The sequence below is a fragment of the Nocardiopsis sediminis genome (assembly GCF_042650565.1).
Classification (GTDB): domain Bacteria; phylum Actinomycetota; class Actinomycetes; order Streptosporangiales; family Streptosporangiaceae; genus Nocardiopsis_B; species Nocardiopsis_B sediminis.
Map to the genome: position 1 here is coordinate 152,640 of NZ_JBHSBH010000005.1, position 56,704 is coordinate 209,343.

Genomic DNA, 56,704 nt, shown 5'->3' on the forward strand with positions numbered 1-56,704 from the left:
GGCTGAACGGGCACGGCCGACGACCGTGAGGCGCGCAGGAGCACCTTGCCGGCGATGCCCGCCACAATGGCGGCGATGACGATCGCGGCCCACACCACTTGGCTGTCCACGGCGTAGAGTCTAGACCGCCTGTCACCGAAGGCCCGACGCACTCCTCCGGCTCCCGTTCCACCGGCCTTGACCACGCCCCGGCCCGCACCCGTGAGCACGTCTGCCGCCCGCATCGGACGAAGGAACCGGACCATGCCCCATCCGCCGTCGCAGCGCGTCGTCCGGACCGTGCGCCTGGGGTCGCCTCCGCCCCGCCGGATCGGCGACCTGGAGCTCCGCATCGCGGGCATCGTCGGCTTGGGATCGTTCGGCCTGCTGCTCACCGGGGCGCTGCTCACCCTCGTCGACATGGATCTCGACCGCGGCCGCCACCTGGCCGAGGCCCTGTGGGTGCGGAACCGGGCGCTGACGATCACGACAGCGGTGTGCCTCCTGCTGTTGGCGGTCGTCGTCACCGCCTCCACCTGCGGCGTTCCGCGCACGCTCACACGCCGCGCGGTCGCGGTCGGCGATCTCGGGCTGGAGGTGGCCGAGCGGCCCGTGTGGCGGTTCCGGAGCCGCCGTGCCTTCATCGCCTGGGACGACGTGCACGTGATCGACGTATGGCGCTACGGCGTCCGTGCGGCGGGCGCCCCTCGGCCCGCCAAACGGGTGGTGATCGACCTCTACCTGCACCGCGACGTCCCCGGCCTGCCGTCCTTCGCCGTGCGCACCCGTGCCGGCGGATTGCGGCTCGACGGCCGCCGCGGGATCGACGCCGGCACGCCCGTCGTGCGCATCGGGGGCGACGGCTCGGTCCCGGAGCAGGACGTGCGCGAACTGGCCGAGACGATCGGCGGCGAGCGCCCGGACCTCCTCCACAGGTGAGCCCGGCCCTCCGCGGCGGGTCGCCGCTCAGTCGGCCGCCAGCGACGCCAGCAGCTCCACCGCCGCCTGGTCGGGGCTCTCGGGCTGGGCGGTGAAGACGGTGAGGAGCCTGCCGGAGCCGTCGGGGAGCGCCAGCGCCTGGAAGTCGAGCCGGACGCGGCCGACCCCGGGGTGGCGCAGGTCCAGGCACCCGGTGTCGCAGCGGACGCGGTCGCGCCCGCCCCACCAGGCGCGGAACTCCGGGCTGGTGCGGCGGAGCTCGCCGACGAGGGCGGAGGCCCGCGCGTCGTCGGCGTCGCCGCCCGCGAGCCGGCGCAGGGCGGTCACCATCAGCCGCGCCGAGGCGTCGGGGTCGATGAACCGGGACCGCACGGTCTCGTCGCGCAGCATCAGCCAGACCACGTTGCGCCTGTGCGCGGGCAGTTCGGCGAAGTCGGTGAACAGGGCGGCGGCCGAGCGGTTCCAGGCCAGCAGGTCCAGGCGGGCGTCGATGACGTAGGCCGGGGCGGGCAGGACGGTCTCCAGGAGGCGGTGGAGGAGCGGGGGCACGTCCTCGGCGGCTCCGGGGGCGTCGCCGGGGACCTCCACCCCGGCGAGCTTGGCCAGGTGGACGCGCTCGGCGGTGCTGAGCATGAGCGCGCGCGCCAGCGCCGCGATGACGCGTGGCGAGGGGCGGCTGCTGCGGCCCTGTTCCAGCCGCGTGTAGTAGTCGACGCTCACGCCGGCGAGCTGGGCCACCTCCTCGCGGCGCAGGCCGGGCGTGCGGCGGCGCCCGCTGTCGGGCAGCCCCGCTTCCATGGGGCCGATGCGGCCCCGGCGGGCGCGGAGGAAGGCCCCGAGGGCCGTCGCTGATTCAGCCATAGTCCATATGGTGCCCCGCTGCGGCGGCGGGATCCTGGTGTTGTCGGTCCCATGTTCGCCGCCGCGGGTCCTTCACGGCGCGCTTCGGGGCTCTAGGCCGGCGACCAGCTCGGTGACCAGGCGGGCGAGGGCGGTGTCGGTGAGGTACCCCTTCTGCGCGAGGTGGCCCGAGATCGCGAGGGTGATCAGGCCGTGCAGTGAGGACCAGGTGAGCAGGGCGAGGTCGTGGGGGTCGCCGGAGCGGATGTAGCCCGCCCGCTGGCCGTCGGCGAACACGGCGACGCACATCTGCATCAGCGCGCCCGCGGCGGTCTTGAGCTCGCCGTCCTTGGTCTCGGTGAGGCGTTCGCCGAAGATCAGCCGGTAGTGCTCGGGCCGCTGGATGCCCAGGCGGATGAAGGACGTGAACACGCGGTGCAGCATGGCCGGGGGGTCGCCGCCCGCCTCGAGCGCGGCGACGATCTCGTCGCGCAGCCGCCCGACCTCGGCCACGGCGACGGCCGTGAGCAGGTCGTTCTTGCCCTGGAAGTGCCGGTAGGGCGCCGTTCTCGATACGCCGACGCGCTCGCCCACGCCGCGCAGGGTGACGGCGTCGGGCCCGCCCTCCCCGAGGAGCTTCGATGCGGCGGCGATGAGCCGGCTCCGGGTGTCGCCGGGCGGCGGCCCGGACGGGTCGGCCGCGTCGGTTTCCGGGGGATGAGCTGCGGGCATACCGCGACACTACGGCAGGGCTGTTGACACCGTCAACGCAGCTGCTAGGTTGACGACGTCAACAGTCATCGGAGGTATCAACGATGGAGTTCTCCGTCAACGGCAGCGCGACCGAGGTCGCCGCCGATCCGGACGCGCCGGCCATCGACCTCGTCCGCGACGAGCTGGGGCTCACCGGCGCCAAACGTGCCTGCGGAGCGGGCGTCTGCGGGGCGTGCACCGTCCTCGTCGACGGCGCCCCCACCGCCTCCTGCCTCCTGCCCTCCTCGGCCCTGGAGGGCCGGGCGGTCACCACCGTGGAGGGCCTGGGCGGTACCCACCCCGTCCAGCGCGCGTTCGCCGCGCACGACGCCCTCCAGTGCGGCTACTGCACTCCCGGGTTCGTGGTCGAGGCCGCCGCATTCGTCGACGCCTGGCGCGCCGCCAACGGCGACACCGCGCCCGGCCGCGCCGAGATCGCCGACGCCATGGCCGGGCACCTGTGCCGGTGCGGCGCCTACGAGGGGATCTACAGTGCGGTCGCCGCGGCCTGCGCCGGCGAGCACGACGCCGAGCCGGCCGCTCCCCCGCCGCGGGCCGAGGCCATGGACAAGGTCACCGGGCGCGCCCGATACACCACCGACGTGCAGATCGAAGGGTGCTGGGAAGCGGTGCTCGTGCGCTCCTCCCGGGCCCACGCGGTGGTCGGCGCCATCGACGCCGGCGAGGCGCCGCACGTCGAACTGCTCCCCGGCGACCGCACCGTCCGCTACGTGGGCCAGCCGGTGCTGGCCGTGGCCGCGCCCACCCGCGAGAAGGCGCGCGCCGCCGCCGACCAGGTCTCGGTCGACTACCGCGACCTGCCCACCGTCCTGGACCCCGACGCCGCGCGCGCCGAGGACGCCCCGGTCGTCTACCCCACCCCGAACGAACGCAAAACGGCCCCCACCAGCTCCGAAGGGCTGTCGCTGCCCGGGCGCTGGAAGGGCAACCTGCGCGGGCCCGCCGGCGGCAGCCTGCGCCCGGGCACCGCGGTGCGCCGCATCGCCGCCGCGGCCGGGGACGCCGACCCGCGCCTGGTCCTGGGCGAGTTCAGCACCGCGGTCCAGGTGCACACCCCGATGGAGCCGCACGCCTGCGTGGCGCGCTGGGACGCCGACGGCGACCTGCACCTGCACGTCTCCACCCAGGTCGTGGCCGCGATCGCCGACGCGGCGGCAAGCCGCTGGAAGCTGGACCGCTCCCGGGTCCACGTCACCGCCGAGCACGTGGGCGGCGGGTTCGGCGCCAAGGGGACGCTGTCCACCGAGACCGTGGCCGCCGTCGAACTGGCACGGCTGTCGGGCGCACCGGTGCGAGTGGTCTTCGACCGCGCCGAGGAGCTGACCGACGCGGGCAACCGGCCCGGCTCCCGCACCCGCCTGGCCATGCTCGCCGACGCCGACGGCGACCTCGCCGCTCTGACCATCGACGCCTACGGCGAGGGCGGCGTCTCGGTCGGCTCCGCGGTGGCCTTGCACGGCAACCTGATGTACGGCACCGCACCGCGGCGGATGCGCGACTACGACGTCGTCACCAACCACCCGCCGGGCGCCCCCTTCCGCGGCCCCGGCGGCCCGCCCCTGTCCTGGGCGCTGGAGCAGGCGGTCGACGACATGGCCACCCGTCTCGACGAGGACCCCGTCGCGCTGCGCCGCCGCTGGGACGGCAACCCCAAGCGCCGCGCCCTCTACGACTGGGCCGCGGCCCTGCCCGCCTGGCGCGACCGGCCGCGCGGCGCCCGCACCGGCCGCTACCGCCGCGGAGTGGGGGTCGCCGCCTCCAACTGGCTGTACCTGCTCGACTCCGGGACCGAGGTCGAACTCTCGGTCGAGGACGGCGTGGTCGTCGCGCGCACCGCGACCCAGGACATCGGCACCGGCGCACGGTCGGTCATCGCCGGCGTCCTCCGCGACGAGCTGGGCCTGCCCCACGACCGGATCCGGGTCGAGACCGGGTCGGGCGACGCCGCGCACGGCCCCGGCTCCACCGGCAGCCGCACCACGGCGTCGGTGGCACCCGCCGCGGCCGAGGCCGCACGGCTGCTGCGCAAAGAACTCGGGTCCCGCACCCCGTCGGCGCCCGCGAGCGGCGCGCTGCCGCCCGAGACCCTCGACACCGCGGCCGGGGTGCGCGTGACCGGCAGGCGCCGCCGCGACCGCCGCGGCTACGTCACCCCCTTCGCCATGGGGGACGTCACCATCGGCCGCGGGTTCAGCGGCGCGGTGCACATCATGGAGGTCGAGGTCGACACCCTGCTGGGCACCGTGCGGGCCACCCGATGCTGGGCGGGGATCTCGGCCGGCCGCATCTACGCCGAGCGCCTGGCCCGCAACCAGGTCGAGGGCGCGATCGTCCAGGGCGTGGGCTACGCGCTGTTCGAACAGCGGGTCACCGACCCCGCCACCGGCACCGTGCTCACCGACAACCTGGAGGACTACCGCATCCCCGGCATCGGCGACACACCGGAGATCGAGGTGCACTTCCACCACGAGGGGTGGGAGCACGTCCCCGGCGGCGGCGTGGGCCTCGGCGAGGTCGCCACGGTCGGAGTCGCGGCCGCGATCGGCAACGCCGTCCGCGACGCCACCGGCTGGCGCCCCCGCCACCTGCCCATCCGCCCCGACCGCCTCCTTGAAGGGATCGGCTCTTGAGCGCCCCACACGACATCGCCACAGCGGTGGCGGCCCTGCGCGACACCGGGTCCGAGGCCCGCGCCGGCGGCACCGACGTCATGGCCCGCCTGGCCGCGGGCACCGCCGCCGGACCGTTCACCGACCTGCACCGCGTCGCGGAGCTGAGCGGGGTCGACTGGGCCGGCGACGGCTCGGCCCGGATCGGCGCCACCACCACCGTCGCCGCGATCGCCGCCGACCCGCGGCTGCGCACCGCCTACCCGGCGCTGACCGCCACCGCCGGCGCCCTGGCCACCCCGCAGATCCGGGCGGCCGGCACGATCGGCGGCAACCTGCTCCAGCGCAACCGGTGCTGGTACTTCCGCAACCCCGCGTTCAGCTGCTTCCAGAACGGCGGCGACTCGTGCCCGGCCCGCGAGGGCGACCACCGCTACGGCACGGTGATCCAGCAGGGCCCGTGCGCGGCCCCGCACCCGTCCTCGCTGGCGATAGCGCTGCTGGCCTACGACGCGCAGGTGGAGGTGGAGGGGGCGCCGCCGATGGCCGTGGCCGGCCTCTACGACGGCGCCGACCCCACCCGCGACCACGTCCTGGAGCAGGGGCGGCTGCTCACCGGGGTGCGCCTGCCCACGCCCGATGACGGTGAGCGCGCCGCCTACCACCGGGCGACCGCCCGCTCCCGCGGCGAGTGGCCGCTGGTGGAGGCCGTCGCCCGGGTGGTGCCGGGCGCGAGCGGGCACGCCGAGCGGATCGCGGTCGCGGTGGGCGGCGTGGCCCGGACCCCGCTGCGCCTGTCCGGGGTCGAGGAGGCGCTGGCCGGCCGGCGGCTCACCCAGAACGCGATCACCGACGCCGTCAGCGGGGTGACCGCCCTGTGCTCCCCGCTCGCCCAGACCGGCTACAAGGCGGGGCTGCTGCGCGACACCGTCCGCCACGTCCTCGAACGGCTGGGCGACCCCGAAGCCGGATAGCCCCGGACCGGAAACGGCCGGCCCCCGCCCTTCGCGGGGGCCGGCCGCTCCGGTGCCGGGGGCCGCCTCCGGCTAGTAGGTGATGGCGTCGGCGCCCAGCAGCGACTTGACGTCGCCGGAGAACGCCGGGCTCATCTCCACCGAGTAGTCGGGCAGCTCATAGATCCGGGACTGGACCGGGTGCTCGGCGCGCAGGGTCACCGGGGTGTCGCCGCGGTGGGTCCGGAGCACGCTCTTGAGCTCGCCGACCAGCTCGGCGTCGAGGCGCTGGGTCTGCACGCGCAGCAGCACCGGCGCCGGCCCCTCCGACACGTGCGCGATGTCCAGCAGGGTCATCTCGTTGGCCTGGATGGAGTACTCCCCCTCGCGCTCCTTGACCTTGCCCTTGATGGACACGGCGGTGTCGGCGGCGAACACCGTGGAGTACAGGGTGTAGGCCTCGGCGAAGAACAGCGCCTCGGTCGAGCCGTCGAGGTCCTCGATCACGAGCTTGGCCCACTGGTTGCCGGTCTTGCTCACGCGCCGCTCGACCGAGGAGATGAGCCCGGCGATGCGGACCTCGCTCATGTGCCGGCGCTCGCCGTTGACGATCTCCAGGATGGAGGTGTCGCGGTTGCGCGCCAGGATGCGCTCGGCCCCGGCCAGCGGGTGGCTGGAGACGTACAGGCCGAGCATCTCGCGCTCCAGGGCGAGCTTGGTCTTGCGGTCCCATTCCCGGTCGTTGTTCCAGGCGATGTCCAGGCCGATGGGGGCCGCGGACTCCTCGCTCTCGTCGCCCCCGCCGAACAGGTCGAACTGGCCGTTGGCCTCCTGCTTCTTGGCGCCGATCATCGCGTCGACCGCGGTCTCGTGGTGGGTGACGAGGTCCATGCGGGGCTGGCCGAGGGAGTCGAACCCGCCGGCCTTGATCAGCGATTCGACCACGCGCTTGTTGCAGGCGGCCAGCTCGATCTTGGAGAGGAAGTCGACGAAGCTCGCGAACTTGCCCTTCTCCGTGCGGGTCCGCACGATCGAGTCGACGACGTTGACGCCGACGTTGCGCACCGCCCCCAGCCCGAAGCGGACGTCGCGGCCCACAGCGGTGAAGCGCAGGCCCGACTCGTTGACGTCGGGCGGCAGCACCTTGATGCCCATCTTGCGGCACTCGGCCAGGTAGACCGCCATCTTGTCCTTGTCGTCGCCCACCGAGGTCAGCAGCGCCGCCATGTAGGACGCGGGGTGGTTGGCCTTGAGGTAGGCGGTGCGGAAGCTGAGGATGGCGTAGCCGGCGGCGTGGGACTTGTTGAACGCATACCCCGAGAACGGGAGCATGACGTCCCACAGGGTGGTGATCGCGTCCTGGGAGAAGCCGCGCTCCAGCATGCCCGCCTGGAAGGTGACGTACTCCTTCTCCAGGGCCTCCTTCTTCTTCTTGCCCATGGCGCGGCGCATGAGGTCGGCGCCGCCCAGGCTGTATCCGGCGAGCTGCTGGGCGATCGCCATGATCTGCTCCTGGTAGACCAGGACGTGGTAGGTCTCCTTGAGGATCGGGTCCAGCGCCTCGCCCAGCTCGGGGTGGATCGGCGTGATCTCCTGGCGCCCGTTGGAGCGGTCGGCGTAGTCGTTGTGGGCATTGGCGGCCATGGGGCCGGGCCGGTACAGCGCGTTGACGGCGGTGATGTCGGAGAACGCGGTGGGCTGCATCCGGCGCAGCAGGGCGCGCATGGCCGTGCCGTCGAGCTGGAACACGCCCAGGGTGTCGCCGCGCGCCAGCAGCTCGTAGGTCTTCTTGTCGTCGTCGCCGATGGTCGACCAGTCGATGTCGACGCCCTCGTTGGACTTCACGTTCTGGATGGCGTCGTCGATGATCGTGAGGTTGCGCAGGCCCAGGAAGTCCATCTTGAGCAGCCCCATCTCCTCGCACTGAGGGTAGGGGAAGCCGGTGATGATGGCGCCGTCGGTGTCGCGCTTGTGCAGCGGGATGACGTCGAGCAGCGGCTCCTTGGACAGGATCACCCCGGCCGCGTGGACCCCGGTGCCGCGGGTCAGCCCCTCGATACCGCGCGCGGTCTCCAGCACCCGGCGGGTCTCGGGGTCGTTCTCCTGCATCTGGCGCAGCTCGGAGGCCTCGCTGTAGCGCTCCTGGGATTCGTCGTAGATCGCGCCGAGCGGGATCTCCTTGCCGCCCGCGGCCGGCGGGAACGCCTTGGTGATCTTGTCGCCGACGGCGTAGGGCAGCCCGAGGATGCGGGTGGAGTCCTTCACCGCCGCCTTGGCCTTGATGGTGCCGAAGGTGAGGATCTGGGAGACCCGCTCTTCGCCGTACAGATCCGTGACGTAGCGGATCATGTCACCGCGCTTGCGCTCGTCGAAGTCCAGGTCGACGTCGGGCATGGTGACGCGCTCGGGGTTGAGGAACCGCTCGAACAGCAGGCCGTGTGCCACCGGGTCGAGGTCGGTGATCCCCAGGACGTAGGCGACCATCGACCCGGCCGCCGACCCGCGGCCGGGGCCCAGGGCGATGCCGTTCTTGCGGGCGTGCTGGCAGATGTCGGAGACCACGAGGAAGTAGGCGGGAAAGCCCATCTCCTCGATGGTGGCCAGCTCGTAGTCGATCCGGCGCTGCACCTCGTCGGAGGGGCCGTCGGGGTAGCGCACCGGGGTCAGCCGCACGACCTCCTTGCGCAGCCATGACGACTGCGATTCACCCTCGGGGACGGGGAACTCCGGCATCAGGTCGCGGTGGGCGAACACCTCGTCGTAGCAGCCCTCCTCGACCTGCTCGGCCACCCACAGCGTGTTCTTGCAGCCCTCGGCCCACTCGTCCAGCGACAGCAGGGCCCGCATCTCGTCGGCGGTCTTGATGTAGTAGCCCGACCCGTTGAACTTGAACCGGGCGGGGTCGTCGAGGTTCTTGCCGACGCCGACCGCCAGCAGCGCGTCGTGCGCCTCGGCCTGGTCCTCGGTGACGTAGTGGGAGTCGTTGGTGACCAGGGGCCGCAGGCCCACCTTCTTGCCCACGGTCAGCAGGCCGTCGCGGACCTCGCGCTCGATGGGCACCCCGTGCTCCATCAGCTCCAGCAAAACGTTGTCGCGGCCGAAGATGTCGACCAGGCGGCCGGCGTAGTCGATCGCCTCCTTCTCCTGGCCCAGCCGCAGCCGGGTCTGCACACCCCCGGAGGGGCAGCCGGTGGAGACGATGACGCCGTCGGAGTGCTCCGCCATCAGGTCCAGGTCCATGCGGGGCTTCATGTAGTAGCCCTCGAACGACGCCAGCGACGACATGCGGAACAGGTTGCGCAGCCCCTGGGCGTTGCGCGCCCACATGGTCATGTGCAGGTAGCGGCCGCCGCCCGAGATGTCCTTGCCGCCCTCGGCGGAGTCGCCGTCGGTGTCGCGCGCCTGGCCCCACTTCATCCGCTTCTTGTGGAACCGGGAGTCGGGGGCGACGTAGGCCTCGATCCCGATGATCGGCTTGACCCCGGACCCCTTCGACTGCTGCCAGAACTCATAGGCGCCGAACATGTTCCCGTGGTCGGTCATCGCCACGGCAGGCATCCCCAACCGCTTCGCCTCGGCGAACAACGGCTTCAGCTTGGCCGCGCCGTCGAGCATCGAGTACTCGGTGTGGACGTGCAGGTGAACGAAAGGATCCGACACGGCTGGGGTCTCCCGGGGTCGCAAAGCGGGTGGCTGGTCCTCACCCTAACTCCGCGCCCCGCGTGTCCCGTGCGGCTCTGCGACACCGGTCCGGCATCGGCCGCCGCGACCTGCACGGGGTGTCAGATGTCACCCCGCCCGCCGCGCCGGTGGGCGCCCTCCGGGCCGCCCGCTCGGACGTCCAGGTCGGCGCGCAGCCACCGCTCGACCTCCAGGACGTGCATGGTGGCGGCCGCGCGGGCGGCGTCGGGGTCGCGGGCCAGGAGGGCGCGGTGGATCCGCGCGTGGTCCTCGCGCAGCCGCGCCGCCGCGCCGGGCTCGCGGTGGCCGCGCCAGACCCGGGCGTTGAAGGTGCGCGAGGACAGGCCGTCGTTGATGGCCGCCAGGGTGGCGTTGCCGGTGATCTCGACGATGGCCTGGTGGAAGGTGAGGTCGGCCGCGACCGTGTCGCCCTCGTCGCCGGAGCCGATGCGGTCGACCAGCTCGCCCAGGCGCCGGAGCTGGGCGTCGTCGGCGCGCGCGGCGGCCAGTGCGGTGGCGGCGGGCTCCAGCATCCGGCGCACCTGGAGGACCTCGATCAGGGTCTCACCCTGGGAGACCTCGGCGAGCACGGAGAAGGTCTCCAGCAGGTCGCCGGGGCGCAGGGCGGTCACATAGACGCCGGCGCCGTGCCGGGCCTCCAGCACGCCCAGCGTGGTCAGCGCGCGGATGGCCTCGCGCATGGAGCTGCGGGAGACGCCCAGGTCGGCCGACAGGTCGCGCTCGGTGGGCAGGCGGTCGCCGGGGCGCAGGGTGCCGTCGGCGATACGGCCCTTGATCTGCTCGATCGCCCGCTGGGTGACCGGCATGCGCCCGGGCGGGGGCGGCGCCGCGGCGGTGTCGGGCAGGGTCACGGATGCTCCTCCGGGTCCGGGACGGTGCGGCGGAAACGGCCGCGCCGTCTTGACACGTTACAACCCCGCCGCGTAGAAGTTGTCAGACCAATCATCGTGTACGGACCGGATTCCGGAGCGCTTTTCCCCGGAAAGCGCATTCGGCCGCCACGTCACCGAGAAGTCATCAGACCACCACCCCACGTGCCGCCGCCCGCCCACGGCGCGCCGGGATCGAGGGAGCGCATGCGGATCGCGTTGTTCATCACCTGCGTCAACGACACCCTGTTCCCGGGCACCGGGCGCGCGGTGGTACGCCTGCTGGAGCGGCTGGGGCACGAGGTCGTCTTCCCCGAGGACCAGACCTGCTGCGGCCAGATGCACTACAACACCGGCTACCGGCGCGACGCCCAGCGGCTCGCGGTCCGGTTCGTGGAGACGTTCGCCGACGCCGACGCCGTCCTGGCCCCCTCGGGATCGTGCGCGGCGATGGTCCGCGACAACTACCCGCGACTGGGCGCACCGGGCAGCCGCCTGGCGCGCGCCGCCGAGCGCGTCGCCCCGCGCGTGTACGACCTCTCGGAACTCCTGGTCGACGTCCTGGGGGTCACCGACGTCGGCGCCTACTTCCCCCACACCGTCACCTACCACCCCACGTGCCACGGGCTGCGGCTGCTCAAGCTGGGCGACCGCCCCTACCGGCTGCTGCGCGCCGTGCGCGGCCTGGAGCTGGTGGAGCTGGCCGGCGAACGCGAGTGCTGCGGGTTCGGCGGCACCTTCGCGGTGAAGAACCCCGATGTGTCGGCGGCCATGGGGGCCGACAAGGCGCGCAACGTCGCCGCCACGGGCGCCGAGGTGCTGTGCGCCGTCGACAACTCCTGCCTGATGCACATCGGCGGCACCCTCGACCGCGCACGCTCGGGCGTCAAGGCGGTCCACCTCGCCGAGATCCTCGCCTCGACCGAACAGGAGCCCGCCGCCATATGAGCAGCACCTTCGTCGGGATGCCCGCGTTCCCCGCCGCCGCCCGCGCCGCCACCGGCGACTCCCAGCTGCGGCACAACCTGCGCAAGGCCACGCACACCATCCGCGACAAGCGGGGCGTGGTCGTGGGCGAGCTGGACGACTGGGCCGAGCTGCGCGCCGCCGGCGCCGCCATCAAAGACCGCACCCTGCGCCACCTCGACGTCCACCTGGAACGGCTGGAAGAGGCGATCACCGCGGCCGGCGGGCACGTCCACTGGGCCGCCGACGCCGCCGAGGCCAACCGCATCGTCACCGACCTCGTCCGCGCCACGGGCGAGCGCGACGTCGTCAAGGTCAAGTCCATGGCGACCCAGGAAATCGAGCTCAACCAGGCGCTGGAGCAGGCGGGCATCACCGCCTACGAGACCGACCTGGCCGAGCTGATCGTGCAGCTCAGCGACGACCTGCCCTCGCACATCCTGGTGCCGGCCATCCACCGCAACCGGGCGGAGATCCGCGAGATCTTCCGCGACCGCATGGCCGCCTGGGGCGTGCCCGCCCCCGAGGGGCTGGGCGACGACCCGCGCGCCCTGGCCGAGGCCGCGCGGGTGCACCTGCGCGAGCGGTTCCTGCGCACCAAGGTGGCGATCTCGGGCGCGAACTTCGCGGTGGCCGAGACCGGCTCGCTGGTGGTGCTGGAGTCCGAGGGCAACGGGCGGATGTGCCTCACCCTGCCCGAGACCCTGATCTCGGTGGTGGGCATCGAGAAGACCGTGCCGACCTGGGCGGATCTGGAGGTGTTCCTCCAGCTGCTGCCGCGGTCCTCCACCGGGGAGCGGATGAACCCCTACACGTCGGTGTGGACCGGGGTGACGCCCGGCGACGGGCCGCAGAACGTGCACGTGGTGCTGCTGGACAACGGGCGCACCGACGTCCTCGCCGACACCGTGGGCCGCCAGGCGCTGCGCTGCATCCGCTGCTCGGCCTGTTTGAACATCTGCCCGGTCTACGAGCGGACCGGCGGCCACGCCTACGGGTCGGTCTACCCGGGGCCGATCGGGGCCATCCTCACCCCGCAGCTGCGCGGCACCGCGTCGGAGGTCGACGCGGCGCTGCCCTACGCGTCGTCGCTGTGCGGGGCCTGCTACGAGGTGTGCCCGGTCGCCATCGACATCCCCGAGGTGCTGGTGCACCTGCGCGAGGAGGTCGCGGGCGGCACCGGGCACCGGGCCGAGAAGGCGGCCATGGGTGCCGCCGGGTGGGTGCTCGGCGACCGCCGCCGGCTGGACGCCGCGCAACGGGCGGCGGCGTCGGTGCGCTCCCTGGTCCCCCGCCACCTGCCCGGCCCGGGCGCGGCCTGGACCGACACCCGCGACGTCCCGGAGATCCCCGGCGAGTCCTTCCGCTCCTGGTGGCGCAGCCGGGGAGAAGGCGGGCGCGACGAAAGCGGCGAGCGGGGCGAGAATCGCAGCGACGACAGGGGGAGCCGATGAGCGGATCACGCGAAAAGGTCCTGGGCCGAGTGCGCGCGGCGCTGTCCGACGTCCCCCGCGACGAGCGGCCCGGCGACGTCGAGGTGCCGCGCGGCTACTCCGCCTCCCACGGGCAGGGCGAGCCGATCGGGCTGCTCATCGACCGCCTGGAGGACTACAAGGCGACCGTCACCCGGGTGGACGCCGGCGCGCTGCCCGCGGCGATCGCGGACGCGCTGGAGCGCCGGTCGGCGCAGCGGGTGGCCGCCCCGCCCGATGCGCCCGAGGGGTGGTTCGGCGCCACCCCGGCGTCCGTGGCCCGCGACGACGGGCTGGCGATCGCCGACCTCGACGCGGTCGACGGCGTGGTGACCGGATGCGCGGTGGCGATCGCGGAGACCGGCACCATCGTGCTCGACACCGGCGCCGCCCAGGGCCGCCGCGCCCTGACCCTCGTCCCCGACCTGCATGTCTGCGTCGTCCGCACCGACCAGGTGGTCGAGGGCGTCCCGCAGGCCCTCCCCCGCCTGGACCCCCGCCGCCCCCTCACCTGGATCAGCGGCCCGTCGGCGACCAGCGACATCGAACTCGACCGCGTCGAGGGCGTCCACGGCCCCCGCACCCTGGAGGTCGTCATCGTCGGCTAAGAGAGGTCGCCCGGCCGCCGCCACGGCGGCGCGCATCACCGCCCGGTGGCCGGACCCGGGCGCGGCGCCGGTGCGTCCTCCAAGGGCTCCAGGCCCGTGTACGTCCCGTCGGGGCCGCGGCGCAGGGTGGCGACCTCGGTGACGGCGGTGCGCGGGATGGGGCCGTAGATGTGGGGGAAGAGCGTGTCGCCGGGGACGCCGGGCGGCGGCGACGGCGCGGCGGCCTCCCAGCGGACCTCGGCGGCGAGGCGGCCGGTGTCGATCACGAGCACGACCAGGTCGGCCGGCGTGGCCGCATAGAAGTGGCCGGCGACGGCGAGCAGGGTCGCCTCGTCGGGGGAGGCGTGCACGAACCCCTCGGTGGCCAGCGACGGCGCGGTGATGTCCCCGGTGCCGTCGCGCCAGCGCTCCAGCTCGGTCAGGTGCAGCAGCTCGGCCATGGCCCCCAGTATCCGCGGCGCACTCCGGCCCACCGGATCCGGGGTCCCTGTCCGGTGCCGGGCCCATGCCCCGGCCCGGGGGCCCATGGCCCGGCGCAGGGCCCCGCGCCGGGGGGGCTCTCAGGCGCCCCCGCCGGTGACGGCCGCCGTCACGGTGTCCTGGAGGGCGCGGCGCAGGTGGGCCGAGGCGGTGCGGTCGGTGCAGACCTCGACGATGCGCAGGCCCTCGCCCAGCACGGCCTTGGGCAGGTCGGTGGCCCACTCCAGGCGGGTGTAGGGGAGGTCGGCCATGGCCGCCACGCGCTCCATCGACACCCCGTGCGGGGTGCCGAAGACGCGTTCGAAGTCGGGGTGGCCGGCCTGCTCCAGGCCGGAGAAGATGCCGCCGCCGTCGTTGTTGACCACCACCATCACCAGGTCCGGCCGCGGCTCGCCCGGGCCGATCACCAGCCCGTTCTGGTCGTGGAGCATGGCGAGGTCGCCGATGAGGGCGTAGGCGCTTCCGCCGCCGTCGCGCTGGTGGGCGAGGGCGGCGCCGATGGCGGTGGAGACCGTGCCGTCGATCCCGCTGACCCCCCGGTTGCCGATGATCCGCGCCCCGCACCGGGCGGACATCGCGGCGTCCAGGTCGCGGATGGGCATGCTCGACCCGGCGAACAGCAGCGAGCCGTTGGCCAGGTGCCCGGCGAGGTCGCGGGCCAGGCGCGGCTCGCTCAGCGCCTCCTCGCCGTCGAGCAGCGCGTCGACGGCCGTGCGGGCCGCGGCCTCCGCCCGCTGCCAGGAGCGCGACCACGCGGTGTCGGCGACGGCGTCGGGGTGGGCCGCCACCGCGGGGACGACCTCGGTGGCGGTGCGGACGGGGTCGGCGAAGGAGAGGGGGTCGTCGGCGACGACGACGTGCCGGCGCGCCCGCCGCAGGTAGGCCGACATCTGCCGCGAGAGCCCGGGGCGCCCGGCGCTGACGACGAGGTCGGGCACGTGGCCGTCGACGAAGCCGGGGACGGCCAGCAGCTGCCGGTAGGTCGACACCGCGTCGGCCCTGCGGGCGTTGGAGGTGGGCTCGGCCAGCAGCGGCCAGCCGGTCTGGAGGGACAGCGCCAGGTAGGGGACGGGGTCGTAGTCGCCGTCGCCGCACACGATGACCCCGCGCTCCACCGGCGGCAGCACCAGGGGCGCGGGGTCGGGGCACCGTTCCGGGACGGCGATCCAGGGTCTGCCGCCCTCGCGGCCCTCCAGCGGTTCGGGCCACGGGTGCCCGGCGCCGGCCCCCTCGTCGGGCACGAGCGGGTCGCGGAAGGCGAGGTTGAGGTGGACGGGGCCGGGCCGCTGCGGGCCGGTGGCCGCCCACGCGCGGCACGCCAGCGAGCGCCAGTAGGCGACCATGCCCGGCACGGGGTCGGCGACGCCGACCTCCGTGAACATCCGCACGGCGGTGCCGAACAGCCCGATCTGGTCCACCGTCTGGTTGGCGCCGGTCGCGCGCAGCTCCGGGGGGCGGTCGGCGGTCAGCACCAGCAGCGGCACCCCGCTCTGCTCCGCCTCCAGGACGGCCGGGTGGAAGTTGGCCGCAGCGGTACCCGACGTGCACACCAGCGCGACCGCCCGGCGCGAGCCCCGGGCCAGGCCCAGGGCCAGGAACGCCGCGGAGCGCTCGTCGATGCGCACGTGGGAGCGGATCCGGGGGTCGGCGACGAGGGCGAGCGCCAGGGGCGTGGAACGCGACCCCGGCGCGATGACGGCCTCGGCCAGCCCGCACCGGGCCAGTTCATCGACGAGGACACGCGCCAGGGCGGTAGACGGGTTCATGCATACTCTCTAATTCGTGATGTGTGGAGCCGGTGCGGCGGGTCCCCCGCCCGGCCGCCTCGGCCGGCCTGCCCGGCCCCGACCGTTGCAACGCGTGGTGCAACGGTATCCGTCCCTCCCCCGGGTGCGAGACCGGCCACGGTCGGCGCCGTCGGGCACGGTGCCGTCCGGATCGGGCTGCTCGCCCGCCCTCCCCACTGCTACCCAGTATCACGCCCGGAAGCGGTCTCCTCCGGAGAAACCATCATTTCGACCGCTCTGCGCCGTGTGCGCCGTCTCACCGGACCCGTCCGGACCTGCGCTTCCAGTGCCGGCGCCCCCTCCGGCATTGCCGGACGGGAATTCCGCGCGCGCCATCCGCATGCGCTCCCGCCAGGTGGCCGGGTCGATCTCGACCGCGCGCAGCCGCTCCTCGTCCACCCGCACCGGGCGCACCGGCAGGTACCCGCCGGCCGGCACCAGCGGGTCGGCCGTGACATCGGCGGCCAGCAGCCGCATGGTGCCCAGCCCGCAGGCGTAGTGGAGTTCCGGCAGCGCCGCGGCCAGCGCCACCCCGGCCGCCAGCCCGACGGAGGACTCCACTGCGCTGGAGACCACCACCGGCAGCCCGCACGCCTCGGCCACGCGCAGCGCGGCCCGCACCCCGCCCAGGGGCTGGACCTTGAGCACGACGATGTCGGCCGCCCCGGCCGCCCGCACCCTCAGCGGGTCCTCGGCGCGGCGGATGGACTCGTCGGCGGCCACCGGCACCCCCGCGCGGCGGCGCACCTGCGCCAGCTCCTCCAGGGTCGGGCAGGGCTGCTCGACGTACTCCAGGTCGAACCCGCGCAGTTCGCGGAGCATGCGCAGCGCCGTGTCGACGTCCCAGCCGCCGTTGGCGTCGATGCGGACCCGGCCGCCCGGTCCGATCGCGTGGCGCACCGCCTCGACCCGGGCGATGTCCTCGGCCGGGTCCTGCCCGGCCTCGGCGACCTTCACCTTGGCGGTCCCGCAGCCGGCGTCGGCGACGATGCGCGCCGCCTGCTCCGGGCCCACGGCCGGGACGGTGGCGTTGACCGGGACGCGGTCGCGCAGCGGGAGGGGCCAGCCTTCCTCCGCCGCCTCGTGGCAGGCCGCCCACCAGCGCGCGCACTCGCGCGGCCCGTACTCCGGGAAGGGCGAGAACTCGCCCCAGCCGGCCGCGCCGCGCACCAGCAGCCCTTCGCGCACGGTGACACCGCGGAACCGCGTCCGCATCGGTATCGAGAAGGCGCGCCCCGCGGCGGCCTCGTCCATCGTCAACCCCAACCCCCCGCTCCCGCCCCGCTGCGGCCCGGAGCCGAGTGGGGATCCCTGCCGCTTCGGGGACCGCTACGGGCGCCGGGGGAACCGGTCGAACTCGGGGCGGCGCTTCTCCTTGAAGGCGTCGCGGCCCTCCTGCGCCTCCTCGCTCATGTAGTAGAGCATCGTGGCATCGCCGGCGAACTGCTGCATCCCCGCCGCGCCGTCGCTGACGGCGTTGATGGCGCCCTTCACCATGCGCAGCGCCAGCGGGGACTTCTCCAGCATCTCCCGCGCCCAGGCGACCGTCTCCTCCTCCAGCCGCTCCAGGGGGACCACGGTGTTGACCATGCCCATGTCCAGCGCCTCCTGGGCGCTGTACTGGCGGCACAGGTACCAGATCTCGCGGGCCTTCTTCAGGCCGACGGTCTGCGCGAGCAGCCACGACCCGTAGCCGCCGTCGAAGGAGCCGACCTTGGGGCCGGTCTGGCCGAACTTGGCGTTGTCGGCGGCGATGGTGAGGTCGCAGCACACCTGGAGCACATTGCCGCCGCCGATCGACCAGCCCGCCACCATGCAGATCACGGGCTTGGGCAGGCGGCGGATCTGCACCTGGAGGTCGAGGACGTTGAGGCGGCCGATGCCCTGGCGGGCCACGGCGTCGTCGCCCATGTAGCCGTCGTCGCCGCGGATCTTCTGGTCACCGCCGGAGCAGAACGCCTGGTCGCCGGCGCCGGTGAAGATGATGACGCCGATCCCGGAGTCGTCGCGGGCGCGGTTGAACGCGTCCTGGAGCTCGAAGAGGGTCTGCGGGCGGAAGGCGTTGTGGCGCTCGGGGCGGTTGATCGTGATCTTGGCGATGCCCTCAGCAGTCTCGTAGATGATGTCGCTGTACTCGCCCGACCGCTGCCATTCGACGCCGCTCACGATTCGGTTCTCTCCTCACCCGCACTGCCCAGGGGGACCGGCGCACGATCGGCCGCCCCCTATGTCCGGTCGCCAACTCTAGTGGGCCCGCCCCGCTCGGCCTAACGCGGACCGGCCGCGCGCCCGTGCCCCCGTTAGGCTTGATCGACATGGTCAACCGTCCCCTGCACGCGGTGATGGGCCTGGCGCCCGCGCAGCTGACCGCGCTACTCTCCGAGGCTCTCGAGGGCCGCGGCCCGGCCCTGCTGCCGATCGACCCCGCCACGCCCCCGCCGCGGCTGCGCGCACTGCTCGCCGCGCTGCGCCCGCACGCCCTGCGCACCCCCGAGGGCACGACGTCCCTGCCCGATCCGGCCGCGACGGGCGAGGACACCGCCGTCGCCATCGCCACCTCGGGGTCCACGGGGACCCCGAAGGGGGTGGAGCTGTCGGCGGCGGCGCTGCTGGCCTCCGCGCACGCCTCGGTGGAGCGCATGGGCGCCGGCCCGGGTGACGCGTGGCTGTGCGTACTGCCGACCTCCTACATCGCCGGCCTCCAGGTGATCGTGCGGGCGCTGGCCACCGGGTCCGAGCCGGTGTTCCTGCCCTTCGACACCGGCTCCGCCATGGCCGCCGCCGAGGAGCACCGCCCCCACGTGTCGCTGGTCCCCACGCAGCTGCGCCGGCTGCTCGACGCCGGCGCCGACCTGTCGCGGTTCGCCACGATCGTGCTCGGCGGCGCCGCCGCCGAGCCCCGGCTGCTGGCCCGGGCGCACACGGCAGGCGGCCGGGTCCTCACCACCTACGGGATGAGCGAGACCTCCGGCGGCTGCGTCTACGACGGCGTCCCGCTCAAGGGCGTGGAGGCCGGGGTCGACGGCGACGGCCGCATCCTGCTGTCGGGGCCGGTCCTGTTCTCCGGCTACCGGCTCGACCCCGAGCGCACGCGGGAACACCTCACCCCGTCCGCTTCCGGCCACCCCGTCTTCCGGACGGGGGACCTGGGGCGGCTGGGCCCCGACGGCCGGCTGTACGTGCGCGGCCGCGCCGACGACCTGATCAACACCGGGGGCCACAAGATCGTCCCCGCCGAGGTGGCCGCCCTGGTGGGGGAGCTGGCGTCGGTGGCCGATGCCGTGGTGGTGGGCCGGCCCGACGCCGAATGGGGCCACCGGGTGACCGCGGTGGTGGTGGCCGCCGACCCCGCCCACCCGCCCACGCTCGCCGAGGTGCGCGACCGCGTGCGCGCGGACCTGCCGGCCTACGCCGCCCCCCGCGAGCTGGAGGTCCGCGACGCGATCCCGCTGCTGGCCTCCGGCAAGCCCGACCTCGCCGCGCTGCGCCGGCCGGCCTGACGGCCGCGGGCACCGGCTCCAGGGGCCCGGGACGGGCCCGAAAGGGACGAGCCGCGGCGATCGGGAGGATCAGGGAACTTCTCCCCCGCCGCACGCGTCTACCTGAGCGTCCGATTCCCTAACCGCGGAGGAGGCCGGCGGTGCGGACCACCCGGCGCGACCGGAGCCGCCGACGCGGCCGGAACAGCCCGCAGAGCCCTGATCTCCCCGTCCGGGATCGCTCCCAGACCTACGGCGCGCTATACCCGCTCGACCGACCGGACGGCCACTTCCGCCGTCGTGATCTAGGCCACGACCGGCGATATCCAATCGAGACCGGGAACATTTGACTCTCTGACACGTTAGACATATTGGCGCGTCAAGACGGCGGATTCCTTACCCGCCACGCGCCTGACGTCTTGGAAGGGAGGGAGGTGCCAACATGTCGCGCACTGCCCTAGCCACTTCTCCCACGGTGGCCGAGACCGCCGACGGCGGCGACGCCGCGTCCGCGGCTCTGGACGAGCTGATCACCCGGGGGCGCTCCCAGGGACACCTGTCGCTTTCGGAGCTCCGCGCCGCGTTCTCAGCGGCCGGTATCAGCCCGGCAGACGGCCGCTCCATCCTGCGTGAACTGACCGACGCCGGGGTGCGTCTCGCCAACGGGGGCGACGACGCGGGGGCCGAATCCGTCGACCCCGACGCCGAGGACGACGCGATCGAGGAGGCCATCGACACCGCAACGGCCCCGGCGCCCGCCGGCACGAAGGCCGCGAAGGGCAAATCCCCGTCGGAGCAGGACGTCCCCGAGGCCGACCTCGACGACCAGTCCCCCGCCATGGGCGACTCCGTCCACACCTACCTCAAGGCCATCGGCCGCCGCCAGCTGCTGACCGCCGAAGAGGAGGTCGACCTCGCCAAGCGCATCGAGGCGGGCCTGTACGCCGAGTTCCGGCTCGGCACCCTCGAGGACTCCACGGGCGCCGACCTCAGCGACGCCGAGCGCGAGGAGCTCACCGAGGTCGCCGAGGACGGCCGCCGCGCCAAGCAGCACATGCTCGAGGCCAACCTGCGGCTGGTGGTCTCGGTCGCCAAGAAGTACAGCGACCGCGGCATGTCCCTGCTCGACGTCGTGCAGGAGGGCAACCTGGGGCTCATCCGGGCGGTCGAGAAGTTCGACTACACCAAGGGCTTCAAGTTCTCCACCTACGCCATGTGGTGGATCCGCCAGGCGATCCAGCGCGGTTTCGCCGACTCCGCGCGCACCATCCGGCTGCCCGTGCACGTGCTGGAACTCCTCAGCAAGGTCAGCCGCCTCGAGCGCGACATGCACCAGACCCTGGGCCGCGAGCCCACTCCCGAGGAGCTGGCGCTCGAACTCGACAAGACACCGACCCAGATCGAAGAGCTGCTGCGGGTCACCCGGCAGCCGATCAGCCTCGACTCCACCATCGGCGAGGACGGCGAGACCCGCATCGGCGACCTCATCGAGGACATCGACGCCTCCGAGGCCTCCGAGGTGGTCGACCGCCAGCTCATGGCCGACCAGCTGCGGCGTGCACTGGAGGACCTCGAACCCCGTGAGGCCACCATCATGTCGCTGCGCTTCGGGCTGATGGACGGCCGGCCGCGCACCCTCGACGAGATCGGCAAGCACCTGGGCCTCACCCGCGAGCGGATCCGCCAGCTGGAGAAGCAGTCGCTGTCCAAGCTGCGGCACCCCAGCCGGGCCCAGCAGCTGCTCGACTTCGCGAGCTGACCCGGGCGCTCCGCGCTCCCGGCCCCGGCCCCGCGCCCGCCCTGGCGGACGCGGGGCCGCCCTATGTGCAGGGCCCCTTCTCCGGCTACGGCGCGGACGGCTCGGGGTTCACCCTGACCTTTCCCCCACTTCGCCGTTTCCGCGGCCTGCGCAGGGGGTAGCGGCGGCCATCGGAGGAATAATGGCACCATGTCCGCACCCGCGATTCCCCCCGACGACGTCGCAGCGTCCCTGCGCGCCGGCCGCGACCTCGGCCCCGACTACGACGACGCCATAGCCGCCTCCCTCGCGGAGCGGCTCGAACAGACCATCGACGAGCGCGTCCGCCACCACCTGGCCGACGTCGCAGCGCAACAGCCCGCCGCCCCGCAGCGCAAGAGCAACACCGAAGCGTGGAAGAGCCCGCGGCTGATCATGGGCATCATCGCCATGGGCGTGCTGATCCCGCTCTCGGCGATCGCCGGGGCCATCGTCGGCCCCGCAGGCATCCTCATGTCCTGGATCGGGGTGGTCGTCATCTACGTGATCGCGGTGGTGGGCATCCACCGCGCATGACCCGGCCCGCACCCCGCCCGCAGAGCGGGGATCCGGCCGCCGGCGCGTGTGCGGCGACGCTCCCGGGTCGCTATCGTTCCTGGTGCACGTCAGCGGGCGGGACCGCCCGGCAGCAGCACCGACCGGGGAGACCGTGACCGCCCAGCCACCCGAGCGCCCCATGACCGCACGCGAACGCAACGAGCGCAAGCGCCGGGCGCGCATCCTCAAGGTCGCCGCCGCCCTGGCCGCCCGCGGCGGACTGGAGCACGTGCACATGCGCGACGTCGCCGACCGCGCCGATGTCGCACTGGCCACCCTCTACCGCTACTACCCCTCCAAGACCCACCTGCTGGTGGCGGTGCTCGCCGACGAGATCCACTCCCTGGAGGAGGCGATCGTGCGCCGCCCGGTCGAGGGCGCCACCCCGGGGGAACGGGCGGCGACCGTCCTGGGCCGCACCGCCCGCTGGATCATGCGCGAGCCCGACCTCGCCGACGCCATGCTGCGGGCCGCCAACTCCGCCGACGCCTCGGTGGTCGACTGGCGCTCGGCGGTACAGGAGCGGCTCACCTGGGTGGTGCTGTACAGCGCTTACGGCGCCGAGGCCGCCGACTCCCCCGACCCGGCCACCCGGATCCTGGCGCGGGCGCTGCACGAGGTGTGGACCCAGGAGCTGGTCCTGCTGCTCCACGGGTCGGGCACCGTGGCGGAGCTGGAGGAGACCATCGCGGTCATCGCCCCCCGCCTCCTGGACGACCCGGCCCCGGCCGCCTGAGCCCCGGGCGGCCGGGCCGCGCGTCAGCCCCGCAGGGCGGCGGCCACGATGTCCAGGGCCTCCTCACGGCCGATGCCCAGGCGCGAGACGGCGTCGGCGTAGGCGCGGGCGGCCGTGGCCGCCTCGGCGCGCTGGGCGTCGCCGCCGGCCGCCACGAAGGTGCCCGACCGGCCGCGGGTCTCGACGACCCCGGCCTGCTCCAGCTCGCGGTAGGCGCGGGCGACGGTGTTGACCGCCACCGATAGCTGCCCGGCCAGCGCCCGCACCGTGGGCAGCTTGTAGCCGACGGGCACCTCGCCCTTGGCCGCCGCGTTGGCCACCGCCGCCCGGATCTGCTCGTACGGGGGGACCTTCGACGCCGGATCGATTCGGATGGTGTCCCGCATCGTCCTACCCGTGTCCTCTCGCCCGCGTGTGTGCGCTCCGCCGCCGGGGCGCATCGGTCGTGCCCCCGAGGTCGATCCTGCCACCCGGAGGCGGAGCGCGCACGCTCAGGCCGCGGCGACCCGGCGCGGCACCCGCTCGATGCCCTGCAGGCGGTGCTCCTCGCGGGCCGAGAGCAGGCGCTCGGCGAGCTCGGTGGCGCGGCGGATGCCCGGCGTGGCCTGGCGCTTGCGGCGGTAGATGCGGTCGGCGCCGCGCGGGCCGATCAGGACGCGTTCGCGGGCGTAGGCGGCGCGCATGGCGTCGGTGAGGGCGGTGTCCAGGGCCGTGCTCAGCAGGTGCAGCTCCTCGATCCCGGCGCCGGACCGGTGGGCGGCGCCCAGTGCCCGCTCCGCGGCCGCGACGCGCTCCAAGAGCCCGGGCAGCCGCTCCGCGTGCTCCTGGTCCTCGCTGTAGCGGCGCCGCGCTTCGGCGTCGACCTTCCGTGCCATGCTCGCTCCCGACCGGCTCAGTGGTGTGGTGTCGTCCGCAACTCTATGGTGTCGGAGATCACCCCGCGAGCGCAGGTGTGTTCCATCACCCTGGCTTTACTGGGTAAGCCTATGATCGGGGCCCGTGAGCCGAAACAACGCCGGCCTGAGCGCCGAACGCATCATCACCGAGGCCCTGCGCATCATCGACGGCCAGGGGCTGCGCCGACTGACCATGCGGCGCCTGGGCGACGCCCTCGAAGTCGAGGCCATGGCCGTCTACCACCACTTCCCCCTGGGCAAGGAGGCGCTGTTCGACGGGATCGTGGACTACATCACCGACGTCTCCCGCGCCGACACCACCCTCGCGCCCGCGGATCCCCCCGCCGGCGCCCCCGGCTCCGGCGACGGCGACGACGACACGGACGACGACCCCGTCGACGACCGCCCCTGGGACGAGCGGCTGCGCGGGTGGGCCTACGACTACCGGGCCCGGCTGCTGCGCCACTCCGGCGCCCTGCCGCTGCTCATCAACCGCCGCCCCGACTCCGTGGCGGCCCTGCGCGCCCTGGACCTGCACTATGCGGCCTTCACCGAGGCGGGGCTGAACGGGGCCGCCGTCGTGCGCGCGGGCGCGGCCCTGGACGCCTACGTCACCGGCGCCGTGGTCCACGAGGTGCGCGCCGGCGGCCTGCCCGGCCCCGACCCCGCCTCGGTCGACGGCCGCTTCCCGCACGTGGCCGCGCTGCGCGACGTCGGCGCCGACCACGAGCAGGAGTTCCGCGAGGGCCTGGACACGCTGCTGGCCGGGCTCACTGGCCGGTGATGCCCAGCTCCTGGGCGGTGATCGCGGCCTGGACCCTGCTGCGCAGGCCGAGCTTGGCCAGGATGCGGCTGACGTGGGTCTTGGTGGTGGTCTCGGTGATGCCCAGGCGGCGGGCGATCTGCTGATTGGACAGGCCCTCCCCGACCCGGGCCAGCACCTCGCGCTCGCGCGGGGTCAGCTCCGCCACGGCGGCCGGGCTGACCCCGGGCCCGTCCCGGCCCGCGCCGGGGCGGGCGCCGGCCCCGGCGAACTCGGCGATGAGCCGCCGGGTCACCGCGGGCGCGATCATCCCCTCTCCGCGGGCGACCACGCGCACGGCCTCGGTCAGCTCGTCGGCCTCGATGTTCTTCAACAGGAACCCGGCGGCGCCGGCCCGCAGCGCGCCGAACACGTACTCGTCGAGGTCGAACGTCGTCAGGATGAGCACGTCGGTGCCGGTCCCGGCGAGTTCGCGGGTGGCGCTGATGCCGTCCTTGCGGGGCATCCGCACGTCCATGAGGACGACGTCGGGGGCGGTGCGCCGCACCGCGGCCACGGCCTGCTCGCCGTCGGCGGCCTCGGCGACGACCTCGATGTCGGGCGCCGATTCCAGGATCAGCACCAGCCCCGACCGCACGGCCCACTGGTCCTCGGCCACGACCACTCGGATCACGTTCTCGGCTCCATATCGGTGTCGGGCCCGGCGGCGGGCTCTCCGGTGTCGTAGGGCAGGGCCGCGCGGACCCGCCAGCGCCGCGGGTCGCCTCCGGGCGGGCCGGCCTCGAAGTCGCCGCCGAGCAGCGCCACCCGCTCGCGCATCCCGGCCAGGCCCGCCCCCGAGCCCAGCTCCGACCGCCAGGTGCGCTCGGGGGCCGCCGCCACCTCGTTCTCCGCGGTCAGCACCAGCAGCGCCTGCCCCGCCGCGTCGGGGGCGCCGTAGTCGACGGTGATGTCCACCCGCCGGGGTTGGGCGTAGCGCAGCGCGTTGGTCAGGGACTCCTGGATGATGCGGTAGGCCGCCGCGTCGACCTGGACGGGCAGCGGCCGGGGGGTGCCGCGCTCGGTCGTCCCGGTGTGCAGCCCGGCCTCGCGGGCGGTGGTGACGAGCCGGTCGGCCTCGCTGAGGCGGGGCATGACCCGCTCCAGGTCGAGGTCGTCCTCGGCGCGCAGCACCCCGATCATCTGCCGCATCTCGGCCAGGCCCTGCACGCTGTTGTCGCGGACCACCCCGAGGATCTGGCGGATGCGGCCGGGGTCGGGGTCGCGCAGGGACAGCGCCGCGGTGGACTGCACGGCGATGGCGCTGAGGTGGTTGGCGATGACGTCGTGCAGCTCGCGCGCCATGCGGCCCCGTTCCTCGGCGATGGCGCTGCCCCGGTCGAGTTCGGCCATCCGCTCGATCTGGCGGGCGCGCTCGCGCTCCAGCTCGGCGCGCAGGTGGTGCTCGCGGACGCTCAGCCCGGTGGTCATGGGCGCGAGGAAGATCAGCACGGCGATCCCGAGCGCCTGGAACACGGACAGCAGCCCCCCGGGCAGCCCCCCCGCGGCCAGCGCGTACAGCAGGAACGCCACCAGGCCCGCGGTGGCGGCGGCCACGACGGCGAGGGTGCCGTAGGCGAGCCTGCGGCGGCCCCACACGCACACGGCGTAGAGGATGTCGCCGTAGGTGACGAGCACCCAGGTGGAGGGGCCGAGCAGCGCGTCGGCGACGACCGCCGCGGTGGCCAGCGCCAGCGCCGCCCCCGGTGCCGAACGCCGGAAGAGGATCGCCAGGCACACCGCGGCGAGGGTGGCCAGGAGCCACCGGGGGTCGATGCCCGTGCGCGCCACGTAGGCGCTCAGCGTCCACAGCACCACGCCCAGGGCGAAGTGGCCGAGGGCCCACAGGGTGCTGCCGAGGTAGAGGACGCCGAACACCCGCCGGTCGAGGAAGGCGTAGCGCCGCAGGAACAGGCTCACGCCCCTATCTCAGCACGTCCGCGCCGGGCGCCCGTACTCCGAAGGTCGTAGCGCGATCTCCTCACCCCTGCCGATGCCGCCCGGGCCCGCCCGGCCCGATGCTTGCGGGGGCCGGCGGGATGGTCCGCGGCACGGCAGGGACAACGGCAGGGACGGCGGAGGCGGTACAGATGGTCGTGGCGGTGATCCTGACCTGTGAGGTCATGTTCTGGGTGCTGGTGGCGGGCGGGCTGGCGGCCCGCTACCTGCTGCGCGCCCGGAGGCTGAGCACCGCGCTGCTGCTGTCGGTCCCGGTGCTCGACGTGGTGCTGCTGGCGGTGATCGCCGTGCACCTGGGGTCGGGCGGCACCGCCGATCCCGGCCACGGCCTCGGCGCCCTGTACCTGGGCTTCACGGTCGCCTACGGGCACCCGATGATCCGGTGGGCCGACGCCCGCTTCGCCCGCCGCTTCGCGGACGGCCCGGCACCGGTCAAACCCCCCAAGCACGGCCGCCCCGCGGCCCGCCGCGAGGCGGCGGGCTGGCTGCGCTGCACGGCCGCCTGCGCCATCGGCGCCGCCACCCTGGCCGCCCTCCTCCTCTGGGTCGACGCCCCGCCCCGCACCGCCGCCCTGAACGGCTTCTTCACGCCGCTCGCCATCATCATGTTCTGGAACACCGTGATCACGGCCTGGGGCATCGTCGCGGCCCTCACCACCCGCAAGACGGCGGAAGGGGAGCCGGCCAAGGCCACGCAGCCCCGCTAAGGGGCCAGGGTCGCCGGGCCCTCGGGGTTCCCCTGGGCTTCTCCCTCAGGCACTCGCCGGTTCCGCCTTGGCTCGCAGGCGGGCGCGTTCGGCCCTGAGGGATCGGGCCTCGTCGGGGTCGAGGACCGGGGCGGCGGTGAGGAGCTGGCGGGTGTAGTCGTGCTCGGGGTTCTCGTAGAGGGCGTCGCCGTCGCCCATCTCCACGACCTTGCCCTTGCGCATGACCGCGACGCGGTCGCTGACCTGGCGGACGACCGCAAGGTCGTGGGCGACGAAGATGTAGGTCAGGTCGAAGTCGTCTTGGAGCTCGTCGAGCAGGCGCAGCACCTGGTCCTGGGTGGAGACATCGAGCGCCGATACCGGCTCGTCGCAGATCACCAGCTTGGGGCGGAGGATGAGCGCCCGGGCGATCGCGATGCGCTGGCGCTGGCCGCCGGAGAACGCGTGCGGGAACCGGTTGTAGTGGCCGCTCTCCAGGCCCACCCGCTCCAGCAGCTCCTGCACCTGCAACCGGATCTTCTTGGTGTCGCGCTCGCCCTGCACGCGCAGGGCGGCGCCGATCGCGTCGCCGATCGTCACGCGCGGGTTCAGCGACGAGTACGGGTTCTGGAAGATCATCTGGATGTCGCGGCGCAGCGGGCGAAGCCGGTGCTCGGCCAGGTGGGTGATGTCGCGGCCCTCGAAGGTGATCGACCCCTCGGTGGGCTCCAGCAGCCTCATGACCATCCGGGACAGGGTGCTCTTGCCGGAGCCGGACTCGCCCACGACCCCCAGCGTCTCGCCCTTGTACAGGTCGAAGGAGACGCCGTCGACGGCGAAGAAGTCGGTGGCGCGGCCGAACAGGCCGCCGCGGACCTTGAACCGCATCCGCAGGTCGTTGACGCTCAGCAGCGGTTCGCCCCCCGTTGCGGCGCCACTAGAAGCCTCCGCCGCGGGAGTCGTGGCCGCCGCAGCGGCGGGCGCGGCGGGGGCCGCCGAGGCGTCCCCGGCCCCGGTGTCCGTACCCGCCGCGGCGCCCGTGCCCGCGCCGCCCGAGGCCGCCGCGAGCCGTTCGGCGCGGTCGGCGCGTACGGCGGCGCGGCGCTGGGCCCGGGAGACCTCCACCCGGGGCACCGCCGCCAGCAGGGCCGCGGTGTAGGGGTGCTCGGGCTCCGACAGCACCCGGCGGACGTCGCCCCGCTCGACGATGTGCCCCTTCTGCATGACCAGGACCTCGTCGACGGACCCCGCCACCACCGCGAGGTCGTGGCTGACCAGGATCAGCGACATCCCGAGGTCGCGGCGCAGGTCGTCGAGCAGGTCCAGGATCTGGGCCTGCACGGTGACGTCGAGGGCCGTGGTCGGCTCGTCGGCCAGCAGGACGGTGGGGTCGCACATCAGCCCCATCGCGATCAGCACCCGCTGGCGCATGCCGCCCGAGAACTCGTGCGGGTAGGAGTTGACGCGCCGCCCGGGCTCGGGGATGCCGACCCGGTCCAGCGACTCCACGGCCCGCTTGCGCGCCTCGGCGCCGGTGGCCTGGGGCCGGTGGATCCGGTAGGCCTCCACGAGCTGGTCGCCGATGGTGTACTGCGGGTGCAGCGAAGACATCGGGTCCTGGAAGACCATGGCGATGTCGTTGCCGCGCAGCGCGCGCACCTCGCGGTCGCTGGCCTGGGGGACCGCGCCGCCCTCCTCGGTGGTCCCGGTGCCCACGATGGGGGTGCCGGCGACCGTGATCTCGCCGGAGACGTCGGCCTTGGTCCCGCGGTGCAGGCCCATGAGCGCCAGCGACGTGACGCTCTTGCCCGACCCCGACTCCCCCACGATCCCCAGTGCGCCGCCCGCGGGCACCTCGAACGAGATGCCGTCGACGGCGGTGATCCTGCCTTCGAGGGTCGGGAACGTGATCCGCAGATCCTTGACTTTGACGACCGGCTCGGTCATGGCCGCCTCACCTTCGGCTCGGGTGCCCCGCTCGGGCGGGTGTGCAGTGAATGCAGTGGAAAGGTCATGTCACGGGGGCGCGGCCGCCGTCAGGCGCCGACGCGCACGCGCGGGTCGGCCCACGCGTACAGCAGGTCGACCACGAGGTTGGCGATCACGACGAACACCGCGGCGAACATGGTGACCCCCAGCACCACCGGGAGGTCGTTGCCGCGGATCGCGTCGACCGCGTACTTGCCCAGCCCCGGCAGCGAGAACGTGCTCTCGGTGAGCACCGCCCCGCCCAGCATCAGCCCGAAGTCCAGGCCGAAGATCGTGATGATCGGGGTCAGCGCGGCCCGCAGGCCGTGCTTGCCAATGACGGTGCGCTCGGGCAGGCCCTTGGCGCGGGCGGTGCGGATGAAGTCCTCGCCCATGGTGTCGAGCATGCCCGCGCGGGTGAGGCGCGCGTACATCGCCGCGTACAGGAACGCCAGGCTGACCCAGGGCAGTACCAGCCCGTGCGCCCAGTCCAGTGGGCTCTCCAGGAACGGGGTGTAGGTGCCGCCCGGCGGGAAGATCGGGAGGTAGTAGCTGAACAGCGCCAGCGACACCAGGCCGGTGAAGAAGATGGGCAGTGAGACGCCGGCGAGCGCGGTCATCATGGCCAGGCGGTCCACCACCGACCCCCGCTTGATCGCGGAGAGCACGCCGATGGCGACGCCGGCCACCAGCCAGATGACGGCGGCGCCCACGGCCAGGGAGGCGGTCACCGGCAGGCGCTGGACCAGCTGCGGCCAGACCTCGGTGCTGTTCTGGAACGAGTAGCCGAAGCACGGGAACGAGCACTCGATGACGTCGGTCCCGCTGTCGTACTCCGTGCCCATCACCAGCCCCTTGACGAACTCCCCGTACTGGACGGTGATGGGTTCCTCAAGGTTGAGGCGTTCCTTGACGGCTTCGATCGCCTGCGGTGTGGGGGCGCGCCCCAGGTAGCGGGCGGCCAGGCCGTCGGCGTCGGTTCCCGCCAGCCGCGGGACCAGGAAGAAGATCGCGAAGACCACCATGCTGATGACCAGCAGCAGGAGGACGCCCGCGAACAGGCGGCGGAGAATGTATGTGATCACAGCGGGTGGCCGGAGCCTTCACCTGCCTTGCTTCGGACGGTTGTTGCGGCGCTGGGCGTTGTCGCGCAGCGGCGGTGGCCGACGGCACGGCCGGAGGGCCCGCGGTGCGGGCCCTCCGGACCGGCTCAGTTCTGGGCGACGCCCATCGCGGAGTAGTCGTACATCTTGAAGTTCTGGTGGACGTAGACGTTGGTCACGTTCTCGGGCCGGTAGAGCAGCGTCTTCTGGTCGAGGTAGGGCAGGAAGGTCGCCGAGTCCATGGCCGCCGCGTCGATCTGGGCGTAGAGCTCCTCGCGCGCCGCGGCGTCGGGCTCCTGCGCCGCCTCGTCGAGCAGGTCGTTGACCTCGGGGTCGTCCAGCTCCGACAGGTTGCTGTTGCCGGCGTCCTTGATGGAGTCGCCGTGCATGATCTGCTGGAGGAACCCGTAACCGGAGGGCCAGTCGGCGCCCCAGCCGTAGGCCATGATGCCCAGCTCCTCGCGCTCGACGAACGCGGGCGACCCGGCCTGCTCGCTGGTGTAGGTGCCGGCCTCGTAGCCCTTGAGCTGGGTCTCGATGCCGTACTCGGCGAGCGCCTGCTGGAGCGCCTCGGCGGCCTTCTTCTCCTTGTCGCGGTCGGACCGGTAGGAGATGTTGGTCGCGAAGCCGTCGGGCTGCCCGCACTCCTCCAGGCTCTCCTCGACCCGGGCGGGGTCGCCCGCGTTGTCGGGGGTCGCGTAGGGGTCGGCCTCCTGGTAGCCGGGGATGCCGGGCGGCAGCATGGTGGTGGCGATGTCGCCGCCCACCTCGCCGCCCCAGGCGGCCTGCATCGTGGTCTTGTCGGCGGCGTAGAGGATGGCCTCGCGGCACGCCTTGTCGTCGAACGGCGCGACGTTGGGGTTGATCGCGAAGTACAGCTTGAACCCGCTCAGGGGGTTGTCGGCCTGCGCCCGGAGGTTCTCGTCGCGCAGGATCCGGCCGCGCGCGGCGGCCTCGACACCGAGCCCGGACACGTCGACGTCCAGGTCACCGGAGAGCAGCCGGTTGTCGCGGTCGTTCTCCTCCTGCTTCCACTGGACCTCGATCTGGTCGGGGCGGTTGCGGACGATGGGGTCGGACTCGGGGTCGTACTCCTCGTTGCGGACCAGGACCAGGGGCTCGCCGGGGGTCCACTCCGACTCGAACCGGTAGGGCCCGCTGGCGACGACCTGGGTCTGGTACTGGTCGCCGGTGTCGGCGTCGGCCGGGACCGGGGAGGTCTGCGACATCGCAGTGAGGTAGTCGAATTCGGCGAAGGGTTCCTTCAGGTGGAAGACCACCGTGCGGTCGTCGGGGGTCTCGACGCCGGTGAAGTTGCCGAGGTCGTCGTCCTCGTAGGGGCCGTCGTAGTCCTCGGAGTCGAGGAGCTGGTTGAAGTAGGTCGGGCCCTTGTTGATGATGTCGGGCGCGTAGTTGCTCCGGGCGACGGCGTACTTGATGTGCTCGGAGGTGATCGGGTCGCCGTTCTCGAACGTCAGCCCTTCCTTGAGGGTGTAGGTCCAGGTCAGGCCGTCGTCGCTGACCTGGCCGAGGTCCTCGGCGAGGTCGGGGACCAGCTCCAGGCCCTCCTCACCGGGCTCCTGGGTGTAGGTCACCAGGGTGCGCGCGTAGAAGCGGGTGAAGTCCCAGTTCGCGGCGTAATAGGTGTTGCCGGGGTCCATGGAGTCCAGCTCGTCGGAGTGGGCGAAGCGCAGGGTGCCGCCCTGCTCGTCCGACGCGTTGACAATGCTGGTGGTCCCGGCGTCGAATTCGGCATCGGAACTGCTGCCGCTTCCGCCGCCGTTTCCGCAGGCGGTGAGGGTTAATACCACCGCGGTGCCTGCGGCGGCGGGGCACAGCCACTTACTGGTCACTGGCGTCTGCCTTTCTTCGCGAATCGGTGACAGCGCCGGGCACGGCGCGCGCCCGGCCCGGGGGGATCTCAGGACTGGGTGCGCGGGTCCAGTGCGTCCCGCAGCCCGTCGCCGAACAGGTTGAACGCGAGGACCGTCAGGAAGATCGCGAGACCGGGGGCGAGCATGAAGTTCGGGGCCGCGTTGTAGAAGTCGACGGCCTCGGAGAGCATGCCGCCCCAGGTGGCGGTGGGCGGCTCGACGCCGACCCCGAGGAAGGACAGGGCGGCCTCGAAGAGGATGTTGGTCGGGATCAGCAGCGTCGCGTAGACGAGGATCGGCGCGACCAGGTTGGGCAGCAGCTCCTTGCGCAGGATGTAGAAGTTCGACGCGCCGAGGCTGCGCGACGCCTCGACGAACTCGCGTTCGCGCAGGCTGAGGGTCTGGCCGCGGATGATCCGGCCGATGTAGGGCCAGTTGAAGAACCCGATGATGAAGACCAGGATCGCGATGCGCAGGCCGTTGCCCTGGAGGCCGAAGGCCGCGTCGGGGATGACCCCGACCAGGGCCATGGCGAACAGCAGCAGCGGGAAGGCGAGGAAGATGTCCATCAGCCGGCTGATGACCGCGTCGACCCAGCCGCCGAAGTACCCGGCGACGATGCCCATGACCGTTCCGATGACGACCGAGACCAGGGTCGCCAGGAAGCCGATGAGCATGGAGATGCGCGCGCCGTAGACGATGCGGCTGAAGATGTCGCGGCCGGTGACCGGCTCGACCCCCAGCAGGTGGTCGGCGCTCATCCCGCCCCAGGGGCTGTTGGCGGTGCTCAGGATGGGGTCGATGACGTCGAGGTTCCAGGTGTTGGGCGGGTGGCCCAGGAACCGGACGATCAGGGGCGCGAACACGGCCACGAGGGCCATGAAGACCACGAAGCCCCCGCCGATCATGGCGACCTTGTCCTGGCGCAGGCGCATCCAGGCGATCTGGCCGAGGGAGCGGCCGCGGTCGGAATTCTTCGCCAGTTCGGCGACGGCCTCTGGTCGGGCCTGTTCGGCCGAGCCGGGTACGTCCAAAGGCGCGGTCATTGCACCACTACTCCCCCACTACTTCCACTCCGTGTGCCGTCGGCACGGTGGTGCCGTGCCCGGCGGATCCGCCGTCACCGGGGGGCGGGGTGGTGCCCCACCTCCGGTGGCCGGTGGGCACGGCGGCCGTACCCCCCGAAAGCGAACAGAGCCGATACAGGTCGTGCACCCTTCGGTGCACGGCGAACAATCTACGCCCGGGTAACTCGCCGATCGCCCAATTGGCATTAATGTTTCCTAATCGTGACGCGGAGCACATATGCCCGACATACAACGTAATGTGACGCAATGCGCGCCACGCGCCACCGAGCGTGCCGGACCTGGGACAACAGCCTTTGCCGCCGCATATGTACGCCCGATACTTCGCGGCATGCCAGGGAAATCCGGGGCACCCGCATTTCACGCTCGTGCCGAAAAAGAAAACGAGCACGCCCCGGCCCGGCCGGGGTGTGCTCGATGCATACACGCGGGCGCGACCGCCCCTTGCGGCGGCGCCCGGGGCGCCTATTCGATCCCGTGCTTGCGCAGCAGATCCTCGATGTCGCCCATGTCGTCGTCGCCGCTCTTCTTCGCGGCGGGCCCCTTGGCCGGCCCGCCGATCCCCGCCGCCGGGCCGCGGCCGGACTCCGCGGATTTCGGCTGCCCGGAACCGGACGCCTTCTCCTTGGCCGCCCCCGCGCCGCGCGACCGCATGACGCCCGAGACCACCCACAGCACCGCCGCCAGCGCGGCGACCCCGACCCCGGCCCACACCAGCGGGTTGAACACCAGACCGACGAAGAACCCGAGGAGGTCGAAGACCAGCCGCCAGAGGATGGACATCAGCCCCATGAGCCCCACCGCCAGCGGCAGCAGCGACCACGAAATGGCGCGCAGCCCCGACGCGGCGCCCTTCCGGCGCCACACCACCCACGAGATCAGCAGCCCCACGACGGTGAGGGCAGCTCCCAGCATCGGACCTGCGATCGGCAACTGTTCCGGCATGGCCCCAGTGTCGCATCCCCCGCCATCGCCGCACATCCGGCGAGTCCCCTAGGGACGGCCGTGTCGCCTGCGGGCGGAGGGACGGTCGGTCCACCGCCCGGCTGGCGGTTTCCCGGAGCGCGGCCATGGCGCAAATGTAGCGCGCGGCCCCGCAATTGGGCCACCATTCTGCATTGGCGTCGAATGTTCACCGGTTTTCTCCGGTGAACACATCGGCACATTCGCCCCGATTACCGCCGCATAAACGCACCGGTGTCCCGGGGCTACCCCCGGGCGCCGGCCACCAGCCGCTCCAGCCAGTCCAGGTCGATACCCTCCAGGGAGTCCACAATGGTCAGCCCCTCGGCCGGCGGAACCGGAGGCCCGGCGGGAACCGCGACCGTCACGCACCCGGCCGCCAGCGCCGAGGCCGCGCCGACCGCCGAGTCCTCGAAGGCCACGCACAGCGCCGGGTCGACCCCCAGCTCCCGGGCCGCCTTGAGGTAGGGCTCGGGGTGCGGCTTGTTGTGCGCCACCTCGTCGCCCGCGACGGTGGTGTCGAACTCCGCCACCCCGATGGCGCCGATGGTGGCCTCGATCAGCACCCGCTCGGTCGAGGTCACCAGCGCCGAGGGCACCGCCGAGCGCGCGACCCGGGCGACCAGCTCCTTGGCGCCGGGCCGGGTCCCGGGCCCGGCGGCCAGCCGCCGGGCGTAGGCCTCGTGCAGCCGGGCAGTGACCTGGGCGGGCTCCAGGTCACTGCCGGTCAGCTCGATGATGTAGCGGGCCACCGGCTCGGCGGCGCCACCGATGCAGCGCCGGTGGTCCTCCTGTGTCCACACCCCGCCCAGCGCGGCCACGGTCTCGGCCTCGGCCGCACCCCACAGCCCCTCGCTGTCGATGAGGGTCCCGTCCATGTCGAAGAGCACGCCCTGCAAAGCGGCCCCGTTCCCACTCGTCATACGTTGAAGTACTTCGCTTCGGGGTGGTGGATCACGATGGCGTCGGTGGCCTGCTCCGGGACCAGCTGGAACTCCTCCGACAGGGTGACGCCCACGCGCTCGGGCTCCAGGAGCTTCATGATCTTGGCGCGGTCCTCCAGGTCGGGGCAGGCGCCGTAGCCCAGGGAGAACCGGGCGCCGCGGTAGCCGAGCTTGAAGAACGCGTCGAGGTCGGCCGGGTCCTCCCCGGCGAAGCCCAGCTCGGCGCGGACCCGGGTGTGCCAGTACTCGGCGAGCGCCTCGGTGAGCTGCACCGACAGCCCGTGCAGCTCCAGGTAGTCGCGGTAGGCGTTCTTCTCGAACAGCTCCTTGGTGGCCCGGCTGATCGCCGAGCCGACCGTGACCACCTGGAAGGCGACGACGTCGGTCTCGCCCGACTCCTTGGGCCGGAAGTAGTCCGACAGGCACAGGTGGCGGTCGCGGCGCTGGCGCGGGAAGGTGAACCGGGTGCGCTCGGCGCCGTCCTCGTCGAGCACGACGAGGTCGTCCCCCTCGCTGTAGCAGGGGAAGTAGCCGTAGACCACGGCGGCCTCCAGCAGGCCGTCGGTCTGGATCCGGTCCAGCCACATGCGCATGCGCGGGCGGCCCTCGGTCTCGACCAGCTCCTCATAGCTCGGGCCGTCGCCCCGCTTGGAGCCCTTGAGTCCCCACTGCCCCATGAACGTGGCGCGCTCGTCGAGGAAGGCGGAGTACTCGGCCAGCGGCACGCCCTTGCTGATCCGGTCGCCCCAGAACGGGGGCTCGGGCACGGGGTTGTCGGTCGCGACGTCGCTGCGCGCCGGCATGTCCTCGGGCTCGGTGACCTTGAGCTTGGCGCCGCCGCTCACCCGGCGCTTGCGCAGGGCGGGCAGCTCCGCGCCCTCGACCCCGCGCTTGACGGCCATGAACGCGTCCATCAGCCGCAGCCCCTCGAACGCGTCGCGCGCGTAGCGCACCTCGCCGTCGAACCGCTCCGCAAGGTCCTGCTCGACGTAGGAGCGCGTGAGCGCCGCCCCGCCCAGCAGAACGGGGTAGCGCCCCGACATGCCGCGGGAGTTCATCTCGTCGAGGTTCTCGCGCATGATGACCGTGGACTTCACCAGCAGTCCGGACATGCCGATGACGTCGGCGCGCCGCTGCTCGGCGGCCTCCAGGATGGTGGAGACCGGCTGCTTGATGCCGAGGTTGACGACGTCGTAGCCGTTGTTGGACAGGATGATGTCGACGAGGTTCTTGCCGATGTCGTGGACGTCGCCCTTGACCGTGGCGAGCACGATGCGGCCCTTGCCGTCGTCGTCGCTCTTCTCCATGTGCGGTTCGAGGTGGGCCACCGCGGCCTTCATGACCTCGGCGGACTTCAGCACGAACGGCAGCTGCATCTCACCGGAGCCGAACAGCTCGCCCACGACCTTCATGCCGGCCAGCAGGGTGTCGTTGACGATCTCCAGGGCGGGGCGCTGCCCCAGCGCCTCGTCGAGGTCGGCCTCCATGCCGACCAGCTCGCCGTCGATGATCCGCCGCTCCAGGCGCTCCCACAGCGGCAGCGCCGCCAGCTCCTCGGCGCGCGAGGCCTTGAGCGCCTTGGCGTCGACGCCCTCGAACAGCTCGAGGAACCGCTCCAGCGGGTCGTAGCCCTCGCGGCGCCGGTCGTAGACCATGTCCAGGGCGACCTGGCGCTGCTCGTCGGGGATCCGGTTCATCGGCAGGATCTTGGAGGCGTGCACGATCGCGGAGTCGAGGCCGGCCTCGACCGCCTCGTGCAGGAACACCGAGTTCAGCACGATGCGGGCCGCCGGGTTGAGCCCGAAGGAGATGTTGGACAGGCCCAGGGTGGTCTGCACCCCGGGGTGGCGCCGCTTGATCTCCTTGATGGCCTCGATGGTCTCGATGCCGTCGCGCCGGGTCTCCTCCTGGCCGGTGGCGATGGGGAAGGTGAGGGCGTCGACGATGATGTCGCCGGCCTCCATGCCCCAGGTCCCGGTCAGCTCCTCGATGGCGCGGGTGGCGACGCGGGCCTTCCAGTCGGCGGTGCGCGCCTGGCCGTCCTCGTCGATGGTCATCACGGTGACGGCGGCGCCGTGCTCGCGCACGAGCGGCATGATGCGGTTGAAGCGGGAGTCGGGGCCGTCGCCGTCCTCGTAGTTGACGGAGTTGACGACCGCCCGGCCGCCGATCATCTCCAGGCCGGCCTCGATGACCGCGGGCTCGGTGGAGTCGAGCACCAGCGGCAGGGTGGAGGCTGTGGCCAGCCGGGAGGCGAGCTCGCGCATGTCGGCGACGCCGTCGCGGCCGACGTAGTCGATGCACAGGTCGAGCAGGTGGGCGCCGTCGCGGATCTGGTCGCGGGCGATCTCGACGCAGTCGTCGTAGCGCTCCTGGATCATCGCCTCGCGGAACTTCTTGGACCCGTTGGCGTTGGTGCGCTCGCCGATGGCGAGGTAGCTGGTGTCCTGGCGGAACGGCACGCTCTGGTAGAGCGAGGCCGAGGAGGGGACGCGGTGCGGGCGGCGGTTCTTGATGCCGCGGCCCTGGACGCGCTCGACCACCTGGTGCAGGTGCTCGGGGGTGGTGCCGCAGCACCCGCCCACCAGGGAGAGGCCGAACTCGGTGGTGAAGGTGTCGTGGGCGTCGGCGAGCTCGTGGGGCTGGAGGGGGTAGACCGCGCCGTCGGCGCCCAGCTCGGGCAGGCCGGCGTTGGGCATGCAGGACAGGGGCACCCGGGCGTGCTGGGACAGGTGGCGCAGGTGCTCGCTCATCTCGGCGGGGCCGGTGGCGCAGTTGAGGCCGATGACGTCGATGCCGAGGGGTTCGAGCGCGGTGAGCGCCGCGCCGATCTCCGAGCCGAGCAGCATGGTGCCGGTGGTCTCGATGGTGACCTGGGCGATGATGGGGATGTCGGCGCCGGCGGCGCGGCGGGCGCGCTGGGCGGCGATCACCGCGGCCTTGGTCTGGAGGAGGTCCTGGCAGGTCTCGATGAGGATGGCGTCGGCGCCGCCCTCGATGAGACCGCGGTGGCACTGCTCGTAGTAGTCGCGCAGGACGGCGAAGGTGACGTGGCCGAGCGTGGGGAGCTTGGTGCCGGGCCCCACCGATCCGAGCACATAGCGGGGGTGGTCGGGGGTGGCGTACTCGTCGGCGACCTCGCGGGCCAGGCGGGCGCCGGCCGCGGCGAGCTCGTGGGTGCGTTCGGGGATGTCGTATTCGCCGAGGGCGGAGAAGTTGGTGCCGAAGGTGTTGGTCTCGACACAGTCGACTCCGGCCTCGAAGAACGCCGCGTGGGTGGCGCGGACGACGTCGGGGCGGGTGACATTGAGGATCTCGTTACAGCCTTCAAGCCCCTCGAAGTCGTCGAGGTCGAGGTCGTGGGCCTGGAGCATGGTGCCCATCGCTCCGTCGGCGACGATGACACGCTGGGCAAGGGCGTCCCGGAAGGAGAGGCGAGAGCTCATAACCCTTCACTCTAGTGTCAGCGGTCCGGTCGCGGCCGAGGCCGGGGGCTTCCTGCCGGGGCACCGCCGCGATCGGCCAGGTCAGACGACCGCCCACCGATGTCCGAAATGTCCGGCCGCTTCCGATCACGATACCGCACACCGTTACACCACCGGGCCTTCAACCCATAGGCTGGTGTCGGTCCGCCCGAGTGGCCGGAGTACGCGGCGGGTGACCGCCACATACGCTGCGGCGCGGGAGGGCCCCGGGTGCGTGCGGCGCGCGCCCGTGGACGAGCAACCGACCGGGCCGCCGCAGCCGCGGCGCCCGGAATGTGAGGAGGCGGCCGGTGCCTGAGCTCGACAGCGTTCCCGAGCTCGTCGAGCCCGTCATGGTGGCCGCGTTCGAAGGCTGGAACGACGCCGGCGAGGCCGCGAGTGCGGTCGTCGAGCATCTGTCCTCGGTCTGGGACGCCGACGAGCTGCTCTCTCTGGAGCCCGACGACTACTACGACTTCCAGGTCTCGCGCCCGCGCGTCACCATCGTCGACGGCGAGCACCGCGGCGTGACCTGGCCCAGCACCCGGGTGTCCATCGCCCGCCCGGCAGGGGCGCGCTCCGATGTGGTGCTGGTCAGCGGCTCGGAGCCGAACATGCGCTGGCGCGGGTTCGCCGCCGACCTGCTGGCGATCGCCCGTGAGCTGGGCGTGCGCCGCGTGGTCCTGCTGGGGGCCCTGCTGGCGGACTCCCCGCACACCCGGCCGGTCCCGGTCACCGGCGTGACCAGCCCCGGGGAGCTGGGGCGCGCGCTGCACCTGGAGCCCACCTCCTACGACGGCCCCAGCGGCATCGTGGGGGCCGTCCACGACGTCTTCTCCTCGGCGGGCCTGGAGGCGGTGTCGCTCTGGGCGGCCATCCCGCACTATGTGGCGCAGCCGCCGTGCCCCAAGGCCACCCTGGCGCTGCTGCGCAGGGTCGAGGACGTCCTCGACCTCACGGTGCCCATGGGCGACCTGCCCGAGGAGGCCCGCGCCTGGGAGCACGGGGTCGACGAGCTCGCCTCCGAGGACGACGACATCGCCGGCTACGTCCGCAGCCTGGAGGAGGCCAAGGACGCCGCCGAGCTGCCCGAGGCCACCGGCGAGGCCATCGCCCGGGAGTTCGAGCGCTACCTCAAGCGCCGCAGACGGGGTTAGGCGCCCGCGGGGACCGCTCGAGCCCAGGGGAGCACGCGCGCCACCTCAAGCGCCGCAGGCGCGGCCAGGGCGGCTCGCGAACCTCCCGCGCCCCCGCGACACGCCCGGGCGTCGCGTGGCCCCGGACGGATCCGGGCACGCCTCCGCCGCCGGCCCGCGGCGGCGGAGGCCTGTGCCCGCCGGGGCCTCACAGGCCGATGCGCCGCCATTCGCCGGTCGCCAGCACGGTGGCCCAGGCGCCGGCGATCCGGGCCAGCCCGCGCCGCACCTCGTCGACGACAGCGGGTGCCAGGACCGAGGTCGCGGCGGCCTCCGGCGGTTCCAGCCGGACGGTGACCCGCAGGCCGTCCAGAACGCGCTGGCCGCGCGCCAGGGCGTCGGCGTCGGCCGGCTGCCCGGAGGCGCGGCGCAGCACCGCGCGGATGCCGTCGCGCAGGGCGATCGCCTCGTCGAAGTCGGCGAGGGTGATGGGGATGGCGCCGTCGGTCGCGAGCCGGTGCTCGCGCAGGAACCGCGCGAGGTCGGCGCGGTCGCCGAGGGAGTCGCCGGTGGCCACGAAGGCCCGCACCAGCGCGGCGGCGGCGCTGTGTTCGTAGGGGGTGGTCATGGTGCCTATCCCACCACGGAACGCGGCCCGCCACGGCCGTTCACCGCATCCGAGACCACATTCGGCCTCGGGTGAACCCCCGTACCCGGGGCGAAAGCCGCTGAAGGCCGCCGTTCGAGCACGAGCAGACCGGCGGGGCGGCGCCCGTCGGCCGGACCGCGGCCGCGCAACGATCAGGAAGGCACCGCTACAGGCCGACGCCCAGCAGGGTGCCGGCGATGTCGCGCACCAGGGCGGGGGCCGCGGGGTCGCCGCCGCTCTGCGACGCCAGTGCCCGGGCCGCCCAGTCGTCGATCACGGCCGCCGCCGTGGCGGCGTCGAGGTCGTCGGCGAGGGCGGCGCGGACCCCGTCGAGCACCGGCAGGGCGTCGGGTCCGGCGGGCAGCGCCACGGCGGCGCGCCAGCGGGCCAGGCGCTCCTCGGCGCCGGCGAGCAGGGAGTCGGTCCAGTCCCAGGCGGTGCGGTAGTGGTGGGCGAGCATCGCCAGCCGGATGGCCATGGGGTCGACGCCGCGCTTGCGCAGCGCGGAGACGAACACCAGGTTCCCGCGCGACTTCGACATCTTCTCGCCGTCGAGCCCGACCATGGCGACGTGCACGTAGGCCTGGGCGTGCGGGCCGGTCCCGGCGACGCTGCGGGCCTCGACGGCGCCCATCTCGTGGTGCGGGAAGACGAGGTCGTCGCCGCCGCCGTTGAGGTCGAACCCCATGCCCAGCTCGTTCAGCGAGATCGCGGAGCACTCGACGTGCCAGCCCGGCCGGCCGCGGCCCAGCGGGGAGTCCCAGGCGGGTTCGCCCGGGCGCTCGGCGCGCCACAGCAGCCAGTCCAGGGGGTCCTTCTTGCCCGGCCGGCCGGGGTCGCCGCCGCGCTCGGCGAACAGCTCCAGCATGGTGTCGCGGTCCAGGCCGCCGACCTCGCCGAAACGGGGGGCGGACTGGGCGGCGAAGTAGATGTCGCCGTCGAGGTCGTAGGCGGCGCCGCTCTGGCGGATCCGCTCCACGAACGAGGCGATGAGGTCGATGGACTCCACGACCCCCACGTAGGCGCGCGGCGGCAGGATGTGCAGCGCCGCCATGTCCTCGCGGAAGACCTGGATCTCACGTTCGGCCAGTTCCCGCCAGTCCTCGCCGTTGGCGGTGGCGCGCTCCAGCAGGGGGTCGTCGACGTCGGTGGTGTTCTGCACGTAGTCGACGGCGTGGCCGGCGTCGCGCCACACGCGCCCGACAAGGTCGAAGGTCAGGTAGGTGAAAGCGTGGCCGAGGTGGGCGGCGTCATAGGGGGTGATGCCACAGACGTACATCCGTGCGGTCGGCCCGGGGTTCGTGGTGCGCAAGGCGCCGGTGACGGTGTCGTGGACACGGAGCGGGCCGCCGTTTCCGGGCAGGCGGACGAGGTCGGGCGCAGGCCATGAACGCATGATCCGAGACTATCGGCCGACCTACGACGTGACACCCCCGGCCCGGTGTCGGGCCGCGAGAGGAATCTCCCGGCCGGAGCGGGAATTCCCGGATGGCCCCGGGATCAGCGAGTGCGTCCGGCCCGGCCCAGGTCAGGGCCGCACACCCTCACGAAACACCGGATCTCCCGGCCGGAGAGCGAAACCCCGGGCGGTCCCCGGATCAGTGCCCCGGGCCGGCCCGCCCCTGGTCACGCCGGTGGGCGCTCATGATGGAGCGGACGGCAAGGACCACCGCGAGCGCGCACAGCACCGCCAAGGCCTCGTTTCCGGCGCGCCAGTGCACCACCGCCGCGCCGAAGGAGACCACATAGAGCAGCCAGTAGGCGCCCTGCTCCAGGCACCGGGCCCGGAGGGCGGTCTCGGTGCCGGCGCCGCTGCGTCGTGGTCCGGTCATGGCGATGGCGTCCGTGCTCCCTCGTGGTTCCACCGTTAGGACGTCCGCCGTGGTCAACGGGTTTACGCGCGAGGAAAACAGCGCCTACAGCACCATGCGCCACGACCCCTCGGCCCCCGGGGCGGCGGTGAAGGCGTAGCGCAGGACCTCGCGGTCGCAGGCGATGAGGGTCATGGAGGAGCTCGCCCACAGCCGCCCGCCGCCGAGGTCGACGCGGGCCAGGAGCGAGGAGGGGTCGCCGCCCTCGGCGCCGGGGCCGTCGACGCGCGGCGGGCCGGCGCCGGCGGAGTCGAGCAGCCGCAGCCAGGCGCCCCAGATCTCAGCGGGGCCGGTTGCGCCGCGCAGGGTGCCGCTGCCGGGCGTGGGGCGCTCGCGGGCGAACACGGGGGTGTGGCGGAGCACCCGGGGGTCGGTGTCGTCGAGCCCGGAATTGACGATGACGGTGACCCCGGGGTCGAGCCGGTGGTCGGTGAAGTCGCGGCCGTCCCACCCGTACACGCGCGCGCCATCGGGGCCGGCCGCCAGCAGGTGGAAGGGCTCGTAGTGCCGCAGCTCCCCCGGGTCCAGGCCGAGCACGCCGGTGGCGGCCGCCCGCAGCGGCAGCCCGCCGCGGCTGATGCGCTCCTCGCCCGGCTCGACGGTGGTGCCCATGGGCGGCACGCCCGCGTGGGGCCGGCCGTTGAGGACCGCGCCCACGCGCGGCACCGGCGCCCCGCTGCCGGGGGCGGGCGCAACGGCCAGCCAGGTGCCGCCCGCGCTCTCGTCGAGCCCGCCGACCAGCCCGGGGCGGCCGGGCCAGTGCCGCCCGGGCCGGCGCCACGGCCGGTCCAGCAGTTCGTCGCGGATCGCGGCCACCACGAGCGGCACTTCGGCCCCGGGGTCGAAGCCGACGATCACGGTGCACATGCGCGCCTCCTCCGATACACCCCCAACGTGCGTCCCTCACCGCGGGTTCCCGCGGTGTCCCTTAAGCTTCAGGACTGCCGGGCCACCGCCCGGGCCCCCTCCCCGAAGCTTGGAGCGTGATGTGACCGCGCACGGAGACCGACGCGGGCGGACGGCGCCGCTCTTGGACGACGTCCGCGGGCTGTCCGCGGCCGAGGTCGCCGAGCGCGTGGCGGCCGGGCGCACCAACGACATCCCCGTGCGGGCCAGCCGCAGCGTCGGCCAGATCATCCGCGGCAACCTGCTGACCCGGATCAACGCCATGATCGCCGTGCTGTTCGCGATCATCGCGGTGATCGGCCCCGTGCAGGACGGCCTGTTCGCCCTGGTCATCGTGTTCAACACGCTGATCGGCATCGTGCAGGAGCTGCGCGCCAAGCGCACCCTGGACCGGCTGGCGATCGTCAACGCCGCGCGCCCGCGGGTGCTGCGCGACGGCGCCGCGGCCGAGGTCACCCCGCAGGAGATCGTCCTCGACGACGTCATCGAGCTGGTGCAGGGCGAGCAGGTCGTGGTCGACGGCGACGTCGTCTCGGCAACGGCGCTGGAGATCGACGAGTCGCTGCTCACCGGCGAGTCCGACCCGGTGGTCAAGCGCCCCGGCGACCGGGTGATGTCGGGGAGCTTCGTCGTGGCCGGCAGCGGTCGGTTCCGCGCCACCAAGGTCGGCCGGGCCGCCTACGCCGCCCGCCTGGCCGAGGAGGCGAGCCGGTTCTCGCTGGTCCACTCCGAGCTGCGCTCGGGGGTCAACCGGATCCTGAAGTTCATCACCTGGGCGCTGTTCCCGGTGGGCGGGCTGCTCATCTTCAGCCAGCTGGTCCTGGGCGGGCACGTCACCATCGACGGGACCGCGGCACCGGGCGGCCAGGTCTCGGGGCCCTTCGCCGACGCGCTGCGCGGGATGGTCGCGGCCCTGGTGTCCATGGTGCCCGAGGGGCTGGTGCTGCTGATCAGCATCGCGTTCGCCGTGGGGGTGGTGCGGCTGGGCCGGCGCAACTGCCTGGTCCAGGAGCTGCCCGCGATCGAGGGCCTGGCGCGCGTGGACATCGTGTGCACCGACAAGACCGGCACTCTGACCGAGAACGGGATGCGCTTCACCGGGATCCGCGACCTCGGCGGCGGCACGGGCCCGGCCGGCGGCGACGCCCCGGCCGCGGTCCTCGCGGCCCTCGCCGCGGCCGACACCAGCCCCAACGCCAGCATGGCCGCCATCGCCGAGGCCGCGGGCCCGGCGCCCGAAGGCTGGGAGCCGGTGGCCGTGGCCGCGTTCTCCTCAGCGCGAAAGTGGAGCGGGGCCAGCTTGGCCACCCCCGCCGGGGAGCGCCACTGGGTGCTGGGCGCCGCCGACGTGCTGGCCCCGGGCACCCCCGAGGCGGCCGAGGCCGAGCGCATCGGCGCCCAAGGCCACCGCGTCCTCCTGCTGGCGCGGGCCGACGGCCGCGTGGACGCCCCCGGCGCGCCCGGGGCCCTGGCTCCCGTGTCCCTGGTCGTCCTGGACCAGCGGGTGCGCACCGACGCCGCGCCGACCCTGGACTACTTCGCCGACCAGGGCGTCGAAGTCAAGATCGTCTCCGGCGACAACGCCGCCGCCGTGGGCGCGGTCGGCCGCGAGGTGCGCCTGCCGGGCGCCGACTCCCCCACCGACGCCCGCGCGCTGCCCGAGGACCCCGGCGCCTTCGCCGACGAGGTCGAGAAGGCCACCGTGTTCGGCCGGGTGAGCCCCGAGCGCAAGCGCGACATGGTCACCGGGCTGCGCGGCCGCGGGCACACCGTCGCCATGACCGGCGACGGCGTCAACGACGTGCTGGCGCTGAAGGAGTCCGACATCGGCGTGGCCATGGGCTCGGGCAGCGCGGCGTCGCGGTCGGTGGCGCAGATCGTGCTGCTGGACGACCGCTTCGCCTCGCTGCCGGCGGTGGTCGCCGAGGGGCGCCGGGTGATCGGCAACATCGAGCGCGTCGCCAACCTGTTCCTGACCAAGACGGTCTACTCGATGACGATGGCGACCATCGTCGGCGTGCTGGCCGTGGCCTACCCGTTCTTCCCCCGCCACGCCACGCTGATCAACGCGGTCACGTTCGGCATCCCGTCGTTCTTCCTCGCCCTGGCCCCCAACAACGAGCGCGCCCGCCCCGGGTTCGTGGGCCGCACGCTGCGGCTGGCGGTGCCCGCCGGGCTGATCAGCGGGCTGGCCGCGGTCACCACCTACCTCCTGGTCCTCGACGGCGCGCCGGCGCCGGCCCTGACCGACCGCACCGCGGTCGTGGTCACGCTGTGCGCGACCACGCTGTGGGTGCTGCTGCTGGTCGCCAAGCCCTATGTGTGGTGGAAGGTGGTCATGGTCGGGGGCATGGTCGGGCTGCTGCTGACCGCGATGCTGACCCCGGTGGGGCAGGCGTTCTTCGCGCTGGACATCAGCGACCCGGCCAAGCTCACCACCGCCCTGGTGGTCGCGGGCGTGGCCGCCACGCTCATCACGATCGTGCGGATCTGCGACGACCTGATCGTCCGCCGCATCCGGGAGCGCCGGGAGCGGGAGGAGTCCACGGCGGCGGAGCACGGCGCGGGCGTCTGAGCCCCGCCCGCGCCGTTCAGACCGGCGGCCAGGGGATGGCGGGCCAGTCGGGCGAGGGGTAGGGGTGGACCCGGTGCTCGCGCAGCAGGTCGACGCGGCGGCGCACGGCGTAGACCTCGGGCCCGGTGAGGTGGCGCCGCAGTTCGGCCGACAGCGGGGAGTCGGCCCGTTCGAGCTGGCGGTGCACGGCGTCGAGGGCGGCCAGCGCGCCGGGCTCCAACGGCTCGCCCTGCCACTGCCACAGCACGGTGCGCAGCTTGTAGTCCTCGGCGAAGGCCACCCCGTGGTCGCACCCGTAGAGGTGGCCGTCGACAGTGGGCAGCAGGTGGCCGATCTTGCGGTCGGAGTTGTTGATGACGGCGTCGAACACCGCCATGCGGCGCAGCCCCTCGTGGGTGCGGTCGCGGGACAGGCCGATCAGGTCGACCCGGTCGTCGCCGTCGATCCACAGCTGGACCATGCCCTCGCCGAAGGGGCCGTCGCGGTGGACGGTGGGCGGGACCACGCCCCAGCCCAGCGCCTCGGACACCGCGAAGGCGGCGACCTCGCGCCCGGCGAGGGTGCCGTCGGGGAAGTCCCACAGGGGGCGTTCGCCCGCGACGGGCTTGTACACGCAGGCCGCCGCGGTGTCGCCGGAGCTCACGGTGCAGTACAGGGTCGCGTTCGAGGCGTCGGTGAGCCGCCCGGCGACGGCGAGGTCGCCGGTCCGCAGCAGCTCCATGGCGTCCGTCGAGGACAGCCGTTCGTACGACGCGGTCATGCCGTCCCCGTCCCCTTCCGTGTGGTTCAGATCCCGCCCGGTTTGTACCCATTCTGCCGCGGACAGATGTGCCCGGCCGGGTCGAGGGGCTGCCCGCACAGCGGGCAGTTGGGGCGCCCGGCGGCCACGACCTTCATGGCGCGGCCGGCGAAGGCGCGCGCGGCGGCCGGGGTCAGGTGCACGCGCAGGACGTCGCGGGTCTCGGGGGCGTCCTCGGCGAAGACCTCGACCTGCTCCTCGGGGACGGTGCCGTCCTCGGCCTCCTCGACCTGCTGGGCCTCGATGATGACACGCGCGGAGTCGGCGTCCCAGGCCAGGGCCAGGGTGCCGACGCGGAAGTCCTCCTCGATGGGCTGGAGCAGCGGGCCGTCGTCGATCTCCTCGGCCCCGGGCGCGGTGTCGCCGGGCTGGTCGCCGAAGCGGCGCCGCACCTCCTCCAGCAGCTCCTCGATGCGTTCGGCCAGCGCCGACACCTGGGCCTTCTCCAGCACGACGCTGGTAATGCGGCCCTCGCCGCTGGCCTGGAGGAAGAACGTGCGGTCACCGGGCTGGCCGACGGTGCCGGCCACGAAGCGCTCGGGGGGGTCGTATTGGAAGACGGGCATGGGAAGAACCCTAGAGGATCGCGCTCACCCTCGCGATTCGCCGGTCAGGGGCGCGCCGCCGCACCGCCCGCACCGCCTCCGACAGCGGCGTCGCCCGAGGCGTCGGCGGGGGTGGGCACGAGGCCGTCCACCTGCCCGCCGGTGTCGTTGAGGCGCATGACAAAGGGGCGGGTGCGCGTGTAGCGGATGACGGTGAGCGAGCAGGGGTCGGCCTGGATGCGCTGGAACTGGTCGAGGTGCAGGCCCAGGGCGTCGGCGACGATCGCCTTGATGACGTCGCCGTGGCTGACGACGGCGTAGACGGGCGCCGGGTCGGCGGCGGTGAGCCGGGCGTTCCAGTCGCGGACGGCGGCCACGGCGCGTTGGGCCATGGCGGCGAGCCCTTCGCCGCTGGGGAAGACGGCGGCGCTGGGGTGGGTCTGGACGACGCGCCACAGGGGTTCGGCGGCGAGGTCGCTGAGGGTGCGCCCGGTCCAGTCGCCGTAGTCGCACTCGCTGAAGCGGGCGTCGGTGATGATCTCGCGCCCACCTGCGGCACCGGCCAGGGCCTGGGCGGTCTCCTGGCAGCGCTCCAGCGGGCTGGTGACCAGGGCGGCGAGGGGGACCTTGGCCAGCCGCTCGGCCAGGGCGGCGGCCTGGCCGCGCCCGCGGGCGTCGAGGTGCAGCCCGGGGCGGCGGCCGGCCAGGATACTGCCGGTCAGCTCGGTGAGGCCGTGGCGGATGAGCAGGAGCGTGGCGACCGGTTCGGGAGGCGGCTGATGCGCTGGGGTGCCCATGGTGGGCACCCTAGCCGCTCCTGGTCCGCCGGGGCGATGCGCACCGGCGGACCGGTTCGGTGTCGGGCGGTCAGCCGGTGGTGGCCGGCTGCTGTCCCTGCTCCTGCCCCTGGGGAACGGACTCCTCCTCCGGCCGGTCGCGCGGGTCGTAGACCTGCCCGGTGGCGGGGTCGATCGGCAGGCCGGTCTGGGGGTCGATATCGACGTCCATGCCGGTCTGCGGGTCGCGGTGGATGCCGGTCTCGGGGTTGCGCGGCAGGCCGTTGTCGGGGTTGATGGGCCACCCGGTGGTCGGGTCGATGCTCGGCTCGGGCGAGGGCTCGGGGGACGGGCCGGCCTCGGCGGAGGGCGTCGGCGAGGGCTGGGCCTCCTCCTCGGTGATGACCGGGTCGTCGGCGGTGGTCTGCCCCTCGGAGCCGCCCTGCGGGTCGAGCCACCCGAAGCTGACCAGGGTGAGGATCAGGATGCCCAGCGCGATCCGGTAGTAGACGAACGGCATGAAGCTGTTGGTGGAGATGAAGCGCATGAACCAGGCGATGACGGCGTAGCCCACCACGAACGCAACGAGGGTGCCGACGATGGTGGCGCCCCACCCGGCGTATTCGTCGCCGCCGATGTCGGTGAGCTGGTAGGCGCCGGAGGCGAAGACGGCCGGCATGGCCAGCAGGAAGGCGTACTCGGCGGCGTCCTTGCGCTGGAAGCCCAGGAGCATCCCGCCGGTGACGGTGGCGCCGGAGCGCGACACGCCCGGGATCAGCGCCAAGGCCTGGAAGAAACCGAAGATGATGCCGCGCTGGGCGGTGAGATCGTTGAGCTCGCGGTGCTTGCGCGTGTACCGGTCGACCAGGCCGAGGATGACGCCGAAGATGATCAGCGTGAGGGCGATGAGCCGCAGGTCGCGGAAGACCGTGCCGATCTGCTCCTCCAGCAGCAGCCCGATCACGCCGATGGGGATGGTGCCGATGATGAGGTACCAGCCCATGCGGGCGTCGATGCTGCGGCGCACGTCCTTGTTGACGAAGCCGCGGCACCAGGCGGTGATGATCTTCCAGACCTTCTGCCGGAAGTAGATCAGCACCGCGAGCTCGGTGCCGAGCTGGCTGACCGCGGTGAACGCCGCGCCCGGATCGGGCCAGCCGAAGAAGGCGGAGAGCACCCGCAGGTGGCCACTGGACGAGATCGGCAGAAATTCCGTCAGTCCCTGGATCAGTCCGAGGATGACGGCCTCAAGGATGGACACGGCGGGCGTTGCTCCTGGCTGGTCGGTTCTGTCGCGGGGGCGCCGAGGCCCGGGATCGCGGTCCGGCGGCGAGGATGCGACGGGCACGGCTGAGGGGATCGTTCCGCCCCGCACCACGCAGATGCAGGGCCCCGGCGGGTGACCGGGGGACCGGACCGGTCCACGCGAACGCGTCCCGGTCGATGTGCAGGGGGCGGACTCCGGCAGCTTACTGTGAACCGGGCGGTCGAAGTAGCCGGGGGCCCGTGGCCGAAAAGCCGTAATCCATAGGGCATCCCGAGTTGAAACACCCGTGACCCGGGCATTCGCGACTTTTTCCTCTCATCGGTTTCCACGGTGCGTGCCACCGACTCCGACACTGTTACGCGGTACTCTCCGCGCCATGGAACAGCGACAGGTCGGCGGGTCGGGGCTCTGGGTGGGGCGCACTGCGCTGGGCACCATGACCTGGGGCAAGGACACCTCCGAAGACGAGGCCGGAGATCAGCTCACCGCCTTTGTGGACGCCGGTGGAACGCTCGTCGACACAGCCGATATCTACGGCAACGGACAGAGCGAGCGCATCGTCGGACGCCTGGTGAACGGGGTGATCCGCCGCGAGGATGTGATCATCGCCACCAAGGCCGGGCACACCCCCGAGGGCTACCGCCCCGGCGACCTGTCGCGGCGCCACCTGCTGGGCGCCCTGGACGCCTCGCTGCGCCGGCTGCGGTGCGACCACGTCGACCTGTGGCAATTACACCTCTACGACCCGCGCACCCCGGTGGAGGAGACCCTCGCCGCCGTCGACACCGCGGTGGCGTCCGGCCGCGTGCGCTACGTGGGGGTGGGCGACGTCGCGGCCTGGCACCTGGCCAAGTACGCCACCTGGCAGCGCGCCGCGCCCGGGCGCTCCCCGGTGGTCTCGGCCGGGACGGAGTACTCGCTGCTCAATCGCGCGGCCGAACGCGACCTCCTGCCCGCGGCGGGGGACCTCGGCGCCTCACTGATCGCCTGGTCGCCGCTGGGCAGGGGCGTGCTCAGCGCGAAGTACCGCACCGGCGTCCCCGGCGACTCCCGCGCGGCCCTGCCCCACATGGCGTCCTATGTCGAGCCCTACCTGCGCGAGCGCAGCCGGCGCATCGTGGAATCGGTGTGCACCGCCGCTGAGGGCCTGGGGGTGTCGCCGCTGGCCGTCGCACTGAGCTGGGCCCGCGACCGCCAAGGCGTCGCCGCCGCGGCCGTCGGCCCGCGCACGGCCGCCCAGCTGGAGGAGATCCTCGCCACCGAGGCCATCGAACTCCCCCGCGAAATCCGCGACGCCCTCAACGACGCGTCCACGCCGCCCGCGTCCTGACCGCGCAACACCTTCCACACGACCGACAGGAACCGCGCCCCCACACCGCCCACCCGTCGACCACGCCGTGACACGCGCCGATGGCCATGGCGCTGAGCTCGCACCCGACCCACCCGGGCCACGCCTCCACCCCGCCGGCCTCCCGACCACGCAACGCCTTCCGCGCGACCTGCAAGAACCGCGCCTCAACCGCGCCGGCCTCCCGGCCGCGCAATGCCTTCGGCACGACCGCCAGGAACCGCGCCCCCTCCCCGCCCGCACCTTGACCGCGCGCCCGCGCCCGTCGGCCGCTCCCCCGCGGTGCACCTCCGGTCATCGCTAAGCTCCCTTGGGCGGTCACCGACGACCGCCGCGACCACCGTCATAGGAGGGGCTGCCGCCATGGCCGAGGCGTCGATTCCGCAGGCCGGAACCGAGGAGGGCGCGAAGGTCGCGACGGCCGCCGCATCCGGCGGCGGGCCCGTCGAGCGCACGCGGGCCGTCCTGGCCGCGATGGGCGCCCCCGAGGCGCTGGCGGCCCCCCTGGTCACGGCGCTTGGACCCGCGGCGGACACGGAGCTGACGGCCGACCCCTGGCGGCTGCTCACCCTGCCCCGCATCACCCCCGAGCAGGCCGACTACTGCGCCCGCCGCGCGCTGGGCGACGCCGCCTCCCCCGACGACCCGCGCCGCGGCAGGGCGCTCGTGGCGCACCTGCTGCGCCGCGCGGCCCGCGAGGGCCACACCGCTCTGGAGGAGCAGCGGCTCACGGCGGCTCTGCGCTCCGCGCAGGTGCGCGCCCCCGCCCCGGCGCTGGCCGCGGCGGTGGAGGACGGCGGCGTCGTGGTCTACGAGGCGGTCGAGGAGCCCGACGACGACTTCGGGTTCGACGACGGCGAGGCCCCGGAGATGCCCGACCCCGACCGCTACTACGCGCTGGCCCGCATGGGCCGCGCCGAGCAGGCCCTCGGCGCGGGCATCAGCCGGCTCACCGCCTCCGGCGAGCCGATCATGGACGCCTACACGGCCGCCGAGACCGTCGAGGCCGCCGGCCGTCGCCTGGGCGCCGACGTCGCACCCGAGACCGCGGCGGCGCTGGTGGCCGTCGCCCTGCGGAACGTGTGCGTGCTGACGCACGGCGGCGGCGCGCAGGCCGCGATCGCCCACGTGCTGGCGTGCGCCGAGGCGATCGCGACCGACAGCGAGGTCGGCATCGCCGTCGCCGCGCCCACCGCGCAGGCGGCCGCGGCGCTCAACGACGCCATCGCCGCGCTGGACGGGGACACCGAGGTCCGCGCGGTGCCGCTGTCCCGGCTCCTGGAGTGCCGCGCACCGGGCGAGTTCGCCCGCACCGCCCGCAACCCCGTCGAGGCGGGCCTGGTGGTGGTGGCCGGTGCGATGGCGCTGGACGTGGAGCATGCGGCGGCGCTGGTCGACGCCTGCGCCAACGGCACCCACCTGGTGCTGATCGCCGACCCGGCGCAGGCCCCCTCGGCCGCTCCCGGCCAGGTGGTGGCCGACCTGGTGGCATCGCGCACCGTCACGGTCGCCGCGCTGCCCGGCGCCCCCGACCCTGACTCGGACCCGCTGGCGCGCATGGCGGCCCTGGTCGCCGACGGCGAGCTGGGGGCGGTCGAGGCGCCCGGCCGGGAGGTCGTCGTCGTGCCCGCGGGCTCGGCCGCCGAGGCGGCGCACCGCACCGTCCAGCTCGTCACCGACTCCATTCCCCGCGCGGTCGGCGTCCCCGCCGACCAGGTGCAGATCATCTCCGCGACGCGCGGCGGCGAGGCCGGGACCGACGCCCTCAACACCGCCTGCAAGCAGCGGTTCAACCCGGGCCCCGGGGCCCTCGCCGGGCTGGACCCGGGCGACCGCGTGCTCATCGCCGCCGACGGCCCCGGGCACTGCGCGGGCGACACCGGTCGGCTGCGCGCCGCCGGCCCCGATGGCGCCGAGGTCGAGCTGGCCGACGGCTCGGTCGCCACGGTCTCCGACCCGGCGGCGCTGCGCCCGGGCTGGGCGATCACGGTCGCGGCCGCCCACGGCGGCCGGTGGCCCGCGGTGGTGGCGGTGTTCCCACCCGAGACGCGGGGGTCGCGGCCCCAGGTGTACACGGCGGTGAGTGCCCCGCTCAAGCACCTCTCCATCGTCCACGCCGCCGGCCCGGCGCTGGCCCAAGCCGTACTCGACTCCGCCACGATCACCCGCCGCACCCGCCTGGTCCAGGCCCTGCGCGAGAGCTGAGTGGGGTGCCGCGGAGCGCTTCCCGGTGTGGTCGGCATGGTGTGGACTGTGCCCCTGTACCGACGCACGATATCGAGGGGAGACCGGCACGTGTCCGCCCAATGGGAGTACAAGGTGCAGACCTACGCGCGCAAGACGTATGGGTTCAACTACGACCGGATCGAGAGGGATCTCAACGACCTCGGCCGTGAGGGGTGGGAGGTGGTCGGTACGCTCGCCGACGCCTACATTTCGGACGGGCCCGACGAGATCGCCGTGCTCCTGAAGCGGCCCGGCGCCTGACATCGCGGTGGCCGCATCGGGCGGCGGCCACCCGCGTCGGCCGGCACGCTTTTCCGCGACTTTGACGCCGGTTTCACCGCACCGCCCCACCATGGCACTGGAGGCAGGTCCGGTACGGGGAAACACGTCGAAGAGGAGCCCGGCCCATGACGGCGACGGATGACACACGAGCACCCGGGTCCGCTCCGGGGGCGGTGCCCACGCTTGCGGAGCGGACCGAGGCGCTGCGGGACCTGAAGGCGGCGGTGGCCGCGGGCCCGAGTGAGCGCGCGACCGAGCAGCAGCACGCGCGCGGCAAGCTCACCGCCCACGAGCGCATCGGACTACTGCTGGACAAGGGCTCCTTCACCGAGATCGAGGGCCTGCGCCGGCACCGCGCGACCGGGTTCGGCCTGGAGGCCAAGCGGCCCCACACCGACGGCGTCGTGACCGGCTGGGGCACCGTGGACGGGCGCACGGTCTTCGTCTACGCCCACGACTTCCGGATCTTCGGCGGGGCACTCGGCGAGGCGCACGCCGCCAAGATCCACAAGATCATGGACCTCGCGGCCGCCGCGGGCGCGCCGCTGGTCAGCCTGAACGACGGGGCGGGCGCGCGGATCCAGGAAGGTGTCACGGCGCTCGCCGGGTACGGCGGGATCTTCACCCGCAACGTCCGCACCTCGGGGGTCATTCCGCAGATCAGCGTGATGCTGGGCCCGTGCGCCGGCGGCGCCGCCTACTCCCCCGCGCTGACCGACTTCGTCTTCATGGTGGACAAGACCTCGCAGATGTTCATCACCGGCCCCGATGTGGTCGAGGCGGTCACCGGCGAGAAGATCACCCACGACGACCTGGGCGGCGCGCGGGTGCACGCCAACGTCAGCGGCGTCGCCGCGTTCGACTTCGACAACGAGGAGGACTGCCTCGCCGAGGTCCGCTACCTGCTGTCCTACCTGCCCTCCAACAACCAGGAGCTGCCGCCCCCGGCGGCCACGGCCGACCCGGCCGACCGGCGCGCCGAACGGCTGGTGGACCTGGTTCCCAGCGAGCCGGGGCGCCCCTATGACATGCGCGAGGTCATCGAGGAGGTCGTCGACGACGGCGAGTACCTGGAGGTGCAGGCGTCGTGGGCGCCCAACCTCATCTGCGCGCTGGCGCGGATCGACGGCGGGGTGGTGGGCATCGTCGCCAACCAGCCGATGTCGCTGGCCGGGGTGCTCGACATCGACGCCTCCGACAAGGGGGCCCGGTTCGTCAACACCTGCGACGCGTTCAACATCCCGCTGGTCACCCTCGTGGACGTGCCGGGGTTCCTGCCCGGCGCCGACCAGGAGCACAACGGCATCATCCGGCACGGCGCCAAGCTCCTCTACGCCTACTGCCAGGCGACGGTGCCGCGCATCCAGGTGATCCTGCGCAAGGCCTACGGCGGGGCCTACATCGTGATGGACTCCCGGTCCATCGGGGCCGACCTGTCGCTGGCCTGGCCGGGCAACGAGATCGCGGTGATGGGCGCCGAAGGGGCGGCCAACGTGGTCTTCCGCCGGGAGATCGCCGCCGCCGAGGACCCCGAGGCGCGCCGGGCGGAGCTGGTGGAGGCCTACCGCGACGAGCTGATGCACCCGTTCTACGCCGCCGAGCGCGGCCTGGTGGACGACGTCATCGACCCCGCTGAGACGCGATCGGTGCTCGCGCGCTCCCTGGCGGCGCTGCGCCGCAAGGAGTCCGCGGCCCCCTACCGCAAGCACGGCAACCCGCCCATGTGACACCGAGGTGAGGAGGTGCGGTCCCCACCCGTGCCAACGGCGCGCGCAGCGGAGGGGACCGCGATCGACATGACCCAGCAGATGCAGGCGGCGGCACCCGAGGCCGCGCCCGAGGCCCTGTCCCTGTTCGAGGTGCGGCACGGGAGCCCCGGCCCCGCCGAGCTCGCCGCCGCCGTGGTGGTGCTGGCGTCGGTGCTGCGCCCCCAGGCGGGCGCGGACGACGACGCGGGGTCCGCGGCGCTGCGGGCGCCGTGGACCCGTTCGGCGACCTACCGTCCGCCGGGCTCCTGGCGCGTTCCCGCCGCCGTGCGGGCGGACTGACCTGCCGGAGCGGCCCGGCGGGGCGTCAGGGCGCGGCGGTCAGGACCGCGCGCCGGGCGTCCCGCCCGGCCGCACGGGGCGCGTCCTCGGCGAGGACGCGGTGCTGGAGCGCGCGCAGTTCCGCCGAGGGGGCGACGCCCAGCTCCTCGTCGAGGACCGCGCGCACCTCCAGGAAGGCGACGAGCGCGTCGGCGCGCCGCCCCGACAGGTGCAGCGCCTCGATCAGGCGGGCGTGGAACCACTCGTTGAGCGGGTGGGCGGCGACGAGGTCGCGCAGCTCGGGCACGAGCGAGCGGTGCTCGCCCAAGCGCATGCGCGCTTCGATGCGCTGTTCGACGGCCTGGATGCGCAGTTCCTCCAGCCGCCGGACGTGACCGCGCAGCAGCCGGCCGGCCGCGACGTTCTCCAGCGGGCGGCCCTGCCAGGTCCGCAGGGCGGCGAGGCCCGCCTCGGCGGCCTCGCGGTTGCGGCCCTCGGCCAGCAGGCGGCGGCCGTCGTCGACCAGCCGGGTGAAGACCTCGGTGTCGAGCAGGCCGGGCTCCAGGACGGCGGTGTAGCCGGGCGGGCGGGTGGCCAGCATCGCGTCGGCGCCGGGGCCCGCCTGCTCGGCCAGGAAGCGGCGCAGGTGGTAGACGTGGGTCCGCACGGTGCTGACGGCGTGGCGCGGGGGTTCGCGCTCCCACAGCTCGTCGATCAGCGTCTCGACGTCGACCACGTGCCCGCGGTTGAGCAGCAGCAGTGACAGCAGCGCGTTGACCTTGGGCCCCTTGAGCGGGCGGGTGGCGCCGTCGACGGTGACCTGCACCGGGCCGAGCAGCGAGAACCGGACGGTCTGCGACATCGTTGCGTCTCCCCTGGTTGAGCCGTTCCGCCGGGGCGGTCCGGCGCGTGTACCCATCTCACCCCGGCCACCCGCGCGTGCGCCAGACTCCCCAAAGACGTGCGGGGCTGCCTCCAAAGAGGCAGCAGAACCGAGACGCGCCGCCCTGCTCGTCCCAGAAGGGAAGAAGAGCAGAGCGGCGCGGAACGCGCGGCAGGTGCAGGGCCGCTGCTTCTCAGCCCTCCACCAGCGCACCCTGGCGGTCGGGGGTCTCCTTCTCCTTCTCCGTCTCCTCAGCGTCGGCCGGCGGCGCCCCGCCCATGAGCGCGCCGACCGCGACGGCGCCCACGAGGGAGAGCGCGGCCAGCGCCCACAGGCCCACGTGCAGTGCGTCGGTGTAGGCGGCCCCGGCCACGGTGGTGAAGCCCTCGCGCAGGGCGGCGGGGACGGCGGCCACGGCGCCGTCCATGTCGCCCTGGAGCAGGCGGGCGGTGGACCCCTGCGCGGCATCGCCGGCGGTTTCGGCCAGCCGCGACTGGGTGATGGCGGCCAGCAGGGAGCCGAGCAGGGCGACGGCGATGGCCTCGCCCGCCAGGCGCATGGTGTTGAAGATGCCGGCCGCCATGCCGGCGCGCGAGGGCGCGACGGAGGACACGGCGGCGCCGTCGAGGATGGCCAGCGAGATGCCGAAGCCGATGCCGATGGTCAGCAGGGGCCCGGCCAGCATGGCGATGCTCACCCCGGGCTCGATGACGGTCAGCCAGGCGGTGCCCACGGCGACGAGCAGCATGGTGGCGACGAGCAGGATGCGCTGGCCGACGCGGGCGGCGATGGTGCCGACGAGCGTGGGGACGATCAGCGTCGGCCCGGTCAGCAGCACGAGCAGCAGGCCGGCGTACTGGGCGCTGACGCCGTCGACCGCCATGAAGTAGGGCGGCAGGACGATGAGCAGCGCGACGAAGCCGAAGGCGAGCAGCACCGGCATGGCGCAGATGGCGACGAACCGCGGCTGGGTGAACAGGGAGACGTCGAACATCGGGTGGCTCTTGCGGCGCTCGACGACGGTGAAGACGGCCATCAGCACGGCGAAGGCGACCAGCGACCCGATGACCGCGGGGCTGGTCCAGCCCAGCTCCGGCCCCTGGACCAGGCCGAAGACGAAGAGCGAGAGGCCCGCGGTGAAG

The 56,704-nt window shown here is 73.4% G+C and carries 49 protein-coding genes (2 of these 49 only partly in view); 19 read left to right on the forward strand and 30 right to left on the reverse strand.

Features of this window, described 5'->3' with window-relative positions:
• On the reverse strand, positions 1-110 hold the beginning of the coding sequence (locus ACFOVU_RS08045; protein WP_378531400.1) for a 50S ribosomal protein L7/L12. It extends 331 nt beyond the left edge of the window; the window shows 110 of its 441 coding nt (coding positions 1-110); the start codon lies at positions 108-110; the stop codon falls past the left edge of the window.
• A 133-nt stretch (positions 111-243) separates the two neighbouring features.
• Between ACFOVU_RS08045 and ACFOVU_RS08050 the strand changes: the two genes are divergently transcribed.
• On the forward strand, positions 244-918 hold the full coding sequence (locus ACFOVU_RS08050) for a hypothetical protein (protein ID WP_378531402.1): 675 nt from the start codon (positions 244-246) through the stop codon (positions 916-918).
• A gap of 27 nt (positions 919-945) precedes the next feature.
• On the opposite strand, the gene ACFOVU_RS08055 is transcribed toward ACFOVU_RS08050, so the two are convergent.
• Entirely contained in the window at positions 946-1,779 is an 834-nt protein-coding gene (locus ACFOVU_RS08055) for a helix-turn-helix transcriptional regulator (RefSeq protein ID WP_378531403.1), read from the reverse strand.
• Between the two features lie 72 nt (positions 1,780-1,851).
• Positions 1,852-2,490, reverse strand: coding sequence for a TetR/AcrR family transcriptional regulator (locus ACFOVU_RS08060; protein ID WP_378531405.1), 639 nt, complete (start codon positions 2,488-2,490; stop codon positions 1,852-1,854).
• Positions 2,491-2,573: 83 nt separating this feature from the next.
• Here ACFOVU_RS08060 and ACFOVU_RS08065 point away from each other — a divergent pair, with 83 nt between their 5' ends.
• Positions 2,574-5,162 (forward strand): molybdopterin-dependent oxidoreductase, encoded by a 2,589-nt coding sequence (locus tag ACFOVU_RS08065; protein ID WP_378531407.1) that lies wholly within the window; start codon positions 2,574-2,576, stop codon positions 5,160-5,162.
• A complete protein-coding gene (locus ACFOVU_RS08070; protein WP_378531409.1) occupies positions 5,159-6,115 on the forward strand; it encodes an FAD binding domain-containing protein in 957 nt (318 codons plus the stop codon). Before ACFOVU_RS08065 ends, ACFOVU_RS08070 begins: the two co-directional genes overlap by 4 nt.
• A gap of 72 nt (positions 6,116-6,187) precedes the next feature.
• Here ACFOVU_RS08070 and dnaE read toward each other — a convergent pair whose 3' ends face one another.
• Together dnaE and ACFOVU_RS08080 are read right to left on the reverse strand one after the other, a co-directional pair.
• Entirely contained in the window at positions 6,188-9,754 is a 3,567-nt protein-coding gene (gene dnaE, locus ACFOVU_RS08075; RefSeq protein ID WP_378531411.1) for a DNA polymerase III subunit alpha, read from the reverse strand.
• A gap of 122 nt (positions 9,755-9,876) precedes the next feature.
• Positions 9,877-10,602: a FadR/GntR family transcriptional regulator gene (locus ACFOVU_RS08080; protein ID WP_378531606.1), complete on the reverse strand. Its 726-nt coding sequence runs from the start codon at positions 10,600-10,602 to the stop codon at positions 9,877-9,879.
• 270 nt (positions 10,603-10,872) lie between these two features.
• Here ACFOVU_RS08080 and ACFOVU_RS08085 point away from each other — a divergent pair, with 270 nt between their 5' ends.
• The 3 genes from ACFOVU_RS08085 to ACFOVU_RS08095 are packed head-to-tail and all read left to right on the forward strand — an operon-like array spanning position 10,873 to position 13,711.
• On the forward strand, positions 10,873-11,613 hold the full coding sequence (locus ACFOVU_RS08085; protein ID WP_378531413.1) for a (Fe-S)-binding protein: 741 nt from the start codon (positions 10,873-10,875) through the stop codon (positions 11,611-11,613).
• Complete coding sequence (locus tag ACFOVU_RS08090; RefSeq protein ID WP_378531414.1) at positions 11,610-13,085, forward strand: lactate utilization protein B; 1,476 nt, start codon at positions 11,610-11,612, stop codon at positions 13,083-13,085. The genes ACFOVU_RS08085 and ACFOVU_RS08090 overlap by 4 nt, the downstream gene beginning before the upstream one ends.
• Positions 13,082-13,711 carry a LutC/YkgG family protein gene (locus ACFOVU_RS08095; protein WP_378531416.1) on the forward strand — a complete coding sequence of 210 codons (630 nt, stop codon included), beginning with the start codon at positions 13,082-13,084 and terminating at the stop codon, positions 13,709-13,711. The genes ACFOVU_RS08090 and ACFOVU_RS08095 overlap by 4 nt, the downstream gene beginning before the upstream one ends.
• A gap of 35 nt (positions 13,712-13,746) precedes the next feature.
• Here the strand turns inward: ACFOVU_RS08095 and ACFOVU_RS08100 are convergent, their stop codons facing one another.
• The 4 genes from ACFOVU_RS08100 to menB all read right to left on the reverse strand — a co-directional run bounded on the left by ACFOVU_RS08100 (position 13,747) and on the right by menB (position 18,147).
• The gene (locus ACFOVU_RS08100) at positions 13,747-14,151 is read right to left on the reverse strand and encodes a DUF952 domain-containing protein (protein ID WP_378531418.1); all 405 of its coding nucleotides are present in this window, start codon (positions 14,149-14,151) and stop codon (positions 13,747-13,749) included.
• A 120-nt stretch (positions 14,152-14,271) separates the two neighbouring features.
• Positions 14,272-15,957, reverse strand: a complete 1,686-nt coding sequence (gene menD, locus ACFOVU_RS08105; protein WP_378531420.1) for a 2-succinyl-5-enolpyruvyl-6-hydroxy-3-cyclohexene-1-carboxylic-acid synthase — start codon at positions 15,955-15,957, stop codon at positions 14,272-14,274.
• Between the two features lie 210 nt (positions 15,958-16,167).
• Complete coding sequence (locus ACFOVU_RS08110; protein ID WP_378531608.1) at positions 16,168-17,232, reverse strand: o-succinylbenzoate synthase; 1,065 nt, start codon at positions 17,230-17,232, stop codon at positions 16,168-16,170.
• A 75-nt stretch (positions 17,233-17,307) separates the two neighbouring features.
• Positions 17,308-18,147, reverse strand: coding sequence for a 1,4-dihydroxy-2-naphthoyl-CoA synthase (gene menB, locus ACFOVU_RS08115; protein ID WP_378531610.1), 840 nt, complete (start codon positions 18,145-18,147; stop codon positions 17,308-17,310).
• A gap of 146 nt (positions 18,148-18,293) precedes the next feature.
• On the opposite strand from menB, the gene ACFOVU_RS08120 reads away from it, so the two are divergent.
• The 4 genes from ACFOVU_RS08120 to ACFOVU_RS08135 all read left to right on the forward strand — a co-directional run bounded on the left by ACFOVU_RS08120 (position 18,294) and on the right by ACFOVU_RS08135 (position 22,528).
• Positions 18,294-19,478, forward strand: a complete 1,185-nt coding sequence (locus tag ACFOVU_RS08120; protein ID WP_378531422.1) for an AMP-binding protein — start codon at positions 18,294-18,296, stop codon at positions 19,476-19,478.
• A gap of 421 nt (positions 19,479-19,899) precedes the next feature.
• Entirely contained in the window at positions 19,900-21,216 is a 1,317-nt protein-coding gene (locus tag ACFOVU_RS08125; protein WP_378531424.1) for an RNA polymerase sigma factor, read from the forward strand.
• A 189-nt stretch (positions 21,217-21,405) separates the two neighbouring features.
• A complete protein-coding gene (locus tag ACFOVU_RS08130; protein WP_378531426.1) occupies positions 21,406-21,771 on the forward strand; it encodes a hypothetical protein in 366 nt (121 codons plus the stop codon).
• A gap of 133 nt (positions 21,772-21,904) precedes the next feature.
• A complete protein-coding gene (locus tag ACFOVU_RS08135) occupies positions 21,905-22,528 on the forward strand; it encodes a TetR/AcrR family transcriptional regulator (RefSeq protein WP_378531428.1) in 624 nt (207 codons plus the stop codon).
• Between the two features lie 23 nt (positions 22,529-22,551).
• Here the strand turns inward: ACFOVU_RS08135 and ACFOVU_RS08140 are convergent, their stop codons facing one another.
• Positions 22,552-22,914, reverse strand: a complete 363-nt coding sequence (locus ACFOVU_RS08140) for a GntR family transcriptional regulator (RefSeq protein ID WP_378531430.1) — start codon at positions 22,912-22,914, stop codon at positions 22,552-22,554.
• Positions 22,915-23,019: 105 nt separating this feature from the next.
• Positions 23,020-23,403 (reverse strand): hypothetical protein, encoded by a 384-nt coding sequence (locus ACFOVU_RS08145; protein WP_378531432.1) that lies wholly within the window; start codon positions 23,401-23,403, stop codon positions 23,020-23,022.
• A gap of 124 nt (positions 23,404-23,527) precedes the next feature.
• Here ACFOVU_RS08145 and ACFOVU_RS08150 point away from each other — a divergent pair, with 124 nt between their 5' ends.
• A complete protein-coding gene (locus ACFOVU_RS08150; protein WP_378531434.1) occupies positions 23,528-24,208 on the forward strand; it encodes a TetR/AcrR family transcriptional regulator in 681 nt (226 codons plus the stop codon).
• On the opposite strand, the gene ACFOVU_RS08155 is transcribed toward ACFOVU_RS08150, so the two are convergent.
• Both ACFOVU_RS08155 and ACFOVU_RS08160 read right to left on the reverse strand, forming a co-directional pair.
• Positions 24,195-24,860: a response regulator gene (locus ACFOVU_RS08155; protein ID WP_378531435.1), complete on the reverse strand. Its 666-nt coding sequence runs from the start codon at positions 24,858-24,860 to the stop codon at positions 24,195-24,197. The genes ACFOVU_RS08150 and ACFOVU_RS08155 overlap by 14 nt on opposite strands.
• Positions 24,857-26,146, reverse strand: coding sequence for a sensor histidine kinase (locus tag ACFOVU_RS08160; RefSeq protein ID WP_378531437.1), 1,290 nt, complete (start codon positions 26,144-26,146; stop codon positions 24,857-24,859). Before ACFOVU_RS08160 ends, ACFOVU_RS08155 begins: the two co-directional genes overlap by 4 nt.
• A gap of 182 nt (positions 26,147-26,328) precedes the next feature.
• On the opposite strand from ACFOVU_RS08160, the gene ACFOVU_RS08165 reads away from it, so the two are divergent.
• The gene (locus tag ACFOVU_RS08165; RefSeq protein WP_378531439.1) at positions 26,329-26,892 is read left to right on the forward strand and encodes a hypothetical protein; all 564 of its coding nucleotides are present in this window, start codon (positions 26,329-26,331) and stop codon (positions 26,890-26,892) included.
• Positions 26,893-26,937: 45 nt separating this feature from the next.
• On the opposite strand, the gene ACFOVU_RS08170 is transcribed toward ACFOVU_RS08165, so the two are convergent.
• From ACFOVU_RS08170 to metH, 7 genes are all read right to left on the reverse strand, one after another.
• Entirely contained in the window at positions 26,938-28,818 is a 1,881-nt protein-coding gene (locus ACFOVU_RS08170; RefSeq protein ID WP_378531441.1) for a dipeptide ABC transporter ATP-binding protein, read from the reverse strand.
• An 89-nt stretch (positions 28,819-28,907) separates the two neighbouring features.
• Positions 28,908-29,924 carry an ABC transporter permease gene (locus ACFOVU_RS08175; protein WP_378531443.1) on the reverse strand — a complete coding sequence of 339 codons (1,017 nt, stop codon included), beginning with the start codon at positions 29,922-29,924 and terminating at the stop codon, positions 28,908-28,910.
• Positions 29,925-30,049: 125 nt separating this feature from the next.
• Positions 30,050-31,795 (reverse strand): ABC transporter substrate-binding protein, encoded by a 1,746-nt coding sequence (locus tag ACFOVU_RS08180; RefSeq protein WP_378531444.1) that lies wholly within the window; start codon positions 31,793-31,795, stop codon positions 30,050-30,052.
• Positions 31,796-31,863: 68 nt separating this feature from the next.
• Positions 31,864-32,862, reverse strand: coding sequence for an ABC transporter permease (locus ACFOVU_RS08185; protein ID WP_378531446.1), 999 nt, complete (start codon positions 32,860-32,862; stop codon positions 31,864-31,866).
• Positions 32,863-33,366: 504 nt separating this feature from the next.
• A complete protein-coding gene (locus ACFOVU_RS08190) occupies positions 33,367-33,846 on the reverse strand; it encodes a cellulose synthase (protein WP_378531448.1) in 480 nt (159 codons plus the stop codon).
• A gap of 263 nt (positions 33,847-34,109) precedes the next feature.
• Positions 34,110-34,787: an HAD family hydrolase gene (locus ACFOVU_RS08195; protein ID WP_378531449.1), complete on the reverse strand. Its 678-nt coding sequence runs from the start codon at positions 34,785-34,787 to the stop codon at positions 34,110-34,112.
• Positions 34,784-38,254: a methionine synthase gene (gene metH / locus ACFOVU_RS08200; RefSeq protein ID WP_378531450.1), complete on the reverse strand. Its 3,471-nt coding sequence runs from the start codon at positions 38,252-38,254 to the stop codon at positions 34,784-34,786. Before metH ends, ACFOVU_RS08195 begins: the two co-directional genes overlap by 4 nt.
• A gap of 329 nt (positions 38,255-38,583) precedes the next feature.
• Here metH and ACFOVU_RS08205 point away from each other — a divergent pair, with 329 nt between their 5' ends.
• Complete coding sequence (locus tag ACFOVU_RS08205) at positions 38,584-39,429, forward strand: PAC2 family protein (protein ID WP_378531451.1); 846 nt, start codon at positions 38,584-38,586, stop codon at positions 39,427-39,429.
• Between the two features lie 187 nt (positions 39,430-39,616).
• Here the strand turns inward: ACFOVU_RS08205 and ACFOVU_RS08210 are convergent, their stop codons facing one another.
• From ACFOVU_RS08210 to ACFOVU_RS08225, 4 genes are all read right to left on the reverse strand, one after another.
• Positions 39,617-40,036: an ABATE domain-containing protein gene (locus ACFOVU_RS08210; RefSeq protein WP_378531453.1), complete on the reverse strand. Its 420-nt coding sequence runs from the start codon at positions 40,034-40,036 to the stop codon at positions 39,617-39,619.
• 187 nt (positions 40,037-40,223) lie between these two features.
• The gene (gene mshC, locus ACFOVU_RS08215; protein WP_378531454.1) at positions 40,224-41,453 is read right to left on the reverse strand and encodes a cysteine--1-D-myo-inosityl 2-amino-2-deoxy-alpha-D-glucopyranoside ligase; all 1,230 of its coding nucleotides are present in this window, start codon (positions 41,451-41,453) and stop codon (positions 40,224-40,226) included.
• A gap of 202 nt (positions 41,454-41,655) precedes the next feature.
• Positions 41,656-41,889, reverse strand: coding sequence for a hypothetical protein (locus tag ACFOVU_RS08220; RefSeq protein ID WP_378531456.1), 234 nt, complete (start codon positions 41,887-41,889; stop codon positions 41,656-41,658).
• 84 nt (positions 41,890-41,973) lie between these two features.
• The gene (locus tag ACFOVU_RS08225) at positions 41,974-42,795 is read right to left on the reverse strand and encodes an NRDE family protein (RefSeq protein ID WP_378531457.1); all 822 of its coding nucleotides are present in this window, start codon (positions 42,793-42,795) and stop codon (positions 41,974-41,976) included.
• Between the two features lie 121 nt (positions 42,796-42,916).
• On the opposite strand from ACFOVU_RS08225, the gene ACFOVU_RS08230 reads away from it, so the two are divergent.
• Positions 42,917-45,409, forward strand: coding sequence for an HAD-IC family P-type ATPase (locus ACFOVU_RS08230; RefSeq protein ID WP_378531459.1), 2,493 nt, complete (start codon positions 42,917-42,919; stop codon positions 45,407-45,409).
• A 16-nt stretch (positions 45,410-45,425) separates the two neighbouring features.
• Here the strand turns inward: ACFOVU_RS08230 and ACFOVU_RS08235 are convergent, their stop codons facing one another.
• The 4 genes from ACFOVU_RS08235 to ACFOVU_RS08250 all read right to left on the reverse strand — a co-directional run bounded on the left by ACFOVU_RS08235 (position 45,426) and on the right by ACFOVU_RS08250 (position 48,790).
• Positions 45,426-46,169, reverse strand: a complete 744-nt coding sequence (locus ACFOVU_RS08235; protein ID WP_378531461.1) for an SCO1664 family protein — start codon at positions 46,167-46,169, stop codon at positions 45,426-45,428.
• 26 nt (positions 46,170-46,195) lie between these two features.
• Positions 46,196-46,774, reverse strand: coding sequence for a DUF3090 family protein (locus ACFOVU_RS08240; RefSeq protein WP_378531463.1), 579 nt, complete (start codon positions 46,772-46,774; stop codon positions 46,196-46,198).
• A gap of 44 nt (positions 46,775-46,818) precedes the next feature.
• Positions 46,819-47,550, reverse strand: coding sequence for an MSMEG_4193 family putative phosphomutase (locus tag ACFOVU_RS08245; RefSeq protein WP_378531465.1), 732 nt, complete (start codon positions 47,548-47,550; stop codon positions 46,819-46,821).
• A gap of 70 nt (positions 47,551-47,620) precedes the next feature.
• On the reverse strand, positions 47,621-48,790 hold the full coding sequence (locus tag ACFOVU_RS08250) for an undecaprenyl-diphosphate phosphatase (RefSeq protein WP_378531467.1): 1,170 nt from the start codon (positions 48,788-48,790) through the stop codon (positions 47,621-47,623).
• Between the two features lie 382 nt (positions 48,791-49,172).
• Here ACFOVU_RS08250 and ACFOVU_RS08255 point away from each other — a divergent pair, with 382 nt between their 5' ends.
• From ACFOVU_RS08255 to ACFOVU_RS08275, 5 genes are all read left to right on the forward strand, one after another.
• Positions 49,173-50,126 (forward strand): aldo/keto reductase, encoded by a 954-nt coding sequence (locus ACFOVU_RS08255; protein WP_378531469.1) that lies wholly within the window; start codon positions 49,173-49,175, stop codon positions 50,124-50,126.
• A 381-nt stretch (positions 50,127-50,507) separates the two neighbouring features.
• Complete coding sequence (locus ACFOVU_RS08260; RefSeq protein WP_378531471.1) at positions 50,508-52,349, forward strand: helix-hairpin-helix domain-containing protein; 1,842 nt, start codon at positions 50,508-50,510, stop codon at positions 52,347-52,349.
• Positions 52,350-52,439: 90 nt separating this feature from the next.
• Positions 52,440-52,631, forward strand: a complete 192-nt coding sequence (locus tag ACFOVU_RS08265; protein WP_378531473.1) for a DUF4177 domain-containing protein — start codon at positions 52,440-52,442, stop codon at positions 52,629-52,631.
• Between the two features lie 146 nt (positions 52,632-52,777).
• Positions 52,778-54,379, forward strand: a complete 1,602-nt coding sequence (locus ACFOVU_RS08270) for an acyl-CoA carboxylase subunit beta (protein ID WP_378531475.1) — start codon at positions 52,778-52,780, stop codon at positions 54,377-54,379.
• Between the two features lie 69 nt (positions 54,380-54,448).
• Positions 54,449-54,700: an acyl-CoA carboxylase epsilon subunit gene (locus tag ACFOVU_RS08275; protein ID WP_378531477.1), complete on the forward strand. Its 252-nt coding sequence runs from the start codon at positions 54,449-54,451 to the stop codon at positions 54,698-54,700.
• 25 nt (positions 54,701-54,725) lie between these two features.
• Here ACFOVU_RS08275 and ACFOVU_RS08280 read toward each other — a convergent pair whose 3' ends face one another.
• Both ACFOVU_RS08280 and ACFOVU_RS08285 read right to left on the reverse strand, forming a co-directional pair.
• The gene (locus ACFOVU_RS08280) at positions 54,726-55,541 is read right to left on the reverse strand and encodes an AfsR/SARP family transcriptional regulator (RefSeq protein ID WP_378531479.1); all 816 of its coding nucleotides are present in this window, start codon (positions 55,539-55,541) and stop codon (positions 54,726-54,728) included.
• 214 nt (positions 55,542-55,755) lie between these two features.
• Positions 55,756-56,704, reverse strand: partial view of an MFS transporter gene (locus tag ACFOVU_RS08285; protein WP_378531481.1) — the 3' portion only. Its footprint extends 629 nt past the window's final position; the window shows 949 of its 1,578 coding nt (coding positions 630-1,578); its start codon lies off the right edge, out of view; the stop codon is at positions 55,756-55,758.

Coding starts and splice junctions, on each gene's coding strand:
- ACFOVU_RS08050 (WP_378531402.1), top strand. CDS start 244: ATGCCCCATCCGCCGTCGCAGCGCGTCGTCCGGACCGTGCGCCTGGGG.
- ACFOVU_RS08055 (WP_378531403.1), bottom strand. CDS start 1,779: ATGGCTGAATCAGCGACGGCCCTCGGGGCCTTCCTCCGCGCCCGCCGG.
- ACFOVU_RS08060 (WP_378531405.1), bottom strand. CDS start 2,490: ATGCCCGCAGCTCATCCCCCGGAAACCGACGCGGCCGACCCGTCCGGG.
- ACFOVU_RS08065 (WP_378531407.1), top strand. CDS start 2,574: ATGGAGTTCTCCGTCAACGGCAGCGCGACCGAGGTCGCCGCCGATCCG.
- ACFOVU_RS08080 (WP_378531606.1), bottom strand. CDS start 10,602: ATGCCGGTCACCCAGCGGGCGATCGAGCAGATCAAGGGCCGTATCGCC.
- ACFOVU_RS08085 (WP_378531413.1), top strand. CDS start 10,873: ATGCGGATCGCGTTGTTCATCACCTGCGTCAACGACACCCTGTTCCCG.
- ACFOVU_RS08090 (WP_378531414.1), top strand. CDS start 11,610: ATGAGCAGCACCTTCGTCGGGATGCCCGCGTTCCCCGCCGCCGCCCGC.
- ACFOVU_RS08095 (WP_378531416.1), top strand. CDS start 13,082: ATGAGCGGATCACGCGAAAAGGTCCTGGGCCGAGTGCGCGCGGCGCTG.
- ACFOVU_RS08100 (WP_378531418.1), bottom strand. CDS start 14,151: ATGGCCGAGCTGCTGCACCTGACCGAGCTGGAGCGCTGGCGCGACGGC.
- menD (WP_378531420.1), bottom strand. CDS start 15,957: ATGAACCCGTCTACCGCCCTGGCGCGTGTCCTCGTCGATGAACTGGCC.
- ACFOVU_RS08110 (WP_378531608.1), bottom strand. CDS start 17,232: ATGGACGAGGCCGCCGCGGGGCGCGCCTTCTCGATACCGATGCGGACG.
- ACFOVU_RS08120 (WP_378531422.1), top strand. CDS start 18,294: ATGGTCAACCGTCCCCTGCACGCGGTGATGGGCCTGGCGCCCGCGCAG.
- ACFOVU_RS08125 (WP_378531424.1), top strand. CDS start 19,900: ATGTCGCGCACTGCCCTAGCCACTTCTCCCACGGTGGCCGAGACCGCC.
- ACFOVU_RS08130 (WP_378531426.1), top strand. CDS start 21,406: ATGTCCGCACCCGCGATTCCCCCCGACGACGTCGCAGCGTCCCTGCGC.
- ACFOVU_RS08140 (WP_378531430.1), bottom strand. CDS start 22,914: ATGCGGGACACCATCCGAATCGATCCGGCGTCGAAGGTCCCCCCGTAC.
- ACFOVU_RS08145 (WP_378531432.1), bottom strand. CDS start 23,403: ATGGCACGGAAGGTCGACGCCGAAGCGCGGCGCCGCTACAGCGAGGAC.
- ACFOVU_RS08170 (WP_378531441.1), bottom strand. CDS start 28,818: ATGACCGAGCCGGTCGTCAAAGTCAAGGATCTGCGGATCACGTTCCCG.
- ACFOVU_RS08185 (WP_378531446.1), bottom strand. CDS start 32,862: ATGACCGCGCCTTTGGACGTACCCGGCTCGGCCGAACAGGCCCGACCA.
- ACFOVU_RS08190 (WP_378531448.1), bottom strand. CDS start 33,846: ATGCCGGAACAGTTGCCGATCGCAGGTCCGATGCTGGGAGCTGCCCTC.
- ACFOVU_RS08195 (WP_378531449.1), bottom strand. CDS start 34,787: ATGACGAGTGGGAACGGGGCCGCTTTGCAGGGCGTGCTCTTCGACATG.
- metH (WP_378531450.1), bottom strand. CDS start 38,254: ATGAGCTCTCGCCTCTCCTTCCGGGACGCCCTTGCCCAGCGTGTCATC.
- ACFOVU_RS08210 (WP_378531453.1), bottom strand. CDS start 40,036: ATGACCACCCCCTACGAACACAGCGCCGCCGCCGCGCTGGTGCGGGCC.
- mshC (WP_378531454.1), bottom strand. CDS start 41,453: ATGCGTTCATGGCCTGCGCCCGACCTCGTCCGCCTGCCCGGAAACGGC.
- ACFOVU_RS08220 (WP_378531456.1), bottom strand. CDS start 41,889: ATGACCGGACCACGACGCAGCGGCGCCGGCACCGAGACCGCCCTCCGG.
- ACFOVU_RS08225 (WP_378531457.1), bottom strand. CDS start 42,795: ATGTGCACCGTGATCGTCGGCTTCGACCCCGGGGCCGAAGTGCCGCTC.
- ACFOVU_RS08235 (WP_378531461.1), bottom strand. CDS start 46,169: ATGACCGCGTCGTACGAACGGCTGTCCTCGACGGACGCCATGGAGCTG.
- ACFOVU_RS08240 (WP_378531463.1), bottom strand. CDS start 46,774: ATGCCCGTCTTCCAATACGACCCCCCCGAGCGCTTCGTGGCCGGCACC.
- ACFOVU_RS08245 (WP_378531465.1), bottom strand. CDS start 47,550: ATGGGCACCCCAGCGCATCAGCCGCCTCCCGAACCGGTCGCCACGCTC.
- ACFOVU_RS08255 (WP_378531469.1), top strand. CDS start 49,173: ATGGAACAGCGACAGGTCGGCGGGTCGGGGCTCTGGGTGGGGCGCACT.
- ACFOVU_RS08260 (WP_378531471.1), top strand. CDS start 50,508: ATGGCCGAGGCGTCGATTCCGCAGGCCGGAACCGAGGAGGGCGCGAAG.
- ACFOVU_RS08270 (WP_378531475.1), top strand. CDS start 52,778: ATGACGGCGACGGATGACACACGAGCACCCGGGTCCGCTCCGGGGGCG.
- ACFOVU_RS08275 (WP_378531477.1), top strand. CDS start 54,449: ATGACCCAGCAGATGCAGGCGGCGGCACCCGAGGCCGCGCCCGAGGCC.
- ACFOVU_RS08280 (WP_378531479.1), bottom strand. CDS start 55,541: ATGTCGCAGACCGTCCGGTTCTCGCTGCTCGGCCCGGTGCAGGTCACC.